Below are 56,633 nucleotides of genomic sequence, written 5' to 3'. Positions count from 1 at the left end.
CGCTGCATCTTCATCGCTCATTCCGCGGGCCTTGTAGATCAGCACCAGCTCGTTGGCGTCCAGATCGAGGTTCGGGGCGGCGGTCAGCGTGACCTGGGTTGGTCGCGAGGCGGTCAGCAGCTCGCGCTGGGAACGCACCGAGACGTACTCGCCAGCTGCCATGGACAGTGCGCCGGCCAGCAAACCGGCAACACCGGAGAACAGCACGAAGGTCGCTGAAACACCGGTCGCACCGATACCCATGATCAACGCCAGGTTGGAAACCAGCCCGTCGTTGGCGCCGAAGACCGCAGCGCGGAAGTTGCCCGAAAGGCGCGCACGGCCTGCTGTAGCCAGCGCCCGGACGACCTCTTCGTGGACCTGTTCGTCGGCCGCCATCTGCGCGGTGGCGTCCTTGTCGTCGCGGTAGGGCGAACTGCTTTCGGAGCGCTGGGCCATGGCCAGCACGAAGACCGAACCGAAATGCAATGCCAGGAAACGCAGCATGGTGCGTCGCAGCGACGGGCGGACTTCCTTGAAATGCTCGCCGAGCAGGACGCGCCAGTGGGATTCGTGGCGGGCTTCCGCCTCTGCAAGGCCCAGCAGGATTTGCCGTTCTTGACCGGTTTTCTTTTCCGCGAGGGCCCTGTAGATGGAGCCTTCGGCGACTTCATCTGCGAGATACTTGCGCCATCGCTGGATCTGCGCTTTGGTAGGTTCGGTTTCTGGGTGCTGTGGCATCGCGACGATGACTCTCCTGGAACATGGATTTTCCAATGAAACCCGTGGATCGGATCAACCACCCAGTTTAGTCAGGGCTCCTGCACTTGGGAATTTGGCAAGGCTAAAAGCAATTCTCTTGCCCGCGGGATTTCCGGCTACCGGCAGCACCAGCTGCAATTCAGAAGTGGCCGGATCATAGGTCGGCCTGCGGGCGCAACGGGCAATGAGCCGTTCAAGCCTGAGCGGATCTGCAACGTAGCGGGTGCGCCAGCGCCCCTCGGCCTTGAATTGCACTTGGCCGGTCTGGCGGTCGATGACGGGCAGAATCGGATATGCCATGGAGGTCAACTCTCTTGCGAGCTCTTGCCCGTGCACCTGTTGGTGCGCGGACCGCTTCCTCATCCGAACCACCCATGAACTTGGGGTTGGTGCGCGGCCAGTCGGAGCTTGGCGCCGCGTCTCGTGAAGCAACATTTCCGATGGTACCGCCGGCGGCAGGGCGCGGTGAAGTCCGAATGCGTAATATGACTGCGGCTCAGCTGCCCGGGGCAAAGGCATTGGCCAGTTGCTGCAGCTTCTCGCGTTGTTCGGCCCATTGCCCCGCGGTGTAGTCGGGCAGCAGATCCAGTTGCGCGGTCCAGCCAGCACGGCCATCGAGCTGCTCGCGAATAATATCCAGATGCCCTGCATGCCGGGAGGTCTCGGCGAGCGCATGGATGAGCAGGTGATCCAAGGTGGTTTTGCCAGCTGGCCCCCACCACGGTACCTCTACGGGGCAGTCCAGGGGCAGGTCGCTGATGGCTTCATCGGCGAAGGCGATGGCTTTCCGATACAGGCCGATCAGCTGTTGCGCATCCATATCTGCTGGCGGAAGGAAATCCGCGTCGGGATCATGCGGTGCAATGAATTCGCGAACGTAGCGGTCATCGGCTCTGCGCTTGAGGCAGGTGCCGAAATATTCGTATTCATTGATCGCCAAATGGTGCAGCACTCCCAGGATATGGGTGCCCGTGGGGGTGAGCGGAGTGCGTGCCAGGTGTTCGGCGAGGCCTTCTGCCTTGTAGATCGCATTCTCGCGCGCGTCGTTCAGGTACCCGCAGAGCTTGTCCTTGGTGCTGTCCATGGGCAGAGTCTAGTGAGCGCTGCAGTCTCGCGGTAGAGGGCGCGGTGTGTTTACCATTGGTAAACTTGCCCCGCAGGCCTTGAAGCCAAAGTGGTTGCGGTTGTTGCTGCAGAAAACGTCGAGGAGCCAAACGATGAAAACCTTGCCAGTTGAACCAACCGGTGCTGCGATCAATATCGGTGCGAGGCTGCGCGGGGTGCGCCAGACCCAGCGTATGACCATTGACCAGGTCGCCGAGCTATCCGGACTGACCAAGGGTTTCCTCTCGCGTGTGGAGCGCGACCTGACCAGCCCTTCGGTTTCCACTCTTTTGCGGTTGTGCGAAGTGCTGGGCATGGAGGTCGGTACCCTCTTCGAGGTTCCTGAAACGAAACTGGTCCGACTGGAGCAGGCACCCCGTGTTTCCCTGGGCGGTGACGGCATCACGGAGCAGCTGGTCACGCCGCGCAGCGAGAAGCGGGTGCAGATGATTCGCGCCGAGATTGCGCCCAAGGGCACCGGTGAAGCGGAGCTGTATTCGGTGGATTGCGAGCTGGAAGTGCTGCACGTGATCGCTGGAAAATTCATCCTGGTATTGCCTGATCAGCGCGTAGAACTCGAAGCAGGCGATACGATCACCTTCCCCGGGCGTGAACCGCATAGCTGGGAAAACGATTCTGATGAGGTTGCCGTGGTTACCTGGACGCTGATCCTCTCATGACGCCAATCCCTTGCGCTTGCTGCCATGGCACGGCATGCGCAGTGCGGCTGCGCGTTCGTCTGCGGGGAGATGAACCGCGTATTCTAGGAACGATGCGTTGTTCCGGGCGCTCGGGACAATCAGTGATGGGAGAGGCGTGAGGACAGGCGAACCAACCGCTGCGCAAGATCAACTGCGCAGTATCAGCTGGTGGGCTTCGATACTTTTCGGCGTTCTTATTGGCACCACCTTGACCTGGATCCGCACCCAACGCAATTTCTTCTTCATTGGCGCCGCGATTCTGGCCGTCGTCATTGTCACCATTGGCGTGCGGACGATTCGCCGACGGGCACGCTTCCCGGTGATGGCGCAGGCGCGCACCTCGTGGGCGTATGTGCTGTGGACAGGTGTCCTGCTGGTCCTGGCCGGACCGATCCAGCTGGTGTACGTAGCTGATGACCTTTCCGAACTGACTATCAAATCGCTGGTCATGTCCGCAGGCTTCTGCCTGGGCATTCACGAGGTCGACCGCGCGCTGGTGAAAGCCAGCAAGAAGCGCTCCGGCGAGGCCTAGCCTCCCGATTTGGGCAAAATAGCCTGAAATGTAGTCAAAACATCCAATACCCTTTGGCGCGATTTTGCATAGTGTGATCCTGATCAACTTTCCAGAAGGGGTTGCCATGTCAGGAAAAACCGCGAAGAACCACACCGCAGAACCAGGCCTCAAGAAGGTCCTCGGCCGCTGGGATGCCTTGGCCATAGGCGTGGGCGCGATGATCGGCTTTGGCTGGGTCGTGCTCACCGGCGACTGGATTACCACCGCCGGCCCGTTCGGAGCCACGCTGGCTATGCTGGTTGGCGGTGGCATCATGGCGGTAGTTGGCCTGACCTATGCCGAACTCGTTGCGGCCATGCCGAAAGCAGGCGGTGAGCACAACTACTTGCTGCGCGCCATGGGCGCCCGCTGGTCTTTTGCCGGTTCGTGGGCCATCGTCGGCGGCTACATTGCGATCGTGGCCTTTGAAGCAGTGGCACTGCCCAAATCCGTGCTCTATCTCTTCCCGGAGCTTTCGCAGATCAGATTATGGGAGATCGCTGGCTCAGAGGTCTACTTGACTTGGGCGCTGGTCGGTGTCGCCGGTGCGATAGCGATCACCTGGATTAACATCCGGGGTATCAAGACCGCCGGTGTAGTGCAGACCTTCGTGGTGCTCTTCCTCTTCGTCATCGGCGCAATGCTGCTTGCTGGCGCATTCACCGGGGGCGAGAGCAGGAATATGGAACCATTCTTCGAAAACGGGGTGGCCGGCTTCTTCGGCGTGATGATCGTGGTGCCGTTCATGTTCGTCGGCTTCGACGTGATCCCGCAGTCCGCCGAGGAATGCGACATCGCCCCGCGAAAAATTGGCAAGTACGTGGTGATTTCGGTGCTGATCGCCACCGCCTGGTATGTGGGGATCATCCTGGCCACCGCCTCGGGAATGGGCGCTTCGGCGCTCTCCGGATCCGAACTTGCCACTGCCGACGCGATGGGGGCACTGTTCAATTCCGAAATCATGTCAAAGGTGCTGATCGCCGGCGGCATTGCCGGCATCCTCACCTCGTGGAATTCGTTGCTGATGGGTGCTTCGCGGCTGATGTACGCGATGGCCAGTTCCGGGATGCTGCCACGCTGGTTTGCCTACCTGCATCCGAAGTACCGCACACCGAGCCATGCACTGCTGTTCATTGGCGGTCTCTCCGTTCTGGCTCCATTCTTCGGCACCGCCATGCTCGGATGGCTGGTGGATTCCGGTTCGCCGTCGATCGTGATCGCCTACCTGCTGGTGGGCGTGGCGTTCTTGATTCTGCGCCAGCGCGAACCGCAGATGCAACGCCCGCTGCGTGTGGGCGGTGCGGGAAACGGCGGCAAGGTCATCGGCGTACTGTCGGTGGTCTTCTGCGCCGGCCTGATTTCGCTGTATCTTCCGGGAATGCCGGCGGCCATCGGGTGGCAGCCGTGGCTGCTCTTCGCCGCTTGGTGGATCCTGGGCATGGCCTTCTTGCTGCGGGTGCCACGCGGGATTGCGCCGGGCGAATTCGCGGAAGAGGAATTGCTGCAGAAGCTGAGCATCCGCCAGCAAGCCAAGCTCGGTGCCACCGGCCCGGACGCCGCAGCAACGCGACGCGCCAGTGCGCCGCACGATAGCCGGACTCGGCTCAAGGGCTGACGGCTGTACTTAGGGCACGCCGCGGGATCTGGCTATTGCAGAGACTGCGGCGTGCCTATTTCTGTGCCCGGCGCAGGGCCAGCCAGAGCGAGGCGGCGGCATCGGGATCATCGAGATTGGCGCCAAGCAATTCCTGGGCCACGGTGATGCGGTGGCGCAAGGAATTTCGGTGGATGCCCAATTCGCGGGAGGCTTCTTCCCAATGGCCGCGATGGCGCAGGTAGGAGGTGACCGCGGAGAGCAGATCGGCGCGCGCGTACGCTGCGAGGGCCTTGACCCAGGTCTCTGCGCTGGCATCGAAGCCCGGGGCGCCGCAGGCCATGGTCCCGAACGGGACAGCGTCCAGCGTTTGGCGCAGGGCAGGCAAATTGGCAGGGATCTCGGCCAAATTCAATGGTTGGGAGAGTACGGCGTGGACTTCGGGTGCGGGGGAATCAAATCGCCCGCACGCCATCGGGCCCGTTGCGGTTGCAGCCTGCGGTGCCACTGCCTCGCCATTGCCGGAACTGTCTGCGGGTTCGGGAAGTATCAAATAATGTTCGGCGCCGTCCTCATAGTGAAGCTGGCACTCGCGTACCGCTGCGGCGACATCGGGCAAGGCGGCGGGGCGCGCCAGCGAGGGCAGCGCATGAAGTGCGGTTGCTGCATCGGTATCGGCACCTGCCCGGTACAGCAGGATTCGCACACGAACAGGTATTCTGCCCAATCCGGCTTCTTCCCCGACCAGGCGTGCCGCCTCGGGCTGGCCATGCAGCAACAATTTTGCGGTGGCCGAGCTGAGCGCGTTATTCGTGCTGGCAGCCAATTCCCGTTGCCTGGCGCGCAAGGAGAGCAACGTGCAGGCCGTCATGATGATCTGCCGGTCGGCCTTGGTCGGCCTGCGCCCGGCGGCAACTCCGAGATATCCGTGGATCGTGGTTCCGGACAGGATGGGATAGAGCGCTACTTCGTGGCCCTGGACCTCGAAGGTGGACGCCGAGGGCATGCCATTGCGCCGAAAGCGCATGGACTCGTGGCGGAGTTCGCCCAGGAACGCTTCGGCGGATGCCGGGTAGCAGGCCGCCGGCCGGGAATCGACGGAAAGATAGGCGGCCCAGCCGTTCACTGCCTCAGCCAAGCCCCACACGACTGCATTGATGGCATCCGGGCGTACGGCGGCACGCGCCAAGGCAGTCTGCGTGCCCAAGGAACCCATCAGGTTCGAAGCCTGATCACGTGAGGCCAGGCGCCAGTATGCCCGTGAAATGTTCTGGAAGGGCACTTGGTCCGGGACGATCCCCAGCTCTATGCCGGCAGCGTCGCAGGCGGCGATGACGTGCTCAGGCACCGTGCGAAGCCATGGACCCAGCCCCAGTCCCACGGCGCAGACCTTTTTGTCCTGCAGCCGGCGCATGTATGCGCGGGAAGCTTCCTCGCTCGCGGCGAATGGCATGCCGGTGGTCAGCAGCAGCTCGCCGCCATCCAGATAGGTGGTGGGATCTTCCAGCTCAGAGACGTGCACCCCGCTGACCGGCTGGGCACGGAAGGTTCCGGTGCTGGCAGGGAAGAACTCGGTGCCCAACTCCGCGCCCAGCTGCAAAAGCGTAATCATTGGGTAAATTATCCAAGAAAGATGCTGGACTTGGATGCAATGACCAGTGACGCGTGTCACGGGGATTTCTAGGCTTGAGCCATGACTGAAACCCTTGCTTCCACCGACGCCCCAACCTTGTCCCAGACCAGGCACCTTGCCACCAGCATCCCCGGCCCGCGCTCTGCGGCCCTCCATGAGCAGCGGGTGCAACAGGTCAGTAGCGGTTTTGGCGTCACCTTGCCGGTCTTCGTCAGCCGCGCCGATGGCGGGATTATCGAAGACGTCGACGGAAATCGCCTGATCGACTTCGCCTCGGGGATTGCCGTGACTTCACTGGGTGCCGCGAACCGCCGCGTGGCCGAACGCGTGGCCAAGCAGCTGGCGGACTTCACCCATACCTGCTTCATGGTCACCGAGTACGAATCCTTCACCCAGGTGTGCAGCTGGTTGAACCAGCACACCCCCGGCGAGTTCGAGAAGCGCACAGCGCTGTTCTCCACCGGGGCCGAGGCCGTGGAGAACGCGGTCAAGATCGCCCGTGCTGCCACCGGACGCGCTAACGTGCTGGTCTTCGACGAGGCCTACCACGGCCGTTCGCTGCTGACCATGGGCATGACTGCCAAGATCAATCCGTACAAGATGAATTTCGGCCCGATGCCCGAGCATATCGTGCGCGCCGCCTCGGCCAACCCGTTGCGGCCCTCTGGGGGAGCGGCCACCGTCGAAGCGGTCCTGGCGTCCGTCGAGCAGACCTTGATGGACTACGGCCCCCAGACTTTCGCCGCGATGGTGATCGAGCCGATTCAGGGCGAAGGAGGTTTCGTTGTCCCGATGGCCGGGTTCATCCCGGGGCTGCGCAAGCTGGCCGACAAGCACGGTATTGTGCTGGTCATCGACGAGATCCAGGCCGGCATGGGGCGCACCGGGAAGCTATTCGCTTCGGAGCACGAGGGCGTGGCAGGTGACCTGATCCTCACGGCCAAGGCCCTGGCCAACGGAGTTCCGCTGTCCGCGGTGACTGGGCGCGCCGAGCTGATGAATGCCCCGCACGCTGGCGGCCTGGGCGGCACCTATGCTGGCAACCCGCTGGCTTGCGAAGCGGCGCTGGCTGTATTCGAGCAGTTCGAGGATGGGATGCTTCTGGATAACGCCCAGCTCATCGAGCGGGTGTCCCGCGAGGTTCTTGAACCACTGATGCAGCAGAGCCCGGTGGTTGCCGAGGTCCGCGGCCGCGGAGCCATGCTGGCTATCGAGTTCGCCGACCGGGGCAGCTTGGCGCCGCGCGCCGATGCAGCCGCGGCGGTTTCCAAGGCCTGCCATCGAGCCGGGGTGCTGACCCTGACCTGCGGTACGCACGGCAATGTGCTGCGCCTGCTGCCGCCGCTGGTGATCGGCGAAGCACTGCTGCGCGATGGATTAGAGGTGCTTGCCCAGCAGATTCGCAGCGTCGCCAGCTGATCGCCCTGCTGCAGTTTCGGCCCATGCCGCAGCCCGTTCGCGGGTTGTGGCATGGGCTATTTCTGCCTGGATTCCCGGGCTGTGCGATAACTGAATCTTGACGTGACCCAGCAGACAAAATAGCATAATGGAAAACTGAAGTTTCATATTAGACAACTTGGACTTTCGTTCTTGGATGTCTGGGGAGGAAGTTGCGATGAAGGAAATCCGCATCGAGGAAAACGGGCATCTGGGACCCATTAATGCCGCGGTGATTCCACGCTATGCAGGTGGTGGCACCTACGCCCGGCTGCCACGACTGGATCAGGTGGAGAAGGCCGACATCAAGATCGTTGGCGTGCCTTTCGACACCGGTGTCTCCTACCGGCCCGGCGCCCGCTTTGGCGCCAACCACGTGCGCGAATCCTCGCGCCTGATCCGCCCCTACAACCCCGCCACCGACACCTCGCCGTTTGCGCAGAGCCAGGTGGCCGACGCGGGGGACATGGCGGTCAACCCGTTCAACATCAACGAGGCTATCGAGACCATCGAGCACAACGCACTGGAGCTGACCAGCGACGGCTCCACCCTGGTCACCGTGGGCGGAGACCATACCATCGCGCTGCCATTGCTGCGTGCCGCCTCGCAACGAGCCGGTGCTCCGGTAGCGATGCTGCACTTCGACGCGCACCTGGACACCTGGGACGCCTACTTCGGTGCCGAATACACCCACGGCACCCCGTTCCGCCGTGCGGTCGAGGAGGGAATCCTGGATACCGAGGCGATCTGCCACGTCGGCACCCGCGGTCCGCTCTATGGCAAGAAGGACCTGGAAGACGACCAGCGCTTCGGCTTCGGCATCGTCACCAGCTCGGATGTCTACTACCAGGGCGTCCGCGAAATCGTGCACAAGCTGCGCGCCCGCATCGGCAACCGCCCGCTGTACATCTCGGTGGACATCGACGTGCTGGACCCAGCCCACGCCCCGGGTACCGGAACCCCGGAGGCCGGGGGCATCACCAGCCGTGAACTGCTTGAAATCCTGCGCGGTTTGCGCGGGTTGAACATCATCGGCGCGGATATTGTCGAAGTCGCCCCCGCCTACGACCATGCGGAACTGACCGGCGTGGCCGCCTCGCATGTCACCTATGATTTGATCAGCCTGATCAGCGACTTCCGCGCCAGCAAGGGGATGAATAGCTAATGAACGAGCAATCGCAACGCAACGGCGGCGATCTGGTCATCGAGACCCTCACCGCGCTCGGTGCCAAGACCGTGTTCGGGATCCCCGGGCAGCACGCCCTGGGACTCTTCGACGCCCTCTCGCGCTCAAGCTTGGAGTTCATCTCCTCACGCGTGGAGAACAATTCCGCCTTCGCCGCCGATGGCTACTCCCGCGCTACCGGGGAAGTGGGCGTGCTGTTCCTCTCCACCGGCCCGGGCGCGCTGACCTCGCTAGCGGGTCTGCAGGAGGCCTACGCCACCGGTGTGCCCATGGTCGTGGTGGCCAGCCAGATTCCGCTGGACGGCCTGGGAGCCCGCCGCAAGGGCATGCTGCATCAGCTCGATGACCAGAAGGCCTCGGCCGCCAACGTCACCAAGTTCCAGCAGACCGTGCATCATGCATCGGGCATCCCCTCGGCGATCCAGGACGCGTGGGCCCGGGCCATTACCGTGCCGATGGGGCCGGTGTGGGTTGAGGTGCCGCAGGATGTCCTGCTCGCCCCGGTGATGGTGCCACCGGTACAGGATGCCCTGGCCGAAGCCTACGAGCATCCCCCGCGCGAAGAGCTGATTCGCGAAGCCATGCGCTGGCTGGCCGAAGCCAAGCGCCCGGCCATCATCGCCGGCGGCGGTGTGCGCCGGGCCGGGGCGCAGGCTGAATTGCTGGCCGTAGCCGAAAAACTGCAGGCCCCGGTGCTGTGCAGCCCCGGCGGCAACGGAGCCTTTGGCTGGAACCATGAGCTGTCCTTGCAGTCGTGGGCGGAAGACCGCTATGTCTCGGACGTCATGGAAGATGCCGACGTGCTGGTGGTGATCGGTTCGGCCCTGGGCGAGGTCACCAGCAACTACTTCACGCTCGAACCCCGCGGCAAGATGATCCAGATTGATGCCGAGCCGCGCGTGCTCGAGTCCAATACCCCGGCCCTGGGTATCCGCGCCGATGCTCGTGAAGCCTTGAAATTCCTGGACGAGGAAATGCGCGAGACGGGCTTCAAGGCCCAGGCATCATGGCACGGAAGCACCCCGCAACAGGTGGTGGCCCAGACCCTGGCAAAGGTGCAGGCGCGCCTGGATGCCCAGGACCTTGGCAAGGAACGGAAGTTCATGGCGGATATACGCGCCGCAGTCCCGGCAGGCATGCAGACCTTCTGGGATATGACCATCGCTGCCTACTGGGGCTGGAGCTGCTGGGACGCCAAGGAGGGCGAATTCCATTCCGCGCAGGGTGCAGGCGGCCTCGGCTTCGGCTTCCCCGCCGCGATCGGTGGCGCCATCGGCTCCAAGCAGCGCGTGCTGGCAGTCAGCGGCGACGGTTCATCGATGTACTCCATTGCCGAACTGGCCACCGCCAAGCAGCACCATGCGCCGGTCACCTGGTTGATCGTCGACGACGGGGGATATGGCATCCTGCGCGAATACATGGAGGGAGCCTTCGGAAAAGCCACCGCCACCGAACTGGCCCGGCCGGACTTCGTGGCCCTTGCGCATTCCTTTGGCATCCCCGCCCAAGCGGTCGATCCCGAAGGCATCGGTTCGGCGCTCGCCGACGCCTTGGAAGCAGATGGCCCAAATGTCATTGTGGTCCGCACCCTGCTGAAGATGTTTGCGCCTACCCACCTGTAAAGCATCCGAACGCACGCACGGCCTCGGACCTGTTGCTCCCACGAGCGATGGATCCGGGGCCGTTGCGATTAGTGGATGAGGAAAAGTGCGGATCAGTGGGTGAAATGGAACACCACACCGAAAAGCACTGTCGAGATGCCCAAGCTAATGCCGATGAGCAGTGGCTCCCAATCCAGGGATTGAGCTGCCAACATCACTGCGAAGGAAGCGAAAAGCAGAATTGCTCCGATTCCTCCCAGGATCACACCTCCGCCTCCATGGTGCCGCGCGGCGGAATGCGCGGTCCGTTGAAATCGTGGTTCCATGCCGCCATGGTACGTCCGAAAGCGGCCAAAGCCGAGGGGCAGGGCCAACTACTTCGATATTGTCAGATTTGTTGGCTCAGCGGCCCGTGCGCAGCTGATGGATCCGCTCGGCAGCGGTTGCCAAGGAAGGATAATCGGCGCCGGGCCCTTGCGCGATGAAACCGGGGCAGTAGTGGTCGGCGAGTCCTGCCTGTCCGTAGGACAAGCCGCGGAACGTGCCCTGGGCCATGCGCACCAGATGCGCTCCGGCAGCCACATCCCACACCTTGGTATCGAACCCGATGGTGGCGTCGCACCAGCCTGCGGCAACATGGGCTAAGGCCAGCGCCGCGCAGACCTTGCGGCGTACCGTGGCGAAGTCCTGGATCCACTGGCCAAAGAGTTCCAAGGACAGATCCCCGTCCTTGAGCATGGATTCTGCTCCCGGGTAATCCGTCATCAGGTTGGCGCGGGACTGCTCGGGACGGGCACCGGGCTCAAGAACCTGCCCGTTGAGGAACGCGGCAGTCGAATTGGCGCTGAATTCATCACCAGAAACCGGATCGAGGATTGCGGCGGCCACCAGTTCTCCATCGATGGCTGCGGCAATCGAGATGCAGAAGAATGCCACGCCGTGGACGAAGTTGCTGGTGCCGTCAATCGGATCGACAATCCACTGCACCTTCCCGGCGGCCTGCCGTCCTTGATCGCCAGAGACCTGCTCTTCGCCGAGAACCCAGGAATCCGGGTGGGCCGATAGCAGTGAGGCAGTGATGAGCCGCTGGCTCTGCCGGTCGATGTCGGTGACCAGATCATGGGTGTTGGTTTTATGCTCGGCTACCACGTTGCCGCGGAAGGAAGCGCGCAGCAGCTCGGCGGACTGGCGAGCTGCCTTCAGCGCGGAAAGACGTAATTCTTCGGCGTATTGCGTGCTGGCTTGGACTCGCTGATCATTCACAACACCAGCTTACCGCCGTGGCAACAGGCAAAAACGTTGACTGGAGCAACGATTCGAACTTACATTGGTGGAAACACAATAGATAGGCAGCCGATAGATCGTGGACAAGTCTCCAGATAGCCCTTCGGATTCTGAACTCAAAATCCTGCTCGACGAGTTGGCCCGCAGTTCCAGGATCCTTCGCGTGTTTTCGCATATGGATCAGACTGACCCCGAGGTATCAAACGCCTCCCATCACGTGCTCAAGACGTTGAAAACCCGTGAACCCACGCATGCTGCCGACCTTGCGCAGTCCTTGGGGATAGGCACCGCGGCGATGAGCCGGCATTTGGCGGAACTGGAGCAAACGGGCCTGGTAGCCAAGCAGCCCAGCAAGATCGACGCCCGCCGCCACGTGCTCTGGGTGACCGAGGCGGGTTGCGAGCGGCTTGAATTCCGCGACCGCTTGCGCCTGGAGCGAATGCGGGATGTCCTTCCGGACTGGGATGTCGAGCGCTTGGCCAGCGTCGCGCACGCGCTGAGCGAATTGAACGCGACGATGATCCGCGGCATCCAATCCCAACGGACCGAGCAGTTCGGCAATGTGGAGAATTCCGACCTTGGATAAGAGCATGCCGGAAAAGGAACGTCCCACTGACCTCACCGAGACAGCGGCAGACCAGCCGCAGATGAATCAACGCGAGGTGCTCAAATCCATCGCTGGCGTCCTGGCATCCTTCTTCGCTGCCATGCTGGCGGCGACCATTGTGTCTATTGCGCTGCCGACCATCATGGATGTCCTGGGCGGCTCGCAAACCGACTTCAACTGGGTTTTGAGCACCACGCTGCTGGCTAATGCCGCCACCACTCCCATCTGGGGGAAAATGGCGGATCTCTTCGACAAGAAGAAGCTGCTGCAAGCCGGAATTCTGGTGTTCGTGCTCGGCTCGTTGCTGGCCGGACTCGCCTGGTCCATACCCGTTCTGCTGTTCGCCCGGGTCATCCAGGGCATCGGCATGGGCGGGCTGACCGCCATGGGCATGGCAGTCATCGGCACGGTCATCCCGCCACGGGAACGTGGACGCTATTCGGGATATTTCGGTGCCGTCATGGCTGTATCTACCGCAGCAGGACCGCTGCTCGGCGGATTCATCGTGGACTCGCCCCTGGGCTGGCGCTGGTGCTTCTTCTTCGGCATCCCGATCAGCCTGCTCTCCATGCTCTTGATCCACCGGACCCTGCACCTGAAGCACCTCAAGCGTCCGGTGCATATCGATTGGGTCGGCGCGGTCCTGTTGACCACCGCCGTCTCGATCCTGCTGATCTGGGTCTCCTATGTAGGCAAAGCCGACTATTTCGGCTGGAATTCGTGGCAGACCTACACGATGGTCTCGATGTTCCTATTGCTGGTTGCCGCGTTGCTGCTTGTTGAATCACGGGTTCGTGAACCGATCATTCCGCTGAAGATCATTTGCACCCGAACAACGTCGCTGGCGATTCTCGCCTCGATCTCGATTGGCGTGGGGATGTTCGGCACCGGCGCATTCATCGGCCAGTACTTCCAGATCGCCCGCGAAGCGACACCGACCATGGCCGGCCTCATGACCTTGCCAATGATCGCGGGCAACTACTTCGGGTCCGTCTTCTCCGGGCAGATGATTACCCGCTTCGGCCGTTGGAAGATCTATCTGCTCATCGGTTCGGTCCTGAACATCGCCGGACTCGGCCTGCTCGGGCTGATGCGCCAGGATACCGAATACTGGCTCTTGGCCTGTGGCATGTTCCTCAACGGCGTGGGCATGGGATTCATGCTGCAGAACTTGGTGCTCTCGGTGCAGAACACGGTGAAAGTTACCGATATCGGGGCGGCAAGTTCTTCGGTGGCGTTTTTCCGTTCTGTAGGCGGCTCAGCAGGTGTGGCGGTGCTCGGCGCGCTGCTTTCGCGCAATGTGGCAGATCTTATTACCGAATCATTAGCGGCCAAGGGGCAGCTGTCCTCAGCCCCGGCCACCGGGGATTCCTTGAATCTTTCCGGGATGCCAGATGCGTTACGGCAGGTGGTGGAATCGGCGTATGGCGAGGCGACAGGGATCGTCTTCATCGTCTCGGCGGCCGTAGCCGTGGTTGCCTTCTTCTGCGTATTGCTCATCAAGGAAGTGCCATTGCGCAAGACGATCTAGTACCTGGCCTTGCCGCCGGGTCGAATCAGGATAAGCTTCAGACCATGAGTAGCATGCAACCGATTAAGCCGAAGGTATCTCTTACCGAGCAGGTGACCACGATGATCCGTGCCGCCATAGTTGCCGGTGAGATGGCTCCGGGGGAGCACTACTCGGCCATTGGCATCTCGGAAAAGCTCGGCGTCTCGCGAACTCCGGTGCGCGAGGCCTTGCAGCTGCTGGAAAAAGAGGGAATCGTTACCGTGGCGAAAAACCGCGGGGTGCGCGTCAACCAGATTTCATTGGAGGACATTGTCGAAGTCTTCCAGCTGCGTTTGGCTATCGAGCCTCCAGCTGCCGCACGTGGCGTGCGGAACGCGACCGAGGCTGATATCAACCAGCTGAAGTCGTTGCACCAGCGAATGCTCGCAATCGGCGAAACCGGTGATGGCCGGGCGACGCTGGAAGCGGACAAGGAATTCCACCTGTGCCTTCTGGGGCTGGCCGGAAATGCGAAACTCGACAGCGTGGTGGGGGAGCTGCGCAACCTTGTCCTGGCCCACGGGCAGACCACCGTGCCCTTCGCCCGCTCCAGCCAGGACCTGGCCGGGGACCGCGAGGAGATCATGGAGGCGATTCTGGCTAAAGACCCCGACGCCGCCGCGCTGGCCGTTCGGGGCCACGTCATGCGCACCGCGCAGATGCTGATCCGCTCGGTGTGTTCGCGGACCCCGGGACTGGACGCAGAACCGTTCCTGGAGCGGCTGGACGCCTTGATTTCCTAGGGCATTCCGCGCCCCCTGCAGACCCGAGCAGCGAAACATCCTGAAAATCCTTGCCAAGGGTGATCCGGGCAACATAGAGTTGCATGCAACATGTAACTAAGCAATTCTGTGCGGATTGAAGGTGTGGAAGCAAATGAGCCAACCGCTTGAAGGGGTCAAGGTCATCGACCTCTCGCGCATCTTGGCCGGGCCGCTGTGCTCCATGACCCTGGCCGACTTCGGGGCCGAAGTTCTCAAGGTGGAGAACGCTGCTGGCGATGAGACCCGCAGCTGGAAGCCTCCGGTCAATGCCCAAGGCATCAGCACCTACTACTGGTCGGTGAACCGCAACAAGCAGGCAGTAGTCGCCGACTTCGCGGACGCGACCCAGTTGCAGGCCCTGCGCGGATTGATCCGCGACGCTGACGTGCTGGTGGAGAATTTCCGCCCCGGCGTCCTGGCCAAATTCGGGCTGGACTACGAGAGCCTGCACGAGCTGAACCCGGCACTGGTCTATTGCTCCATCTCGGGCTTCGGCGAAAAGCAGGGTGCAACCTTGCCCGGCTTCGACCTGCTGGTGCAGGCAGTGGGCGGACTGATGAGCATCACTGGAGAACCAGACGGGCCTCCGAGCAAGGCCGGCGTTGCCCTGGTGGACGTATTGGCGGCGCAGAATGCAGTTGCCGGCATCCTGCTGGCCATGCGCGAACGCGATGCCAGCGGTATCGGCCAGCGGGTGACCGTCAACTTGCTCGGCTCGCTGCTGGCCGGACTGACCAACCAGTCCAGCAGCACGCTGGCTACCGGAAAATCCCCGGCACGCATGGGCAACGCGCACCCGAGCATTGCCCCCTATGAAACCTTCGCGGCCAACGACGGCGTGGTGGCCATCGCCGTGGGCAATGACCGCCAGTTCGCTGCCTTGGCCAAGCACCTTGGCCAGCCGAACCTAGCCCAGGATCCGCGCTTCAGCAGCAATAGCGCACGGGTGGCCCACCGCGAAGAACTCAAGGCAATCATCGAAGCGGCCACCGCCTCAGCCACTGCCGCGCACTGGGCGAATGCGCTGATGTCCGCGGGAGTGCCCGCCGGAAAGGTCAACTCCATTGCCGAGGCCATCGACTTCGCCAAGGAACTTGGCCTGGATCCCGTCGCGCTGATCACCGATCCGGACACCGGGGAAGCGACCGAGCAGATCGCCAGCCCCATCGGGCTCTCGCGCACCGGCGCCCAATATCGCACCATCCCGCCGGCCCACGGGGAGCACCAAGCGCTTCTGGGCACCCTGGCAAATAGCTAATCGCAAGAACTTTCAAGGAGACTTAATATGAGCACCGCAGAACGCCTTCTGGATCCGGCCGACCTGATCAATTTCGATTCGCTGCTCTCGGCGGAGGAACTGGCCCTGCGCGATACCGTGCGCGGTTTCGTCAACGAGAACATCAAGCCGAATATCGCCAAGTGGTACAACGACGCAGTCTTCCCGCTGGAGATCGTTCCGGAGATGGCCAAGCTGGGCCTGCTGGGCATGCACCTGGAAGGCTACGGTTGCGCCGGCCGCTCGGCCGTGGAATACGGCATTGCCGGCGCCGAGCTGGAAGCCGGCGATTCGGGGCTGCGCACCTTCGTTTCGGTCCAGGGATCGTTGGCCATGAGCGCCATCTACAAGTACGGCTCCGAGGAGCAGAAGCAGCAATGGCTGCCCAAGATGGCCGCCGGCGAAGCCATTGGCTGCTTTGGCCTGACCGAACCAACGGCAGGTTCCGACCCGTCGAGCATGAAGACCTTCGCCCGCCGCGACGGCGATGACTGGGTGATCAACGGTTCCAAGCGCTGGATCGGGCTGGCCAATGTGGCGCAAGTGGCGGTGATCTGGGCACAGACCGATGAGGGCATCCGCGGCTTCGTCGTGCCGACCAGCACCCCGGGCTTCACCGCCACCCCGATCGAGCAGAAGCTGTCCATGCGCGCCTCCATCCAGTGCGAAATCGATCTGGTCGATGTGCGCCTGCCTGGTTCGGCGGTATTGCCGAATGCCAAGGGCCTGAAGGGGCCGTTCTCCTGCCTGAACGAAGCCCGCTACGGCATCCTGTGGGGTTCCATGGGGGCCGCCCGCGATTCATTCGAGGTGGCATTGGCCTACTCGCAGGAACGCCTGCAGTTCGACAAGCCGCTGGCCGGATACCAGATGACCCAGCAGAAGCTGGTGGACATGGCCCTGGAAATCAACAAGGGCTTCCTGCTGGCCCTGCACATCGGCCGGTTGAAGGATGCCGGGAATTTGGACCTGCACATGATCTCGGTGGGGAAGCTGAACAACTGCCGTGAAGCCATCGCGATCTGCCGCGAAGCACGCACCATCCTGGGAGGCAACGGCATCACGCTGGATTACTCGCCATTGCGCCACGCCAACAACCTGGAATCGGTGCGCACCTACGAGGGCACCGACGAGGTGCACACGCTGATCCTGGGCAACAAGCTCACCGGCGTGCCGGCCTTCCGCTAAGCCGCGAAGCCAAGGAAGACGGGAGAACCAAGCAAATGAACCTTTCCACAACACTTGCCACCCTGGAGCACTGCATCAATGGCGCATGGGTGCCTGGCGAAGGCCGCCGCATCGATTCGAAGGCGGCCGCCGACGAATCCATCGTGCTCGCGGAGGGCACCGCGGCCAGCGTGGACCAGGTGGACGCCGCTTTCGGCGCCGCCCACCGGGCCAAGAAATCCTGGGCGTCCACTCCGATGGCCGCCCGCGGGGCGATTCTGGCCAAGGCCGCCGGATACCTGAAGGAGCATGCGGAGGACTTCGGAGCGGAACTGGCCGCCGAAGAGGGCAAGACCAGAGCCGAGGGAATCGGCGAGGTGCTGCGGGCCGCACAGATCCTGGTCTACTATTCCGGCGAAGCGGAGCGCGCTGCCGGCACCGTTTTCCAATCCCCGCGTGCCGGGGAACAGATTCTGGTTACCCACAAGCCGCTGGGGGTGATCGGGGTGATCACCCCGTTCAACTTCCCGATCGGGATTCCGGCTTGGAAGATCGCCCCGGCGCTGGTTTTCGGCAATACGGTGGTGTTCAAGCCGGCCAGCCTGGTGCCGTTGCTGGCCATGCGCTTTGTGCAGGCCCTGGAGCACGGAGGGCTGCCCGCTGGTGTACTGAACCTGGTCATCGGCCCGGGCGCGCTGGGTGATGCCTTCATCGCCAATGAGCATTTGGACGGGCTGACTTTCACCGGTTCCACCGGAGTCGGGCGCAAACTCTGCGCGGCAGGTGCGGCCCGGGGGATTCCGGTGCAGGCCGAAATGGGCGGCAAGAATGCTTCGGTAGTGCTGGCCGACGCAGACCTGGACCTGGCCAGCGAGCAGGTGCTTTTCGGGGCCTTCCGCTCCACCGGCCAGAAGTGCACGGCCACCAGCCGGCTGATTCTCGATGAGTCCATCGCCGACGCATTCTTGGCCAAGCTCGCCGAAAGGCTGGAGCAGTGGGTGACCGGGGACCCGCTGGACCCGTCAGTGCATATGGGCCCGCTGGTGGATGCCAAAGCGGCGAACTCGGCGGCTCAGGGGATCGACCGGTCGCTGGCACAGGGTGCAACACTGCGCTATCGCGGGCTGGCCCCGGATACCGGCAGCTTCCTGGCACCAACCATTCTGGAACTTCCGGAGGGGGAAGCCGGGCGAGCCAACTGCGCCTGGCAGGAAGAATTCTTCGCGCCCATCGTGTCGGTCCGCCGAGTCAACGGGTGGAAGGAAGCTTTCGAGGCTGCAGAAGACTCGGAATACGGTTTGAGCCTGGCATTGTTCACTTCGAATCTTGCGCTGGCCCTGGAGGCGCAACAAACTCTCGACGTGGGTATTCTGCATGTAAATTCGGAGTCAGCCGGAGCTGACCCGCACGTGCCTTTTGGCGGTGCGAAAGCTTCGGGCTACGGACCGAAGGAACAGGGGGCAGCAGCTCGCGAGTTCTACACGCACACCACGACGACCTACCTGCGCGGCTAAAAGGCGCAGGCCAGGACTCCAGAGAAAGAATGGTCAATGAAGATTGAACGTATTTTGGTGATCGGTGCCGGCACCATGGGCCGCCAGATCGCGATGAGCTGCGCGCTGGGCGGCTACGTCACCGTGCTGCAGGATATCTCTGCCGACGCGTTGGGCGCAGCACGCACCGAGCTGGAGTCCTGGGCTGCCGGCCGCGTGGCCAAAGGCAAACTCGACCAGCCCACGGCAGCTGCGGCGCTGGGGCGCTTGAGCCAGAACACCGACTTGAACCAGGCTGCTTCCGCAGCCGACTTGGTGATCGAGGCTGCTGTGGAGCGCCTGGACATCAAGGAGCAGATCTTCGCCCAACTGGGCGAGCATGCACCGGCCCACGCCATCCTGGCGACGAACTCCTCGACGCTGCCCTCCTCGAAGCTGGCCCAGGCCAGCGGCCGTCCAGCGCAGGTGTGCAATATGCACTTCTTCAACCCTGCATTGGTCATGAAGTGCGTTGAAATAGTCCGCCATGGGCAGACCAGCGATGCCACGATTCAGGCTGTTACCGAGGTAGCCAACCAGCTGGGGAAGAACCCGGTGCTGGTGAACAAGGAGATTCCGGGTTTCATTGCCAACCGCATGATGGGTGCGATCAACGCCGAGGCGCTGAACCTGGCTCACCAGGGAATCGCCAGCATCGAGGATATCGATACCACCGCGAAGACCGCTTTGGGCCACCCCATGGGTCCGTTCGAGCTGATGGACATGGTGGGCCTTGATGTTATCGATTTCATCGCCCAGGCGACCTACGCCGAGACCGGTGACGAGGCCGACCAGCCGCACCCGATGATCACCGAAAAGGTGGCTGCGGGCAAGCTCGGACGCAAGAGCGGAGAAGGGTTCTACCCTTATTCCCAGGCATCGGCTTAAAGCTGGAAACGCCGCTGCCAGCCCGATGGCCATTGGGCGGGAGGCGGCGTTTGCCGTGCAGATCGGAGAGAACTATTCAGCGACCTCTGGTTGCTCGCCAAGCTCGAAGTGGCGCCCGGAGACCGAATCAATGTTGACCCGAATCCAGAAATCCTTCTGGGTGGGGATCCAGGGAGTGACGCCGCTTTCGCGGGCCTCCTTGATATCGGCCTCATGCTCCAATACTTCGGCGCTGCCGTGCACGACAACGGACCAAGCTTCATCGGAAAGGATGCCGTCGACCTCGAAAGCGATCTTTTCATTGATCGCCATGGCCGCAAGCTTATTACCGGGCGAGGTGCGCAAGAACAGCTTCCCGTTGTGCACCGCGTAGTTCACCGGAACAATATCGATCAACCCTGCAACCGAAGTTGCTACGCGTCCGTGGGAGCTGTGCGAGAGCAGCTGCCACGATTGGTCCTCATCCAATACCAGGACCGGACTATTGAGCTCGTGTTCGAATTTCATAGCACCAGTTTTCTACTCTTTGTAGAAAAAGGCAAGGGCTCAAGACACAAGTTGTCGTTTTCCCGTGCTTGGCGGTCGACATGAAAGACTGGGGCTATGAGTCATATTTCGGCTGATGGCGATGCCCGGCATGTAGCTTCGCGAATGGAAGACGGAGTGCATCGTTGGCGTGCACGGCGCGCCCTGGCCAACGGCCACCAAGCGGTAATCCTTCCCTATGTGGGATATGGCTCTACCGGACCGAGCGGCGGCTGGATTCGCGTCTTCGCCCGCGTTGTCCTGGCCAAGCCCGGCGCCTTTGAAGACGGGCAGCACCAAGCCCAGGTCATTGCCGATGGCATTCGCGGTTTCCGCAATTTCATTTCCCCGATCCTTCCCGGCGGCAAGGTCAGCATTGACGTTGGCGACCAGCGCTTCGAGGTCCAGGCTGACCGTGGCGGCGTGATTGATGTGAAGCTGGTAGTCGACCTGCCCGCGGGCTGGAATGAGATCCGGCTTCATGCCCACAACGGCGATGCCGCGCAGGCGAAGATTCTCGTTATCGACCAGGCGCAGAAGTTCGGGGTGATCAGCGACGTGGATGACACCGTCGTGGTCACCGCACTGCCGCGCCCCATGCTGGCGGCGTGGAACTCCTTTGTGCTCTCCGAGCATGCCCGCGTGGCGACCCCCGGGATGGCGGTAATGCTCCAGAAGGTGCTGCTCGAGCATCCAGGAGCTCCGACCATCTACCTTTCCACCGGCGCATGGAATGTCGCGCAGACCCTGCAGCGCTTCATCTCGCGCAACCTGTACCCGAAGGGGCCGTTGCTGCTCACCGACTGGGGGCCAACAGACCGTTCCTGGTTCCGCAGCGGAATGCAGCACAAGGTTGACCAGCTGCGCCGCCTGGCCGAAGAATTCCCGCACATTTCATGGGTGCTCATCGGCGATGACGGCCAGCATGATCCGGCCATTTATGCGGAGTTCGCGCGCCGCTACCCCGAATTGGTCAGGGCTATTGTGATCCGCCAGCTGACCCCTTCGGAAGCGGTGCTAGCCGGCGGACGTTCGCATGAGCTGCGCCGAACCACCCCCGGGGTGCGTTGGGTCTACGAGCCGGACGGAGCCCGGATCCTTCGGGAGCTGGCCAAGTTGGGGATCGTGGGCAATGACGGCGCAAACCTGCTGAAGGAAGATTAGCCATGGAAGAAAGCATTCTGCGGGTGCAGGTCCCTATGCGCTGGGGCGACATGGATGCTTACGGCCATGTCAATAATGTCAATCTGATCCGGTTAATGGAAGAAGCGCGAATCGCCGGCTTTGGCGTGCCCGGTGGCACCGGCGCGCCAGGCTCGCAGCCGCAGGCCGATATCTTCTCTGCAGTGCCTGCCGGAACCCAGATCCTCGTTGTCGAGCATCGGGTGCGGTATTCCCGCCCGTTGGAATACCGCAACGTGCCGGTCAATGTCGATCTCTGGGTTGCCAATGTCAAGCCTGCCAGCTTTGATATCTGCTACGAGTTCCGTGACCCGGTGGAGGACTATTTGTGCGTCAAGGCCTCCACTACGTTGGCTTATTTCGACCCGGTGTCCTCGCGGGTGCAGCGTTTGAGCCCCGGAGAACGCGCGGCGCTCAGTGCATATGAAGGTCCTCCGACCTTCCCGAAGTAACCACTTGCGCTCCCGTCAATTAGGATTGATCTATCTACCCTTATTAAGACAGGAAGTGATTTTGTGTCCCAGCCGGCTGGTGATCGCCCGCAAACTGGAGGCCGACCTGCGCGCCCCCAGGTCCTCCTGCAGGTCCTCAAGCGCGAGAATATCGCACCTCATCTGGTGCGGCTCACCCTTGGCGGTCCAGGCATCTGCGATTTCGCAGACAAGCCGGTGACCGACCGCTACGTGAAATTCCTGTTCGCGAAGCCGGAACTGGGCCTTGAATTGCCTTATGACATGGAAGCGCTGCGTGAGTGGCTGGCTCCCGAGGATCTGCCGGTTCGCCGTACCTATACCGTGCGCCGCAGCGATATGCAGGCGGGAACCATCGAGGTCGATTTCGTGGTCCATGGCGATGAGGGCCTAGCAGGTCCTTGGGCGCGTGACGCGCAGATCGGCTCATCGATCTGCTTCTCGGGCCCGGGCGGAATGTTTGTCCCCAAGGATGAATTCGATTTCCACTTCTTCGCCGGAGATGAAACTGCCATTCCCGCCATTGCGGCCTCCTTGGAGTCCATGGCCCCGCAGATGCGGGGCCTGGTGGTCATCGAAGTTGCCGACGAGGCTGACGAAATGCAATTGCAGGCGCCGGCTGGCGTGGAGATTCGCTGGATTCACCGCGGTGCCGAATTCTCCCCTGAAACCACGATCCTGGAGTCCGTGGTCCGGGGGATTCCATGGCCCGAGGGCCGGGTGCAGGTCTTTGCCCACGGTGAGCGCGAAGTCATGAAGAAGCTGCGCGCATACTTCTATGACGAGCATGGCGTGGACCGCCGCGACATGTCGCTATCTGCCTACTGGGCCTTTGGCCGTGCAGAAGATGCATTCCAGGCCGAGAAGCGTACGGAAGTTGGCAAGATCTTCGCCGACTAGTCTTTTGGCGCGGACAAAATCGAGCAAGTTAGAGCGACCTAAGAAATAAATCGAAAAATTACGCAAACAGGGCTTGACGTTATTACTGGTTCTTAGGATATGCTTATTCCAGAGCTTCTCCCGTGTGTGGTCGGGAGAAGCGTCAAGCTTGACCGATATTTATCGGCTAGTTCGCTGCTTGCCGGGGCTGCTCACCTCGAAGCAGCGAGCGGCGTAGCCGGCTTGAATAAGGGGAATGGAGAATCGGCTGACTTGCTCAGTCGGCCGATTCGTCGAAAAGGGAGCTTATCAGGATTGCACACCTTGATAAGCTCCCTTTCTCGTTGCTACAGCTTGGCGGCGTCGAAGGACCACAGCAGCAACGTGGCCAGGTAGCCCGCACCCTTCGGTGGAGGCGCCACAGTGACGCCGCGATCATGAAGCTTGCTCATGGCTCGGCGAACTACTAGATCCGACTCCAGGAAGATCTCTGGATCCCGCAAACCCCGCAGGGCAAGGTAATTGCGCGTCCATGGCCCCACGCCGCGCAGCCCTTGGAGCTGCTCCAGGAATGCCGGCACGTCTCCGAGCAGGAACTTTCCACTGTGCTCGAACCATTCGGCTACCGCGTGCAGCGCCGTTGCCCGCGGCAACGGGCAGCGAATGATTGCACGCAATTCCCCAGGCGTGCAGGCGGCCGTTGAGGCCGCTGTGGGGAAAGCCCGAAGGCCCGAGCCATGCTGCTGGCCCAATGCGCCGACGTAGCGCCCGCCGAGGGTCCGTGCCGCCGCCAAGGACACCTGCTGTCCAATGATCGTGGTGGCCAGGGCCTCGAAAATATCCGGGTAGCTGATGAGCCGCAAGGAGGGGTAAGCCATCGCGAGCGGCTGGTAGCAAGGAAGGGCCTGGAGCGCTTCATAAGCAGCTGTGGTGTCTTGCTGCAGTCCAAGCCAATGGTTGATGATCTCCGTGAGGCGCGCAATGGATTCAGCCGGGGCGTCGTGGGTGAGCGATACGCCTGCAGGATCCAGGCTCAATGAAACTTCAACCAGGTTCCCGTCCAGCTGCAGGACGCGGTGCAGCTGGGCCGCAGCGGCATCCAGCCGCTCCTGGGCAGGCAGCGAATGCAATTCCAGGACTGCCAGTGCGTGGCCGACGTCCAGAATTCCCGTTGCCGGTAGGCGCAGTTCCATGACCTCAGGCCCAAATGCCGGAAGTGCCGCGGCGGTGCGATCCGACCAGATGGGTATCGACCATGCCGATGGCTTCCATCAACGCGTACATGGTGGTCGGGCCCACGAACTTGAAACCCCGCTTCTTCAGCGCCTTGGCCAGTTCCTTGGACTCGGGGCTTTGCGTGGGTACTTCAGTGAAATTACGCGGAGCCGGGGTCTGTTCCGGCTTGAAGGACCACACGAAATCCGAGAGGCCGCCCTCTTCGCGCAGCATCAGGGTCGCTTCTGCGTTGGCGATCGTTGCGCGGATCTTGAGCCTATTGCGCACGATCCCGGCGTCTTCCATCAGGCGATTGAAATCGTCCTCGGTAAACAACGCGACCTTCTCGGGATTGAAGTGCTCGAAAGCGCGGCGGAACGACTCGCGCTTGGAAAGGATGATGGCCCAGGACAGGCCTGACTGGAAGCACTCAAGGCTCAGCCGCTCGAAAAGTCCCTCTTCGGAGGTGATCGGCATGCCCCATTCGGCGTCGTAGTACGTGCGGAGCATGTCATTCGAGGCGGCCCAGCGAGGGCGCGCCAATCCGTCTTCGCCAACGATGAGATCTTCAGTCATATTTTCATCTTGCCATCCATCGCGATGCGCAGTTGGCCATGCAACGTTCCGTTTCGCGGCAAAGTCACCTATCATCGTTATATGGCGATAATAGAGTCAGATATCGATGCATCGGAAATCCGCAGCGGCAAGCTCCAGTTCGCTGCGCTCTTCCACGCGCTCGCTGACCCGGCACGGCTGCTGATCCTGGACCATCTGCGCACCGGGGAGCATAAGGTCAGGGAACTGACCGAGCATTTGGGGCTTGCCCAAAGCACGGTCAGCGCGCATCTGTCCTGCCTGAAGGACACCGGCCTGGTGCACGTCCGAAGCCAGGGCCGGGCCAGCATCTACTCGCTGGGCCAGGGTGAAGCACTTGACGCATTGACCGCTGCCGCCTCGGCGCTTCTGCCGCAAGAGGCATCCCATCACCATTGGGAAGAAGCGCACAGCATGGATCCGAAGAAAGGCTGAACTTGGGACACGATCACTCTCACGGGCACTCCCATGATCATTCCGGAGCAAACCGAACCCGCCTGGCCTGGGCCTTCGCCATCACCGCTACAATCCTCGTCGCCGAGGTTGTTGGCGCTATCGTCACCAACTCGCTGGCCTTGCTGGTCGACGCAGCGCATATGCTGACCGATACCCTGGGGCTATTGCTGGCTCTGACCGCTGCCAACCTGATCATGCGCAAGCCAACGACCAAGCGCACCTGGGGATTCCGCCGCGCAGAAGTCCTCTCCGCCACCTTCCAATCGGCATTGCTGCTGGCTGTGGGCATCTATGCGGCCATCGACGCCGTGCGGCGGCTCTTCACCCCTGCAGAAGTCCAACCGGAGGGACTGCTGGCCTTCGGCATCATCGGCCTATTGGGCAACGTCATCTCCATGTGGATCATTTCCGCCGGGCGCAATAGCAACCTGAATATGCGTGCGGCTTTCCTGGAAGTAGTCAACGACGCCTTGGGCTCGGTTGCCGTTATCATCGCCGCGCTGGTTATCACCTACACCGGATGGATGCGCGCCGACTCCGTGGCAGCCCTGGTGATCAGCGCCCTGATCGTTCCCCGGGCCATGAAACTGCTGGGGGAAACCACCCACATCCTGCTCGAATCCACGCCTAGGGGCCTGGACCTGCTCGGGGTCAAAGCGCATTTGGAGGCATTGCCCGGGGTGATTGCGGTGCACGATCTGCACGCCAGCCAGATTGCCTCCAACCTTCCGGTGCTCACCGCCCATGTGGTGGTCGAGGACTCGATGTTCTCCGCTGGGGTAGCCGGTGGGCTGCTGCGGGATTTGCAGCAGTGCGTGGCAGATCATTTCACCGTGAGCGTTGAGCACTCGACCTTCCAGATTGAGCCGGCATCGCACCAGGAAACCGAACGCGAACATGGCTGCTAATCGGTAACCTGCGGGGGCAGAGCGTCCACGAATTTGCTCATACCTTGGTATGACGCACCCCCGGAAAACTAGGTCCTGATGGTGGATGCGGGTTTGGCTAGGCGCTTTGTAGTATTTCTAATATGACTTCTGAGACTCTGCCAAAAACCGAAAATGCGGTCGCTGCCCGCGGCTTGACCAAGACCTACGGGCATGACAGCACCCGGGTTGAGGCCCTTCGCGACGTAAACGTTTCCTTCGAACGATCCCGCTTCACCGCCATCATGGGCCCATCGGGCTCCGGAAAATCCACGCTGATGCACTGCCTGGCTGGACTTGATACCGCCGACTCCGGCGAAATCATCATCGGCGGCAAGAACCTGCTGGAGCTGAGCGATGACCAGCTGACCGAGATGCGCCGCGAGCAGATCGGCTTTGTCTTCCAGTCTTTCAACCTCGTGCCAACCATCACCGCCAAGGACAACATCCTGCTGCCATTGTCGCTGGCCGGCAAGAAGCACGATCGCGACTGGTTCAACACCGTCATCCAGGCGCTCGGCCTGGGCGACCGCCTGAACCACAAGCCGCATGAACTTTCCGGCGGCCAGCAGCAACGTGTCGCTGTAGCCCGAGCACTGCTCACCCGGCCGGAAGTGGTCTTCGGCGATGAGCCAACCGGCAACCTCGATTCGCGTACCGGCGCCGAAGTGCTGTCCTTGATGCGCACGTCCACCCGTGAAATGGGCCAGACCATCATCATGGTCACCCACGACCCGGTGGCCGCGTCCTATGCAGACAATGTCTTGCTGATGAAGGACGGCACAATTGTCGGATCCATCCAGGAGCCAACCGTGGCTACCGTAACCGAGGCCCTGGCCTCCTTGGCGGAGTAAGCAATGCTGCACGTAGCACTTTCGAATATCAAGACCTATGCACGTCGATATATCGCCGTCATCCTGGCTGTGGCCATCGGCACCGCCTTTCTTGCCGCAACGCTTTCGGTGAACTCATCCACCCAGGCGACACTGAAGAACTCGCTCGGAGACGCCTACAAGAACGCCGATCTGGTGGCCTACCCCGATTGGGACCTGGTTCCCGGCGCCGAGGAGTTGACCGAGCTGAGCCTCAAGGACATCGCAGATGTCCGGAACCTGCCTGAAGTTTCCACCGCCTATGGCCTGGCCTACGCCGACGGCCTGCTGCGCACGGCGGACAACAGCTACGGCGTGTCCGCACAGCCAGTAGATCCCGACCAGGGGCTGGGTGGCATGGAATTGATTGAGGGCCGGGCGCCCCAAGGTTCCAACGAAATCATTATCGATGCTTCCCACGCCAAGGAAATGGGCGTGTCCATCGGGGACGTCGTGGCTCTGGAAAATGGCGCGATCTCGCCGGCGAACTACAACATCGTGGGCATCCAGCGCTCGACCACCAACCCGCGGACCTCGGCCTACGCCTTGGCCGGCATGAGCGAGAAAGCGTGGCAGCACTTTTCCGGCGGGCAAGCCCTGATCACCGAAATCGTGGTCAATGGCGACGGCTCCGACGAGTCATTGAAGGCAGAGCTGGAGAAGCTGTTTGCCGGCAAGAAGATGGCTGACATGGCGGTGGTGACCGCCGATGAGAAGGTCTTGAACGAAGTCGCCCAGTTCACCGGAGGCACCGACCAACTCAGCGTGATCCTGCTGGTCTTCGCACTGATTGCACTGGTGGTCACCGGTCTGGTTGTGGTCAATACCTTTGCCGTAGTCATTGCCCAGCGCACCCGCGAACTGGCACTGCTGCGCATCCTGGGCGCCAAGCGCAAGCAGATTCGTAGCTCGGTGCTCATCGAAGCACTGCTCATTGGCATTCTTGCCTCGATTCTCGGTGTCTTGCTCGCCGTCGCACTGATGGCGGGCCTGATCCAGCTGCTGCACGTGATGGTGCCGGAGATGTCCTATGCGGCGTTGGCCCTGACCCCGCAGGGATTGGCCATCCCAATTCTCGTCGGCGTGCTGATGACTGTGGTCGCAGCGAGCCTGCCGGCTCGACGGGCGATGAAACTCGCACCGCTGGCGGCCTTGCGCCCCTTCGACGCTGCCAGCGTGAAGAACCGTGCCGGCAAAGCCCGGATCATCTTCGGATCGCTGTTCGTGGTGGCCGGCGCCAGCTTGCTGGCCTACGGCGCGATCCAGGGGGATCTGGTAGTCGCCTTCCTGGGCGGCCTGGTTTCCTTCCCGGGGATCCTGATGCTGGCTTCGCTGTTCGTGCCGAGCAGCGTTTCCGGGATCGGCAAGGCCGTGGCTGGCAAATCGACGGCGGGAAAGCTCGCGGCCCTGAACGCCGTGCGCAACCCGGGCCGAACCACCGCGACGGCAACGGCACTGCTGATCGGCGTGACCTTGGTGTCCATGATCATGGTCGGCGGCCAGACCGCCAAGGCCAGCTTGAACAACGCTGTGGCCGCAGAATTCCCGGTCGACATGATGGTCTCCTTCTATGACCGCCAAGTTTCAGGCGCCGAGACCAAGAGCATGCTTGAGCAAATCAATGGCGTGGACGGGATTACCGCCAGCTCCAGCTTCACCTCCGGATATGCGGATGTGGACATGGGAACCGATGAAATGTTCAACGCCGAGGTCATGTCCGTTGATCCCACGAGCTTCGCTGACGTTGCACTGGATCCGAATATCGTGCCGGCAGATGGCGAAATCGTCTATGTGCTGGGTAGTCCCGAAAACCCGACGGTGGAAGTTGGCGGGCAAACGCTGGCAGTGAAGAATTCCGAGGCCATGCTCTCAGGAAATATCGTCACCGAGCAGACTTTCAGCAAGCTGGAAATCGATGAAGCCAATCAGTACTCGGGGATCCTGATCAAGGTGGATTCCGACGTCAATGCAGCGGGCGTCAACGAACTGGTCACCAAGGTTTCTGCCATCACCGGCGTTGAATCATCAATGATCAATGGCGGTGTGGTGATGAAGTCGATGTTCTCCCAGATCATTGACGTGCTGCTGATGATTGTCTCTGCGTTGCTGGCAGTGGCGGTGCTGATCGCCCTGATCGGCGTAGCCAACACGCTCAGCCTCTCGATCCTGGAACGCACCCGGGAGAATTCCCTGCTTCGTGCCCTGGGCCTGAAGAAGAAGCAGCTGCGCGGCATGCTGGCGACCGAAGCGGTACTGATTGGCGGCGTCGCAGCCCTGCTCGGCTTGGTGCTGGGTGTGGCCTACGGCCTGCTTGGAGCCCGCTCGGCACTCGCGTCCATGGGAACGATGACCTACGAGATCCCATGGTGGCAGCTCGCACTGGTCCTGCTGATCAGCATCGTGGCAGCGCTCTTGGCATCGGTGACTCCGGGCCGCCGCGCCGCAAAGTTGTCGCCGGTTGAAGGATTGGCCGTCGAATAGCCGGTAGCCAGCCAAAGACAGTGGTCCTGAAAGCCAAGGCTTTCAGGACCACTGTCTTTTCCGCAGGTGCGGCTCAAGCCCATAGGCTGTAGACATGAAAATTGAACTCACTCGATTCCGAGTTCTGCCAGGCAAATCAGCGCTAGCTAATGAATGGCTGGAATTCCTGAACAGCAATATGCCCGCGGTGCTTGAAACCCTGGAAGGCGAAAAGATGTACGTGGAGACGATCTTCAGCGAAACCCTGGATGGTGTCGTCTACCTCTACTGGTACAGCATCCAAGGCGAGGGCGGTGCCGCGGTGCAGGACTCTGCACATGAAATCGACAAGGTGCACCTCAGGTATTGGAAGCAGTGCATCGATCCAGGCTTCGCACCCCAAGAGCTGTCCCCGCGGGTGGTCATGATCCCTGAACGCGTGCAGCGCAGCATGGTCTAGAGGCGAAGCACCAGGGCACGAGGTCCAGAACTCGCTATGGCGAATTCTGGACCTCGTGCCTTGTTCTGGATGTTCAGCTGCGCAGGGTAATCGTCGTGGCCATGGCCGGGGAACGGCCGGTGGTCACGAAGCCTGAGATATTGGAGCCAGGGTGCTTGATGATATCCGTGATGGATCCCAGATGGCGGCTCAAATCGATCTTGTCCTCGGGGGCCGCGAGCACCAGATGGAAACCGAACTCCTGCAACGCGCGTATGCCTGCCGCTGCATATTCGGAGTTGGCTTGAATGAACGCCTCGTCGATCATCACCGTGCCGTAGGAAGTGAACCCGGCTGAAGCGAAGCCCAGCTGGTAGGCCAGGGCAGCACCCATGATGAAGGATGTGAAGCGCTGGCCTTCGCCGCCGGAGAGCGTCCCGGGTTCCAAGCCGGTCTCAATCTCCCCATTGGGCTTGTGCTCATTGCAGCTGATCATCACATGCTGGCGGACATCGAGCACGGTCGAACGCCATGAAGCCATCGCCGGGTCGCTGAGTGCGGTAACCAGTGCCTCCAGCGCTTGGTAGGAGCTGGCCAAGGTGGATTCGTCCTTGGTGGTGTAAGCCTCCTGCAATGCGTCCTTCAGGTCCTTGCGGAAGGTACCGGCCTCAACTGGAATCGCATTTACTGCTTCCAGGCGAAGGACCGACCCATGCTCGAAAGTCACCTCTGCCAGAATCTGGTTCAGCGGCTTGATGCGTTCGGAGATCATCCGGCGCTCTTCATCCAGCAACTGCAAGAGGTCGCTGAAGCGTTCATAGGAACGGTTCGCGAAGTATTCGCGGAACTGCGCCTCATGGTGCGGCAGGCCGTCGGCCACGATCTGATCGTGCAGCTGCGCGTAGTGCTCAGCTGCTTCAGCGGTGGTGCCATGGGTTTGCGCGTGCGAGTTGCCGAATTCACGGGCAAAACGACGGAAGGTTTCGCTCAGCGCGCCACCGATTTCCTGGCGCTGCGACTGCAAGGAGTTGACCTGGCTGCCCAACTGGAGCTTGACCTCGGCAAAGGCTTCGCTGATTTGTTCACTGGCAGGGCAGTCGCCTGCAAGCACTTGCTGGAGAACCGGGCCAAGCAGCTGATGCTGGCGCAGCGCGGACGGGATGCTCTGCTCCCATCCGGTCCCCAAGTCATCGCTGGTGGACAGGATCTGCTGTGCACGCTGCACCTGCAAGCCAAGATCTGCAATGCGTGAACGAACCAGTGCGAGGTCCCCGACCAGGGTTTCTGCCTCGGCCTTCGCCGTTTCGATTTGCTGGCGAACCCGGGAGGAATCCCCGGACAATGCCAAGGCATCGCCGAGCTTCTGCTCGCTGCGGCGCAACGCTTCCAGTGCCTCGGACGCGTCGAACTGGCCAAAAGTCCGCTCATCGGCAATGAGGGCCTGCAAGAGCTGGGTTTTGGCCACGATCTTGTTCTTCGCCGCACTGCGTTCATCGGCAGCCTGGTGGGCCTGGACGATTTTCTCATCCAACCGTGCCGCCTTGGACTGCAACTCGGCAATCTTCGACTCGTTGGTGAAGCCCAGCAGGTACTCGGAAGCAGGCAACGTGCGGGTATCGCGCTCGAAGCTTCCGGTTCCTGATTTGATGGTGCCGGCCGGGGTTATCGCCTTGGGGTGCACATGCATGGCTGCATCGTTCTCAACACAGGCCAATGGGTAGTCGGCGGTGATCTTTGCCTTCAGCCAGGTTCCGGCTTCGCCGGGCGCGAAGTCCAGCTTGGCCACCAGGTCTGCCGGGCCAGCTTCAGCGGTGCGCGGCGGCTGGGAAATGTCGCTCCACCGCACGCGGCCCAAGCCGTCGAGTTGATCAATGGCGTGGGTGACTTGGGTGAGCAGCTCCCCGGGAACCAGCAGGGTGCGGGCCAAGGAGTGCAAGGCCTTTTCAGCGGCCAAACGCCAGGTACCGGCATCGGCCGAGACATCCATGAGCTCGCCAGCGAAGGGAAGCTGTTCTTCCTTGAGCGAGCAGGCCGAAGCGATGGCACGGCGGGCGGCTATCGAACGGTCATCGATATTGCTGGCCCGGCGCTGGTAGGAGCGGATCTGGTCAGCCAACGTTTCTGCGCGCTTGCGCAGGTTGACCAAGGTGGCCATGGCCTCGTACTCAACGGTCTGGGCATCATGCGTAATCGAGCTGAGCTGCTGCAAGGTACGTGCCGCGTTGGCTCGCAGCTCATCCAGGCCGGTGGCTGAGAATTCGAAGGCCAAGCCAGCATCCGAGGCCTGCTGCTGCAGGGTCCGGATGATGTTCTCCTTCTCGCTCAATGCCTTGCGAGCCACATCGGCTTCCCGCTCCAGCAGCATCAGGGAAGCAGAGCCCGCAGAGTCGTGGGCAGCCTCCAGCGACGCCAGCTGGTCATCGAGCTTTTCCTTGCGCTGCCGCAGCTCGGCCTCTTCGGCCTTGAGCTTGGCTAGCTCCGTTTCGTGGGAGTTCAGGTCATTGCGCAGCACCAGCTGGCGGACCTGGGTTTCCAGGGTGTGCACGTCGCTTTCCAGCAATTGCCGGGCGGTGGCGATCTGTCCAGCCAAGGAACGGTAGGCCTGATCCTGCTCCGGCACCTGCGCGAGCACGTCACGCTGGGCGCGGGCGGTATCCAGCTGGCGGTAGATGCCACGCAAATGGGCAAAGTCTTCCACTGCTGCGGACGCGGCCTTCAACGTGGCTGGTTCTTCCAGCACTTCGTGGCGGAAGAACTGGTTGACGCCCTTGGCCAGGCCCTTGCCATTTTGCAAGGTGCGCAACAGGGCAAAGGCCTTGTCGCTTTCGACGCCTAAACGGCGGCGCAATCGCTCAATGAAAGCCTTGTGGGTATCGAATGCCTCGCTCGGTGCCAGGGCCTTGGACAGCGAGGACACGGTAAAGCGGCGCGGGCCGTGGTTTTCCAGCTCCGCAATATTGACCTTGCCCTCGCACAACAGATAGTGCTTGGAGACCTGTCCTTCCAGGCCGGCATCGGGCAGATCGAAGACCGCGCCGGCTGTAACGGTGTTGCCCATGCCATCGTCGTAGCTGAGCACGATGGCGCTCCACGTCGCGCCGGGGCGCTGGTAGACAGTGCCGGCGCTGGTTTTGAACTTGCGCCCGCGCATGTAGGAGAACGTGGTGCGGCGGTCCTCGCGGGTGGCCGCGTCATTGGCCGATTCGTTCAGGCGGGGCGTTGCAAAGAAGACGTGGCCCATCGCATCGAACAAGGTGGATTTGCCCACGCCTGGATGGCCGGTGACCAAGGTGCCGGCGCGGTCCACGGCCAGATCATGCAAGCCGTGGAAGGTTCCCCAGTTAACTATTTGAACCCGGATCAGACGATGCTGTCCTGGGTTGAGAGCCCCGCCCAGCGGGAGAGTCATTTCAATGCTCATCGGTTACTCCTGCACCAACTCGGGGGTCTGCTCTGCGAGGTCATCAGTTTCTTCGGCTCCCAGGCTGAAAGCTGGATCATTAGCGTCGATTGCCGCGATGTAGCGTGGTATGTCCTGGATATTGGTGATCGGCAGCGCCATCGCCAGGGCCGGGGAAATGCGGAACTCGTTCTCCAGCTCGGTGCCGGTCAGCAGGCGCAGAGCCTGCAGACGGGTTACCGCAGCATCGCAGGATTCGGCAAAGCGCTTGTCATCCCGGTCGGAGGTCTGGCGGTGCTCGGCCAGGATCTCGTGCATGCCCGCACGCGAAATCACGGCATCGCTGCCGCTGCCCGAATGCTGTTCGAGCAACAGCCGCAGCCGCAGGGCGAGCAGGGTTTCATCACGCTTCAGCGGACGGCGCGGAGCAATAGGGGAAGTGTGGACCTGTTCAATCTGGACGGGGGCAAGCATGGCGATCTTGCGGTCCATGTCCAGCTGCAGTGCCAAGAAGATCTCGGAGAAGTAATCGCTGATGCTCTGCTGCTGGTCCAGCAGCAGTTGCCAAGCCGAGGCATCGATGGACCCATCAAGGTACGGGCCGCGCAACAACCGGACCAGCAGCTGGCGCAGCGGCAGCGGGAACTTCCCGGTGTCGCCCTCGAACAATGGTTCGGTGATCGGTGCGGCGTATGAATCGCTCTTGGTCATAGCGGCTCCTTCGTAAAGCTTAACGCGGGCAGGATTGCGGTTCGCATCGAACCATCGAGTTGCTGGAAATGGATGCTGAGCAGATCGCTCTCGTTCAGCGATTCGCCATTGGTGCGCCCGATTTCCACGAGGGCACGAATGGAATTCAAGTGCCGTTGCTCGGCATCCAAGGATTCGAAGACTTCATCCAACCGGATCGAGCCGGAACTGGACTGGCCCAGATGCCGGGTGATCGATGCACGCAGCAATGGCATGTCCGCCTGGGGCGTCGAGGGATGACGCACAATGTCGGCTTCGCTGAATTCTGGCGCTTGAGCCAGCGGAGGCGGAGCCACATGCTCGGATGGGTCGTAGATTCCAAGACCGGAAAGGGTGACGAACTGCGGAGCGAAGAGCTCCATCGGGGCCAAGCCGCTGCGGGGTTTCAGGCTCGTGGATTTGCTGATCGCTAGTTCAGCTTCGCGGACCGCTTGGCGCAATAGCTCGGCCTGCTTGTAGTCCTCGGACTGCACGAATGCGTGCAGGGATTCAGAGAGCTTGCCATAGGAGGCATGGACTTCAGCTGCCTGGCGGCGCAATTCACGCAACAGGTTAGTGAGGATCTGGCGTTCGGGCGTTTCCAGGTCATCTACGAAGTCGCGGTCCAGGACTTCGGCCAATGCGGCGCGGAAACGCTGCTGCGCTTCCGGGGAGTTCAGGAATTCAGTGAATCCGCTGAAGGTTTCGCCTTCGGCAGTGGAACGCAACTGACGGTCAGCTTCAAGAACCTGGCCCACAGCTACGCCCTTGGCTGTGGAGGCATCCAGAATGCCTTCACGCAATGAATGGAGCATATCCTGGACGCCGTCGCGCATGCGTCGGAAATCTGCTGGCAAACTCGATGCCAGATCGAGTACGGAACGTGTTGCCGACAAGGCGGTCGTGCGAGAAAGCACCGCCGGGTCATCCCCGCTGCGCAGCTGGTCGATTTGGGCTTGGCGCAGCGCGATCTGGGATTCGAGGGCACGGATACGTGCTTCGGGATCCGGATCGGTTTCGTGGGCCAGCGATTCCAGGGAAGAAAGCAACGTGTTCAGGCGAGACGAGTTCAAATGCGAATCGTCGGTGGAAAAATCCGCCAGGTAGCGCAGGGTGCGCAGGGTCTGCGCACTGGGTTCATACACGAAGCGCCCATCAATCAGCGGACGAGCCAGAATTCCCTGTTTGACCCATGTTTCGGCGAAATCCTGGGCCGAATACGAGGCGGGAATCTGGTCATCGCTTTTGCGCGCTTGCTTCAGGAAGGAATCCAAGGAGGCATGGAAAAGTTCCAATGCGATCCGTGAACGGTCTGCGGTGAACTCTGCGCGGATGAAGGCCACAGCCCACGGCTGGGCGGTCAGAAGCCGATACGCTGCCGAGCTTTTGAACTGCTGGGACTGAAGCCACAAACTATTCGCGCGGTGCGAGGGCTGCATGTACTTCCTTGATCTTTGGGACGCCTAACCAATCAATTCTAAATCATTGGACTCCTTCCAAAATGTGAGCTCCCTAAAAGCTGAATGTTAGACATCGCTCAAGTTCGGTAATTCATCCTGAAAGGGTGTTGCCTCTAGCGCTACCTGTGTAGGGTCGAAATAACCAGATGACAACTCGTTTTCTTCCGGCCTGGCGGGCACGGTGGAGGTCACGGAGGTCGAAGCCATTGAAGAATCCACGATTGGTGATTTCGCTCGGGTTGGCGCTGGGACTTGCCGGGTGCAGTGCTTCACAGGAGCCGCCAACGCCGGCCCCGGATCCTGCTGCCGTTGAAAAGGCTGAGCAGGAAGAAGCACGAGTGGACGGCGTGAGAGCCGAGATCAACCGGCTAGCTGACGGATACGACTATGACGCGGCGATTAAACTCGCCAAGAAAGACAGCGCCGAACAGCTGAACCAGATGGCCAGCGGCCTAGAGGAAGAGAAAGGGCAGGTTTCAGCTTGGGAAGAGCCGAACAACATACCTCACCTGTTCTTCCACTCGCTGATTGTCGATCCCGGCAGGGCCTTTGACGAAGGCAGCAGTTCGCAGGGGTACGCCGACTACATGGTGACCCAGAAGGAATTTGCAGCCATCCTCGACGAGCTGTATGCGCGTGATTATGTCCTGGTCAACCCGGAAGATTTCGCCTCGCTCGACGGCCAGGGGCAGATGGAGTATCGGGATATCATGCTGCCCCAGGGCAAGAAGCCAGTGGTGCTGTCCATCGATGACCTGAGCTATTACGAATACATGGAAGGTGATGGCTTCGCCAGCAAGCTGGTGCTGGATAAGGACGGCAAGGTCCGCAACGAATACGTCGATGCGGAGGGAAAAACGCAGGTTGGCGCTTTTGACGTGACCACGATGGTCGATGACTTCGTAGCGGAACATCCCGATTTCACGTATCGGGACGCTCGCGGCCTGATCGCAATGACCGGATACAACGGGGCATTCGGCTACCGCACCTCTGCCAGCCAGTATCCCCAGAGCAAGACTCTGGAAGCTGACCAGAAGAAGGCTGCGGAGATCGCAGAAGCGATGAAGAACAGCGGTTGGGTTTTCGCGTCCCATTCGTGGGGGCACATTGCCACTGGGACGGTCAGCATGGATCGGCTCAAGCGGGACACCAAACTGTGGAAAGCCGAAGTGGAACCGATCGTGGGAAGAACCGGGCACTACATCTATCCTTTTGGATCGGATATCGCCCGGACCCAGCGTTACGCGGGGGACCGGTACCAGTTCTTCAAAGACCAGGGGTTCGGTTACTTCTACGGCGTTGACGGTACGACTCGCACATGGATGCAGCAGGGTGATGAGTACCAGCGGCAGATGCGCATCAATGTGGATGGGTTGCAGTTCGCCAAGGAACTGCGCGGTGACCGGCCAGTCCTGGGAAGTTTCTTCAAAGTCGAGGATGTGATTGACCCGGCGCGCGAATGACCGGGCCAATCGATCATCAAGCTACAAAGCCATGAAGGCACCGAGCTGCGCGAGCGCCGATGGGTTGGAAGGCAGATAATCGGTGAGCCTTTCGCTGCGCACGATGATGGCCTTCCATTGGCCGCGGGAAATCGCAACGTTGATGCGATTGCGGTTAAGCAGGAATTCGATGCCACGCGATGCATCGGTGGCGCTGGAACATGCCATGGTCATCAGCACAACTGGTGCTTCCTGTCCCTGGAACTTGTCAACCGTTCCCACCTTGACCGCCGATAGGCCTTCAGCTTCGAGGACATCGCGCACCAGATTTACCTGGGCATTGTAGGCAGCAACTACCAGGATGTCAGCGGCGCCCAATGGACGGGCAGGCATGCCTGCCCCCGGACTCCACATCATCCCCAGATGCTCGCGGACCAATCGGACAATAGCCCCGGCTTCTTCGGCGCTGCTGACCGTGTTGCCTCGATGTTCAACGAACACCGTCTCGACCCCGGCCGGTGTGCCTTCGAGCTGCCGCAACCCGGCGGCGTCTGCCGAGAACAGCTGGTGGTCATAGCTCAATGCCGAAACCTTGGCGCAAAGCGCTGGATGCATTCGCCATGAAGCTGCCAGGAAGTACCCTAATTCGGCTGGCAGCACGGGTTCGCCGCCGGACAGCCAGCCGAGCGCCGATTCGTCCACCGGCTGCGGATGAGTGCCCTGGGTGACCTGGGGCAACTGCTGGGGATCACCGAGCAGCAGCAAATTGCGGGCTGCTCGTGAAACTGCCAAGGTATTGGCCAGTGAGAACTGCCCGGCCTCATCGATCACCAGCAAATCCAGGCTATCTGCGGGGACTTTCGAACCGGTCAGCGTCCAGGCAGTACCTCCAATGAGCCCGCCGCCCGATGCGTGGAGAACTTCAGCCAAAGAATCCTTGGACGTGCCGGCCCAGGGGACCGGATCATCGTGCTTGACTTCCTTGGCTACTGCCTCGGGATCGACCCCGGCCTCCACCGCTTTCCGCAGGACGTTTTCAACTACTGCATGGGACTGGGCAACCACGCCAATCTTCCATCCGTAATCAACGAGTTCACGGATCACATGCGAAGCGACGAAGGTCTTGCCGGTCCCCGGAGGGCCTTGTACCGCAAGATAGGAATTATCAAGATCCTTCAACGTCTCGACCACGGCAGGATAGATCTGCGCCTGTCCATCAACCAGGGCTGGATCCACCGGTGCCGCAAGGGTTTTCAGGCGTGGCGGAATCCGCCGCAGGATGTCGATGCCCGGCCGTTCCGGAAGCACCGGTACGGTGGAGCCCACCCGCTGGGCGATCTCCTTGAGCGCTGCATCGATGCTCATCGTCGCCAACGGCTTATCCGGAGCCAATGCGCATGGATGGGCACCGTAGGCAGGGATCTTGCCGCTGGTTTTCTCCGCAATGGTAATCCAGCCCGGACCGAGCTCGACTACGGTGGCGTTGAATGCGCCGCCGCGCACGGAGTCGTCAACGGCCATGCCTTCAGGCAACGGAGCATCAAACATGGCGAACACTGATGAGCCGGGGGAGAGCAGGGATCCTTCCGCCAAGGTTCCCTGCAATCTCGTCACGCGCGTAGAGGTGCGCGCCCGAGGAGTGGCCTTATGCCAATCCTCGAGTACTTCCGCAGTGTCCACAATGAAAACTCCCCGGGCGTCGCTCCAATCATCCATTGGCGCGGACAAGCGGTCGAAGTGTTCCCACCAGAACTGCTTCTTTTCACGCCGGTTGTAACCGGTCGCAGCGGCGACCATCGCGATCGCGCGGTCATCGTTGCTCAGCGCGTGGGCGTGGGGAAGCTGCGCAAGGTAGTTTTGCAGCCGAAGCTCTTCGGCGGTGGGCTCGTATTCGTCTGCGGCCGGGCCTGGCTCAGGCATATCCGGCAGGGTGCCAGGCGCCTCATCGCTGAGCGAAAGCAGCCAATCCCGCAAGCGCAAAGTGGAAAGGCAGTCGTACTCGTTGTAATCGGCAATCGACTCGAGGATCGCTTCAGCGGCCCCGTCGTTCTTCGAATCCCGCGCCAGCATGTACTGGGCATAGGCGACCACCGATGCTCCGGCATCGGTGACATCCCCGGAGCGAAGGTGCTCTCCCATGTACAACGGTTCAAGCTTCTTGATGGAGTATGAGCGGGTGGAAACCACCAGGGCGTTACGCACGGTCTCGTAGAGATCGACAAGCAGGTTCTCACGCAGCCACTGGTCGACTTCGTCCTCACCGGCAATGTGCACCTGCGAGAGCTTGCGCAGGGCAGTTTTCTCATAGGGCGCATAGTGGTAGACCTTCATGCGCGGGAACCGCTGGCGGCGTTCTTCGACATAGGCAATGAAGTCCAGGAAGGCTTGGCGTTCTTCGGCGCGGCTATGCGCCCAGAAGGGTTTGAACACCGGCACCCCGGTGTCATATTCGATGACGCCGAAGAGGTATTCCAGGCCCCAGGAGCCGTCGGAAGGTTCCTGGTAGAGCGGGTCGCCCTCGAAATCGAAGAAGATGTCGCCTTGATCAGGCCGCGGCAGCGAAGAGATCGGGCCTTCGTTCTTCACCCGGTAGGAGACGCCGTGGACCATGCCATCGCTCTGGGCCAGCCCCAGCTGCATTCTGGCCTGCTCCGCGGCACGGTGCAGCGAGGTGCCTGGTCCATCCTCTAGCCCGGCGAGCTGGTCAATGGTGGAAATGCCGCGGGCGCGAAGTTTTTCTCGCTGCACCATGGACATGCCAGCGACCAATAGCAGGTCGCGAGTTTCCTGGGCCTGCTCTTCGCAATAATCGCAACGGCCGCATAAGCGCAGTTCATCGGAGTTCCACCGAACTGGCTGGTTGGCCGCACGGTGTTCCTGCACCATCTTCACGAATCGTTCACGCTGGGCCCGGAAGACTGGCAGCACTTCATCAACCCGATGCACCGAATGCGTCCCGTCGCCGAGGACCAGCGTTGCCGAGGTGGACACGGGGAGCCCTTCTGCCAGCATCTGATCCGCGTAGGCTGCGATCTGGAGCAGGGCACTGACCCTTGCATGGCGGGCGAGCTTGGTATCCCATACGGCCCAGGTGCCGTCCTCCTGGCGGACCAGGAAGTCGGCAAAGCCAATGAAAGCCCCATCGAAGAAGGTGGCCTGGAAAATGACATCGGCGCCGTTGCGAAGCACGTGCATGGTCGCCTCGTGGGCTGCCCGAAGACCGGCCGCAGACATCTGTGGGCGATCAGTGAATTGCTTGACGCCTGTTCCCGTCGCCGGGTCGTATTCGCCATAGGCAGCTATCAGGTCTTTGAGGACGTTCTGCTCATGGGCGTCGCCGAGCACCGCTGTTCGTTCCAGCATTTCGTCTCGTGCCTTGTCAGGCTTGGGACGCAGGCCGAGTTTCACATCCAGCAGGTACAGGGACTGGTAATTGCAGTCAACGGAGACTGACAGGTCACTCGCTGAGAAGATGAACTGATCATCTAGAAAGAACACGGGGCCTGGGCCTTTCGTTGACTTGTTTCCTACCTAGTCAACGTAGCACCAGACCCCGACAGATTCGCTGATGCCGCTTAGGACAGCTCGTCTTTGTTCTTCTTGGGGCCGCCAAGAACGAGCGAGAGAATGGCAACGCCGGCAGTCACCGAGTTCACCGCTGGCCACGCACCGATTTTCTTGGCCAGCGGATGCGAAGCGCCGAAGCCTCCGAGATAGGCGCTGATCAAGGCAATGGCTTTAGCGGTTCCAGCATCTTTCTTCCAAAGCAGGAAGGCGCCGGCACCTGCAGCACCGAGCACAACGGCAGCCAGCGGGCGCTTCTTGGTGGCACGACCGGTAGCGTAACCGCCCACTAAACCGGTGGTGGCCAAGGCGGTTGAAACGATGCGAGACATGAGACTCCTCCAGATATACGGCACAGTGTTCCGCTTTGCAGACTATGCCCGTCACCTGTGATGTTTCCCAGAAAGTCGGGAAATGCACTCGCCGGTCACTATGTGGCCGGTGGGGCTTGCAAGAATGAGTAATACCGAACGCCGATGAGGAGCAGGAATGAATCTAGATTTTGCCCAGGCCTGGGAGCGGCTCTCGCAGCCGGTGAACGTGGCCCTGAACCAGTGGCAGTGGCTGATCGTTGCGTTCTTGATCCTGCTATTGGTGGTCCCTCGTCCGGTCTGGCGGATCACCGGCTTGTACTCCACGCTGATTCATGAGCTCGGCCATATCATCGCGGCCTTATTCACGGGCAGATACGTGGCTGGCTTGCGGCTGGGCTGGGACCATTCCGGAGAAGTGCGGAGCATTGGACGGGGCAAGATTTCTGTCATCATCTCCGGGATTTTCGGGTACCCCGCACCGATATGGGTTTCAGCTTTGATGCTGTGGGGCATATCCACGGGCTATTCCGGGCGGGCGCTCGGCATCTACGCGTTGCTGTTCCTGCTGGCGCTGATCTTTGTCCGAAATTGGCCGGCCTTTATTGTGTGCACTATTAGTGCACTCGTGGCATTGGCAGTGGTCTTCTTTGCGCCGGTCGAAGCGTACCTGTACCTGGCTTTGCTTATCGCCGGGTTCTTGCTGCTGGCTGGCCTAAAAGACTTCGTCAAGCTTCTTTCGGTACATGTTTGGAGACGCCACGATATCGCCCAGTCCGATGCGTACCTGATCGCCGAGGCTACCCGGACCTTCGCCTCATTGTGGGTGGTGGTGATTCTTGTTCTGGGTTCCGGCGGCCTGTGGTGGGCACTGCAGAGCTTGTCGGGACTATTCTGAGCCCCTGCGCAGATCGCGTTTGGTTTTCATGCGGCTAGCGGTCCAGGCCGCCACGGCAACCAGCCCCATGGGGAGCAGCTTCGTCTTGCGCTTAGGCTTCGTGGATGGATCCCTCTCCATATCTTGCAGCGGGTCGCCACCGTGCTTGATACGGATTTCCTGGGCCTGGACGAGATCCTTGTATGTTGCCAATTCCTGCTTGGCTACCAAAGTGTCATCACGCAGTGGAAGAAGTACGTCATCTATGGCAGGCATGCCCGTGCGAAGCTGGCGGAGGCGGATGAATTCGATATCCACCAAGGCTCCGAGGAGCAAAGCGATGTTGCTGATCCAGCAAGCAAGAATCAAGATGATCACCCCGCCAATGGTTCCGTAGGTGGCGGAGTAGCTGGCGAACTGCGAAACATAAATACTGAAACCGAATACCGACAGTCCCAGGATCACCAGAGCTGTCAGTGTGCCGGGCGAGAACCAGCGGAATTTCGTTGGCTTGACGTTGGGGGTGAAGTAGTAAAGCAAGGCTAGAACCAGGAGCAGCATAATGAGCATCAATGGCGGCTTGGCGATATTCAGCACGAGCACAAAGCTGTCGCCCATGCCAATAATATTGCCGATTCCGCGGGCGACGGAGCCAGAAGCGAGCAGCAGCACCAGGGTCACGACGGCAACCAGCATGATCAGCACGGTAATCAGGAACATCTGAGGACGCCGTTTCCACTGGGGGCGGCCTTCCGGTGCCCCATACAGCCGGTTCAACGCGCGGCTGAATGCCGTGACATATCCAGATGTACTCCACAGCGCGCCGAGTGAACCGGCCAGGATTGCCCAGAACGTTCCGCTAGCTTGGGATGCCAAGCCAGCGAGCAGCTGTTCGGCCGTGTCGAGCAATTGCTGGGAGTCGCTACTTGCAGATTGTCCGTTCGGGGCGAGGCTCTGCTCTAGCAGCTCCATGATCCATTTGGTGCCGCTTTCGCTGGCACCGGCCAAAGACAGGAGCGAGATCAATGCCAGTAATCCGGGGAACATGGCAAGAACCATGAAATAGGACAGGGAAGCGGCAACGTCTAGTCCATCGTTGCGAAAGAATTCCCGCAGGGCCCGGGGGTAGCAGGTCAAGGATTCCATGAATCGGTCTTTGCTTGTGCTGCCTTGTACTGGCATTGAGTTCCCCTGTCTGACTGATGAAATCAAACCTACAGCGCTGGCTTCTTGAAACAAATTACCTCAGGGCAATTCAGCTGTCCTGTTGCTTGAACGCCGCGGTGTGTCCATCGCCCGGGAGGCCTTGCAGGTGGCAGCGAGGAAAAGGCCGTCTGCCGGGGAAAAATTGCCCCTTCGGATTGCCTGACGCCCTGGGTTTCGGACGCCGCTATTCCAGCTTTGGCGAAGGCGGAATGCAACCTTGAAGGGAGCTGGGCACGGCCCAGAAATGAATTGCAAGCTATATCACAGCGAGCTGGATAATCTCCATTTTTGGAAAGTAACATTTTCGTTGCTTGATATGGGGATCATGGTGATTTTCGGACCCGATTCAAAATTTTTTTCTGGCCAATTGACCTGTATTTACGGGGTTTCTGACCGTTTCCTGAGTTGCGAGGGTGGTGGGTTGGTGCGTTATGGTCATTCATAACGTTTCGATAACACTCGCAGTGTTATGGGGAAACAGGTACTGCCGGGACTTCCAAACCGCTCACCAGGGCAGTATTTAATCAAAGTCGAAATGCGACGCTGAGTGGTGCACGAGGATGGTCTAGGAAGACCTGAGCGCGGGAAGAGCAACTGGAGAATCATGATCCAGCAGAAGACCAAGAACTTGATCCGCCGCGGTGGAGCCTCGCTGGCCGCCGTTGCAGTTGCCGGCACCGCAATCGTTGCAGCTTCCGCACCAGCTAATGCCGCAGGCACCTGGGACAAGCTGGCTCAGTGCGAGTCCGGTGGCAACTGGTCCATCAACACCGGCAACGGCTACTACGGTGGCCTGCAGTTCTCGCTGTCCACTTGGAAGGCGTTTGGCGGTTCGGGCATGCCTCACCAGGCTTCGAAGGCCGAGCAGATTCGCGTTGCAACCAAGGTCCAGGCATCCCAGGGTTGGGGCGCATGGCCAGCATGTACCGCAAAGCTGGGCATTAGCGGTTCCCCTTCGGGTTCCGCGACTCCTCAGAAGCAGGCTCCTCAGCAGCAGGCAGCACCAAAGCAGCAGGCAGCACCAAAGCAGCAGGCCGCTCCTAAGCAGCAGGCGGCCCCAAAGCAGCAGGCAGCACCTAAGCAGCAGGCCGCTCCGGTCCAGAAGCAGGCTCCCAAGCAGCAGGCAGCTCCAAAGCACGCTGCTCCAGCTCCAAAGGCACCAGTGTTCAACATTGACGTGACCGATTCGGGCAAGGACTACACCGTCAAGTCCGGCGATACCTTGGCTAAGGTTGCCGACCAGCTTGGCGTCAAGGACTGGCGTGGCCTGTTCGTCTTGAATGACGATCAGCTGAGCAACCCAGACCTGATCATGGTCGGGCAGACCCTGAACGTTCCAGCGAACTAATTCCGCAGAGCTTCAGATAACCCGCGTCGCGTATTTTTTACACGACGCGGGTTTTCCGTTTTCCAACTGCCTGCATCGAAGTGGTGATTTTCCGGGTATAGGCTGAGGTTCATGCTGCATTCCGAAGATGAGCGCGTGGCCGAAGGCCATATCCTGGGTTCGGGGTTCACCGCGCACCGATTGCTCGAGACGGCAGGTGATTGCCGTGTTACGGGGCCCGCGGTTTGGTGGGCTGGTCCTTTGAACGCGGAGAAGCTCGCAGCTCGATCCGTTGGCTTGGTATGTTCCGCCCTTAATGATCTTGCCGCTGCCTCACCATGGCTCGCCACAGCGACGCCGGATATCGCAGCGGCCTTCGCGTCCTCTGCCCACTTGCGCATCGCGGGGCAGAAACCACAAGGTTTTGCTCGATATTCGGGATTCTACCGAACGGCCGACGGCTGGATCAGAACCCACGCGAATTACCCTCACCATGAACGCTCGCTCCACTCTGCATTGGGAACATCTTCGGGGATTGACATCGCCGACGCAGTGGCAAGCCTTTGTGCCCACGATGCCCAAGAACGCATTATTGCCGCTGGTGGAATAGCCGCGCAGGTGCGATCCCGTCAACAGTGGCTCAGCTCGGCAGAGGGCCAAGCGGCCGGCAGCGGGCACTGGGCTCAATTCCGCATGCGCCCAACAGGTTCGGCTCCGGTCTGGAAATTTGACCCGCGTGCAGCAATGCCCCTTCGAGGGTTGAAGGTTCTGGACCTCACACGGGTCATCGCTGGCCCCACCGCAACCAGGACGTTGGCAGCACTTGGCGCCCAGGTCTTGCGCGTGGACGGACCGCTGCTCCCCGAATTGCCTTGGCAATATGTTGATACCGGATTCGGCAAGCGCAGCACGCTGCTGGATTTGAAAAACGCAGCAGGGCAGGCGCGGATCCACGAACTGCTGCAGGATGCTGATGCCGTCCTCTTGGGCTATCGCCCCGGGGCTTTGGCCAAGGCAGGGCTTGGCGGGGATGAATTAGCCCAGCGGTACCCGCAGCTCGTTGTTGCTGAATTAGGTGCGTGGGGCTTCGAAGGACCCTGGGCCCAACGGCACGGGTTCGACAGTATCGTGCAAGCTGCCACCGGCATCTCGGAGGCTTACCGTGGTAACGGGCAATCACCGGGCGCATTGCCGGTGCAGGCTTTGGACCACGCCACTGGCTACGGGCTCGCTGCTGCCGTCATCGCTTTGGTTCGGGCGCGCAGTGTCCAAGGGCGTACCGGGTCGGTGCGATTCTCCTTGGCTCGGACCGCTCATGCGCTGTTCGCCTTCGACGCCCCGCAACAACCCGTTCAATTCGACGGTGGCGTGCGGCTGAAGCGGGTGGATAGTACTTTCGGCACCCTTGACTATGTCCCGCCGCCCTTCAGTATGGCAGGCCAGGCGCTGGACTACCCTGGTCCGCCTGCTCCGTATGGAGAAGATGAACCAGTCTGGAACTAGGAAGCCAGAAGCGAGCGTGCGAAGAGCGAGGCTGGTTCCTGGAATGCGCTGGACAGTGCCAAGAAGCGTTCCCTGCTTTCATCGCCAGGCCAGTGGGCGGGCAGCATGAACTCCGGCAAGCCGGGGTCAAGGTAGGGAAGAGCACGCCATGAATCGACCATCGTGACATACCCCCGATAAGCGCTGGACGGAGCAATGTCGCTGGAATCCAGGGAAGCGGTGCTCTCCAGGAACGCTCGATGCAACGTGCCCAGGCGCTCAAGATCCCACCACTGCCCGGCAGCCTGCTGCGGTGGTCCGGGGAAGTATGGTTTCTGGGCGGTAAAAAGCGTCGCGTGTTCCCTGGCTCCCAGGGCACTGAGCACCGCCGAGACTTCCTCTCGCAGGTACTCGGGGAAAATCCATAATCCGGAGCCGAGCATGCCGCCGCCAAGCTGCAAGAAATGCTTGCGTACCTGGTGGCGCAAGGAGCGCAAGGTCTCTGGCAGGGAGTAGGCCACCAGGCACCAGGGGTCACTGCCTGACATTTGGCGCGGGGTGAATATTCTTCTGGTGCCACGCTCGAACATCTGTTGCGCCGCGCTCGGAACGCGCAAGGTGGAAGATTGCGCTGCTTCCAGCACTTCCCGGTCAATCAGTCGGGAGATGGCGGTTTGCGCCGCAGGGACCGAAACTCCGGCAGCATGTGCCAGTTCCACTATTCGGGTGCGCGCCACCGGAGTTTTCTCATGCCGTATATAAAGGCCGGTAATCGTGCGGATAATCGATGTGGCGCTTCCGCATCTCGCCTCGAAGTCATCGAGGCTCAGAGCCGTGAGGGAGGTGCTACTTGCCAATTTCGGTACGCACCGCGAACAGCTCTGGGAAAAAGGTCAGGTCCAGGGCGCGCTTGAGGAAGTCAACGCCCGAGGAGCCACCGGTGCCGCGCTTGAATCCGATGGTGCGCTGGACAACGCGCATGTGGCGGAAGCGCCATGCCTGGAAGTTGTCCTCGACGTCTACCAGGTCCTCGCAGGCTTGGTAGAAGCCCCAGCGGGTGTCCTCGGACTCGTAGATATCCTTGAATATTGGCACCAGTGCCTCCTGGAATGCCCAAGGCTTGGTGAAGTCCCGTGAAAGCACGTCTTCGGGAATGTCGTAACCGTGGCGGGACAGGGCGGCCAGGAACACATCGTAGAGACCTGGCTCGTGAAGCAGTTTGGACAGTAGCTCGTGGGCCTTTGGATCTGCCTCGTGGACCTTGAGCATGCCTTCATGCTTGTTGCCCAGAATGAACTCCACGGCGCGGTACTGGAAGGACTGGAAACCGGAGGAGGAGCCGAGGAAGTCGCGGAACTGTGCATATTCGCGCGGCGTCAAGGTCGCCAGGACCGACCACTGCTCGGTCAGGGTCTTCTGGATGTGCTTTACACGGGCAAGGCATTTCAGGGCCTTGCCGAAGTCATCGAGGCCCAGCAGGCGGCGTGCTTCGAGGAGTTCATGGAGCATGAGCTTGAGCCACAGTTCGCTGGTCTGGTGCTGGATGATGAAGAGCATTTCATCGTGGTGCTCGGGAACGCTGACCGGATGCTGCGCTGACAGGATGCGTTCCAGATCAAGGTAGCCGCCGTAGGACATCGTGTTTTTGAAGTCAGTGCGGACGCCATCTTCAATCGCGCGCTGATTCTCGGTCTGTGGCTTCGGAGTGCTCATATGCAGATATTATCAATAAGATTGCGACCGTCACAATAGTGAAAAACCGAATTGAGCCGACGAGGCGAAAAGATCTGCCGATGCCGGGAATACGTCCGGCGCCCCCGCTGTTGATACATGCATACGCATATAAATAGTGAAAGGCAAGAACAGTGAGCAAGTCAGTAGTCGTCATCAGCGGTGGGCTGGGAACCCCATCGAGCTCCTCGCTGCTGGGCCAGCAAATCGGAGAGAATATTGCCGCGCAGCTAGCTGCCGCCGGCGTGCAAGCCGACGTGAGCAATATCGAACTGCGTGAGCATGCTGGTGAAATCACTAATAATATGCTGACCGGTTTCGCCGCCCCGGGCCTGCAAAAAGTTATCGACGCAGTGGTGAATGCCGACGTGCTCGTTGCCGTCACCCCGGTCTTCACGGCCTCGGTCTCAGGCCTCTTCAAGTCCTTCCTCGATATCCTGGACCCTAAATCGCTCAACGGCAAACCGGTCGTGCTCGCTGCCACCGCGGGAACCCAGCGGCACCAGCTCGCGGTTGACTACGCCATGCGTCCGATCTTCTCCTACCTCAGGGCGCACATCATGCCGACAACGGTTTTCGCGGCTTCGGAAGACTTCGGGGGACATGGGTTGACCGGCACGCTGGCAGATCGCGCTCGCCGGGTTGCGCGAGAAGTCGTCCTGGCGCTGTCCCTGAACGAAGGGGAATTCTCCGCTGATGCGGATTTGGGGGATACCCGTTCCATCGCTCCCTCGGTCAGCGAATTCGCCGACCCCGATGATGAACTCTCCTCACTGCCCTTCGAAGCGTTGCTGGCAAACCTCAAATCCGGATCCTGAGTCGGCCGTTCCGCCAGGTTGCGCCCACGGCCATGCACCCGCACCGGGGCTCATGGCGGTGGGCCAAATCTTTTGCGAAAAGGAGCCCGAAGGACCACGAAAAGTCGAGCAGAATGTTAGTACGATGTGCCTTCAATCTCGAACCTCGGTACGATCAAGAACCGTGAGCTAAGTCATCTCTTCGAGATGGCGGCAGCCCCAAGAGGTTTGAACAGTAGTGAAAGGTGTAGCCGTCGATGCTATCCGAGGAAACAATCACGGCCATTGCCGATGAGCTGGTCCAGGCCGGCGAGACACGGACTCCCGTGCCGCGTCTGACCGCACGCTATCCAGAAATGACGGTAGAAGATTCCTACCGGGTCCAGAACCTGTGGCGCCAGCGCTCCGAAGCCGCTGGCCGCGTGCTGGTCGGCCGCAAGATCGGGCTGACCTCCCGCGCCATGCAGATGGCTACCGGAATCACCGAGCCTGACTACGGAATCATCTTCGATGACATGGTCTACGACTCCGGCGCGAAGCTGAAGTGGGAAGACTTCACCGGTGCCCGCGTAGAGATGGAGCTGGCCTTCAAGCTCAAGAAGGACATCGAAGGCCCGAGGGCGAACATTTTCGATGTGCTCGAAGCTACCGAATACGTCATCCCCGCTTTGGAAATCCTCGATGCCCGCGTGGAGATGGAAGGCCGCACCATTGTGGATACCATCAGCGACAACGCCGCCATGGGTGCCATGGTGATCGGCGGCAACCCGGTCAAGCCGGAGAACATCGATTTGCGTTGGGTCTCCGGGATCTTGTTCAAGAACCAGACCGTCGAAGAAACCGGTGTCGCAGCCGGTGTGCTGAACCACCCTGCCGCTGGCGTGTACTGGCTCGCCAACAAGATTGCCCCGCACGGCGACAAGCTCAAGGCCGGGGAAATCATCCTGGCCGGATCCTTCACCCGCCCGATGTGGGTCAATGCAGGGGATACCGTCTTTGCCGATTACGGACCGCTAGGAACTGTGACATGTCATTTCGAGTAGAAGCGGATCCGTCGCTGAAGGATGCGCTCAAGGACGCCGACCACTCGTTGGCAGGCATCTGGGTCTGTTCAGCTTCCCCGCTGATCGCTGAAATCTGCGCAGGTGCAGGGTTCGATTGGTTGTTCATCGATGGCGAGCATTCGCCCAACGACCTGCAGAACATTTTGGCCCAGCTGCAGGCCGTGCGCAGCTACCCGGTCGTTCCAGTGGTCCGCCCTGCGGTCAACGATCCGGTGGTGATCAAGCAGTTCCTGGACCTGGGCGTGCAGTCACTGATCATCCCGATGGTCAATGATGCCCAGCAAGCCGCCGCTGCCGTCGCCTCCTGCCAGTACCCGCCCAAGGGCGTACGCGGTGTCGGTTCCGCCCTGGCCCGCTCGGCTCGCTGGAACCGCATCCCCGAGTACCTGACCCGCGCTGATGAGACCATCACCATCATGGTTCAAATCGAAGCGGATGAAGCGGTGCGGAACGTCGAGGAAATCGTTGCCACCGAAGGTGTTGACGGGATTTTCATCGGTCCATCGGACCTGGCCGCCTCCATGGGCGTCATCGGACAGCAGAGCCACCCGGACGTGGTCGCTGCGGTGATCAAGTCCATCAATGCCGCCAAGGCCGCAGGCAAGTATGCCGGGGTCAACGCCTTCGACCAGAAGAGCGCCCGCGAATACATGGCCGCCGGCGCGGATTACGTCGGCGTGGGTGCCGACGTGGCACTGCTGGCGCGTGCCACCGAAGCACTGGCTGCAAGCTTCAATTCCGAGGCCCAAAGCGCTGCTCCGGACAGCTATTAGCCCAGTGTTCTAGGCAACCCTTCAGGTCATCATTGCGCGTCGATCGAGGCCGGTCGGCGCCAATGATGGCAACATTGAAGATGATGAGCCGCGAAAAGAAACCCATGAAGGCAGTGATGTTGCGCCTGCGCAACGGCTGGCCAATGCCCCTGGCGTTGCAGGGGGTCTTCGAGATACTGCAATCCGTGGTCTTTTGCCTTGCCCTGATCACCCTGCCGCTGGTCGCCGTCTATTTCAGCGGAGGCTTCCTCGAAGACTCGTTTGAGGCCATCTTGCAGTTCGGCGGCCTCATTTGGCTGCTTATCCACGGCGTGCCGGTGGAGATCCTGAATCTCGGCCCCGAAGCTGACCCCAGTTCAGTGACCGGATGGGTCACGCTGATCCCGTTGGGACTATCGCTGTTGCCGTTCTTGTTCTGCTTGCGTGCAGGACGGCGCATCGCTCGCGCTTCCTACACCGACCAGCTCTGGCAAGGGCTGCTCGGCGCCTTCGTGGCCTACGGGGCCATCGGTACCGGTATCGGGTTCCTCGCCAATAACGCGCATGCGCGGGTCAATATCATCGCGGCGACCTTCATTCCGCTGATCATCGCGCTCGTGGGCCTGATCATTGGCGCGCGGCGCGAAGCAGGCTCCTGGGCTCGCCTTTTCGGTGTCGATACGGCCGCCTATATCCAGCGGATCTCACCGCATCGCCGCTGGGCCGGATCCTACGTATGGCATGTGATCGTGGCCGGGTTCCTCGGCTATGTCGCTGCCGTGGGAATCTCCGGATTGCTGCTGGCCATCAACCTGGGCGTGCACTGGACCGACGTCGCCAACGTGTCGCAGGAGCTGCGCCCCGGCCCGATCGGCTCGGCCGCGCTGACCACGGTGCAGTTGTCCTTCATCCCGAACGCAGTGTTCTGGGTCTTGTCCTGGATCAGCGGCGGCGGTTTCAGCATCGGTACCGGCAGCACCCTGTCCACCTTGGAAACCACGGTGGGTCCGCTGCCGTCGATTCCGATGCTGGCTTCACTTCCTTCAGGCGAGATGGCCCATCAATGGCTGTTCCTGCTGATTCCCGTGGCCGCGGGCATCGTGGCCGGCTGGTACTTCTTGCGTGTGGGCGAGAACCACCTCGAAGACTGGTTTGCCCGTCGCATTCCGTTCAATGCCCTGTCGCTGGCGGCATCGACCGCGTCCTTGGCGGTCTTCACCGGCATTGTCTGCGGGCTGCTGAGCCTGATCGGTTCCTGGCTGTCATCCGGCTCCCTGGCCATTGGGCGACTGGTTGAGATCGGCCCGAACATGTGGGCGACCGCAGGTGCCTTGGCACTGCAAATCGGTGTGGGCACCGCGATCGGCTACTTGATTGCCCCGCTGTTCGAGACCGACCCGGTACTCGAAGGCTAGAGGCTTGCCGCTGTTGGCCTAGGTCAGGCTGGCCAGGACCAGCGGATCGCCATCGGGGCGGTTGATGATGATCGTCCCCAGCGCACTGGCAGTCGACTCCTCCATCACCAGCAGCACCGAATCATTCTCGGCAACTACCTGGATATCCTCGGCTTCAAGTTCGGGATGCTCGGCGCGAAGCTCGGAGATGGAGTTCTCCACCGTCACGTCGCTGATGCCAGCCGGCATCAGGTAGGTGACGGTCTTGAAGCTGTTTTCGCCGCCATCGACCTTGAGCGGAATACCGTTCTGGACCACATAATCCATCGTCGGGCAGGTGGTCCCGGCGATCTCGTAATCGCCATCTTCTTCCACGGGCTTGGGAACGGCGATCATGCACAGCTGGCCTTCGCTGCCTACTGCGACGTAGTGCCTGCCGAAGTCCGAGGTGGCCAGCAGGTGGCGGGTTTCCGCGTCGTAGGACTCGGTATCCTCAAAGCCTTCAGGAAGCTTGTCTTCATCATCCTGCGTTTGCACCAGAAGCGGCATGTATTCTTCAGCCGATGGGACTGGAGCAGCGGATTCACCGGTCTGCGGAATCCCGGCAGAACACGCAGTCAAGGACAGCAGCCCGGTGAAAGCCAGTGCAGAAATTTTCCCGAAATATGCCTTGGGCATGACTGCCTGGCTCCTTATGTAGAACTGTTTTCGCGCGTACGCCAAGAAGTCTAGCCAAAGGGCAGTGCACCTGCCATTTGGCCCCTTCGTTTGTGTCGGGCGCGCCTAGCTGGTCTGCGGAGCCAGATCCCACAGATGATGCATGACGTCATGCCAGGCATACTGATTCAGCGTTTCAATGGTAAACGCGGCACCGTTCGAGCGCAGGCCGCGGCGGGAATACTGCGCCGGGTCGATGCTCGACAGCTTCGCGGCGTAGCGGGCGGCGCTTTCGCGCAACAGCTCGGCGACCTGCCCTGCAGGCAGCGAATTGTAGTTTCCCTCATCGGCGGCCCGGTCCTGGTCCCAGTTGGGGAACGTCGGGTCATCGTGCTCAAGCATCAGGTCCAGGCGCCCGGTCATCACCTGCAGCATTTCGGCGACGTGGGCCACGTACTCCTGGTCGCTCCAGCGGGCAGGGTTCGTGCGGGTCTGCGCATCGGGGCGCGCGAGCACCTCGATGTAGCGGTCCACGCACACCGGAAGCTGGGTCATGGCATCGCCGGGCGAGATGCCGCGCACATCGACGGCGCACTGCGCGCATACCGTCTCCAGGACAACGGTCCAGTCCTTGCCGTCGGGAACTATCTGGCTCATCAGCATCTCCACTTCGAATGGAACTCTCAAGGCCAGTTTAGGGCCGGCGCGCGACAACGGTGCCGGGAAAAGGCTTGCGGATCGAAACGCCATGCAACATTGCGTCCGGGATGAAGCGCCGGCCCCGGCGAACCGTAGAATTGAATTCATGCGCATTGTGGTTTTGGTTTCAGGTACCGGTTCTAATCTCCAGGCAGTCATCGATGCAGTGGCCGACGGCCAGCTGGACAATGTCGAGATTGCGGCCGTGGGAGCGGATAAGCACGGCACCTACGGCGTGCAGCGTTCGGATGAAGCCGGAATCGAAACGTTCGTCGTGAACTTCAAGGACTACGCGGATCGCGGCGAATGGAACCATGCGCTCACCGGAAAGTGCTTGTCCTACGCCCCGGACTATGTTGTCTCCTCCGGTTTCATGCGCATCGTCGGCGAGGAATTCATCAATGCCTTCGACGGCACCTACATCAACACCCACCCTGCGCTGTTGCCGTCCTTCCCGGGCGCCCACGGCGTGCGCGATGCGCTGGCCTACGGCGTGAAGGTCACCGGCTGCACCGTGCACATTGCCGATGCCGGTGTTGATACCGGTCCGATCCTGCGCCAGGAAGCCGTGCCGATTGAAGAGCACGACACCGAGGAATCGCTGCATGAGCGCATCAAGCTCGTCGAGCGCCGCCTGCTCATTGCCACGCTCGCCGATCTCGCCAAGGGAAAATAGGGCGCTGCCCACCGCGTAAAATTGGTGGGGAGATGACTGAACCTACGCCGCTGCCTTTGCAGGCACCAGAAACCGAACTGTTTACCGAAGCAGAACTATCCGCCGCTTTGAAGGTCCTGTCGGTGGTGCACCAGCTGGATCCCGAGGATGAACGGCACATTGCCGTGCGCAGGGCCACCAGCAATATGTTCAAGGCGGCCAAGCGCTACCGCAAGTCCCAAAAGCGTGCCGAGATCAGTGCCGCGGACAGGGCGGTGATCGAGCGCACCGCCACCGGCTCGCCGCAACGGCTGGATGACGAAACCCTCGGCCTGGACCTGAGCAGTTCAACCGGAAGCGCAAGCGCCGGGGAATTCCGCAAGCCGCGTGGCTGCTACATCTGCAAGCAGCGCTACACCACCGTGGATGCCTTCCACCATTATCTTTGCCCTGACTGCGCCGCACAGGGACGCGAACGCAGGGACGCGCGCGCGGACCTGAGCGGCAAGCGCGCCTTGCTGACCGGCGGGCGAGCCAAAATCGGCATGCACATCGCGCTGCGGCTGCTGCGCGATGGAGCCCACACCACCATCACCACGCGTTTTCCCAAGGACGCCGCACGGCGCTTCGCGGCACTGGAGGACAGTGCCGAATGGATGCACCGGCTGCGCATTGCCGGCATCGACTTGCGCGACCCGGCACAGGTCATCTCCCTGGCCGACCGCGTCGCTGCCGAAGGACCGCTCGATATCCTGATCAACAACGCCGCCCAGACCGTGCGGCGCACGGCCAACTCCTACCAGCATCTGGTCGAATCCGAGCAGCAGCCCCTGACCGCGCAGTTGCTGCCTGGCAACGGGGGACCGGAGCTGTGGGGCGAAGCGAACCCGCCCTCCGAGCATCCCAAGGCCCTGGCCAGTGCCTTCCGCCTGGAAGAATCAGCCCTGCTGGCCCCGGCGGCATCGGAAAGCTACGATGCGCAGCAGCTGGCCGATCTGGCCATGAGGGCCGGCTCCGCATCGCTGGAACGAATCGCAGCGGGAACCGCAATCGATGCCGGGGGCTTGATCCCGGACGTGGTGACGGATAATTCCTGGACGCAGATCCTGGGTGATGTTGATGCCCTGGAAATGCTCGAAGTGCAGTTGTGCAATGTCACCGCCCCGTTCCTGCTCGCTTCGCGGCTGCGCCCGGCCTTGGCCGCCAGCGGGGCCCGGCGCAAGTACATCGTGAACGTCTCGGCGATGGAAGGCCAGTTCTCCCGCCGCTACAAGGGGGCCGGGCACCCGCACACCTATATGGCCAAGGCCTCGCTGAACATGCTCACCCGCACCAGCGCGGAAGAGATGCTGAAGACCGACCGGATCCTCATGAGCGCGGTGGACACCGGGTGGATCACCGATGAGCGCCCGCATGATGCGAAGGTCCGGAAAGTTGCCGACGGATGGCACGCCCCCTTGGACCTGATTGATGGCGCGGCCCGGGTGTACCAGCCGATCGTTGACGGGGAACGCGGCATTGACCTGTATGGCTGCTTCCTCAAGGACTATGAGCCATCGCCCTGGTAGGGGTCGGCGGAATCCTCCCCGGCTAGGACGCCAAGCCCGGTGATACCAACGGCCAGGGCGTAGGCGGGGTCTGGTATGCGGTTGCTCCGGACGGGAGACTGATCCAGTGATTCCAGCAAGCCAGGACCGTGGATTGCAGCGGGGCTGGACCTTCGCACGCCATGGCGTGCGAAGGTCCAGCCCCGGAACCCGCGGTTACCTGGCCAGGGCGAAGCGCAGGGTGCGCACTTCGAAAGCGCCCAGCTTCAGCGGCACAGCACCATCGGAAAGCTCGATGGCCTGCCCCGCCAGCTCATCTTCCAGCAGGCTCGCGGTGGCTGCAGACAAGGCCTGCGCGTTGACCAACAGGCTGCCGCTGGCACGGCGCCCCAGGGATTCATAGACCCGCACCACCAAATCGCCGGAGTGGTCCGCAGCCAGCTTCACGCTGGAAATCACCAGGCCTTCACCGGTGACCGATACCAGCGGGTCCACGCCGTGGGCGCCATGGACGACTCGCTCTGCGCTGTTGAGCAAGGCGCCGGCTTCTGTTGCCATGGCCACGTCCGCGCCGATGACCAAACCGTAGCGGTGGGCCTGCAGGCCTTGGTCGGTTTCAGGATCCGGGAAGCGCGGGGCTCGCAGCAATGACAGGCGCATGGTTGTCGTGACGGCCGCGTCCTTGGCATCGCGGGTGACATCGAATCCGTAGATGGAATCATTGACCAGTGCCGCGCCGAAGCCGGGTTCCTCGGCCAGCACGAAGCGGTGCATGGAAGTTTCGAACTTCGCCGCTTCCCAGCTGGTATTCACGTGGGTGGCGCGCTTGTGGTAGCCGAACTGGGTTTCGGCAATTGCATGCTCGGCACGGATATCCAGCGGGAAGGCGACCTTGAGGAATTTCTCTGCCTCATGCCAATCGGTACTCTGCGAGATCTGCACGGTCCGCGAGCCTGGCGCCAGCGATAGTTCCTGGACCAGCGTGGATTTGGAGAAGCTGCGGGCAATCGTGATGACCTGGCTGCCGTCCTCGCGCGATGACAGCTCCAGGCTATCGAGCTCGCGCAGGTCGGTGACCTGGTTGCGGTAGTACTTGTCCACGTCCCAGGCATCCCACATGTTCGGGAAGTCCTGGTGCAATTGCAGCAGGTTCGCTTCCTGGCCCTCGGCAATAGTTTCACGGCCGGTAGCCAGATCCACCGCGGAGGCAATCAGGCCCTGGGCATTGACCGCCACCCGGATGACCGAGTTATCCAGGATGTAGCCGCCATCGGCTGCCGTTGCCCGGACCGCGGAAACAGGAACGGCTTCCACTTCCCTGGCCTGGCCGAAGGCCAGGTTATTGCGCGTGAACGCCGCACCGTTGAATGCAATAGGGGTGGAGCCCTCGCCAGCCAGCTGCTGCTGGGCGGCGCGGATCAGCGCCTCGGCCTGCTCGATGACCTGGGCGTAGCGTGCCACCACTTCGCGGTGCACCCAGGCGATGGAGGTGCCGGGCAGGATGTCATGGAACTGGTGGAGCAGCACGGTTTCCCACAGTTCGTCGAGCTGCTCGTACGGGTACTCGGCCCCGGTGCGGATGGCTGCGGTAGCCGCCCACAGTTCGGCCTCGACCAGCAGCTGCTCGGTGCGGCGGTTGCCCGACTTGGTCTGGTGCTGGCTGGTCAGCGTGGCGCGGTGCAGCTCCAGGTAGAGCTCTCCCACCCATACCGGAGGGTTGGGCAGCTCGGCCTTGGCCCGGTCGAAGAAGTCGTTCGGGTGTTCCCACCGGACTTTCGCACTGCCTTCCAGATTGGCCAGGCGCTTGGCTTTGCCGGTCATTTCCCGGGTGGTGCCGCCGCCGCCATCGCCCCAGCCGACCGGTGCGATGGAGTTGTTGGCAAGCCGGGCTTCGCGGAACT

The 56,633-nt window shown here is 61.3% G+C and carries 50 protein-coding genes, 1 pseudogene and 1 riboswitch (2 of these 52 cut by a window edge); of the genes and pseudogenes, 32 read left to right on the top strand and 19 right to left on the bottom strand.

Translation table 11 applies throughout. From position 1 onward, the window contains the following. The 3 genes from ACIOTN_RS16205 to ACIOTN_RS16195 all read right to left on the bottom strand — a co-directional run. A protein-coding gene (locus ACIOTN_RS16205; protein WP_105657316.1) for a VIT1/CCC1 transporter family protein crosses the window boundary here: on the bottom strand, positions 1-720 show its 5' portion. The gene continues 384 nt to the left of window position 1, outside the view; 720 of the gene's 1,104 nt are visible here — the first part of the coding sequence; it begins with the start codon at positions 718-720; its stop codon lies beyond the left edge, outside the window. A 54-nt stretch (positions 721-774) separates the two neighbouring features. Beyond that, a complete protein-coding gene (locus tag ACIOTN_RS16200) occupies positions 775-1,041 on the bottom strand; it encodes a hypothetical protein (protein WP_105657317.1) in 267 nt (88 codons plus the stop codon). A 15-nt stretch (positions 1,042-1,056) separates the two neighbouring features. Beyond that, positions 1,057-1,170: riboswitch (SAM riboswitch) on the bottom strand. Positions 1,171-1,237: 67 nt separating this feature from the next. Further along, complete coding sequence (locus ACIOTN_RS16195) at positions 1,238-1,825, bottom strand: DinB family protein (RefSeq protein WP_402735720.1); 588 nt, start codon at positions 1,823-1,825, stop codon at positions 1,238-1,240. A gap of 133 nt (positions 1,826-1,958) precedes the next feature. On the opposite strand from ACIOTN_RS16195, the gene ACIOTN_RS16190 reads away from it, so the two are divergent. The 3 genes from ACIOTN_RS16190 to ACIOTN_RS16180 all read left to right on the top strand — a co-directional run bounded on the left by ACIOTN_RS16190 (position 1,959) and on the right by ACIOTN_RS16180 (position 4,714). Next, entirely contained in the window at positions 1,959-2,525 is a 567-nt protein-coding gene (locus ACIOTN_RS16190; RefSeq protein WP_105661607.1) for a helix-turn-helix domain-containing protein, read from the top strand. A gap of 136 nt (positions 2,526-2,661) precedes the next feature. Next, entirely contained in the window at positions 2,662-3,078 is a 417-nt protein-coding gene (locus tag ACIOTN_RS16185; RefSeq protein WP_133833221.1) for a hypothetical protein, read from the top strand. 106 nt (positions 3,079-3,184) lie between these two features. Then, positions 3,185-4,714: an APC family permease gene (locus ACIOTN_RS16180; RefSeq protein WP_402735719.1), complete on the top strand. Its 1,530-nt coding sequence runs from the start codon at positions 3,185-3,187 to the stop codon at positions 4,712-4,714. Between the two features lie 55 nt (positions 4,715-4,769). Here the strand turns inward: ACIOTN_RS16180 and ACIOTN_RS16175 are convergent, their stop codons facing one another. Continuing rightward, positions 4,770-6,305, bottom strand: coding sequence for a PucR family transcriptional regulator (locus ACIOTN_RS16175; protein WP_402735718.1), 1,536 nt, complete (start codon positions 6,303-6,305; stop codon positions 4,770-4,772). Positions 6,306-6,386: 81 nt separating this feature from the next. On the opposite strand from ACIOTN_RS16175, the gene ACIOTN_RS16170 reads away from it, so the two are divergent. From ACIOTN_RS16170 to ACIOTN_RS16160, 3 genes are all read left to right on the top strand, one after another. Beyond that, complete coding sequence (locus ACIOTN_RS16170) at positions 6,387-7,745, top strand: aminotransferase class III-fold pyridoxal phosphate-dependent enzyme (RefSeq protein ID WP_402735717.1); 1,359 nt, start codon at positions 6,387-6,389, stop codon at positions 7,743-7,745. Between the two features lie 196 nt (positions 7,746-7,941). Beyond that, on the top strand, positions 7,942-8,928 hold the full coding sequence (gene speB, locus ACIOTN_RS16165) for an agmatinase (RefSeq protein ID WP_402735716.1): 987 nt from the start codon (positions 7,942-7,944) through the stop codon (positions 8,926-8,928). Next, positions 8,928-10,571 carry a thiamine pyrophosphate-binding protein gene (locus ACIOTN_RS16160; protein ID WP_402735715.1) on the top strand — a complete coding sequence of 548 codons (1,644 nt, stop codon included), beginning with the start codon at positions 8,928-8,930 and terminating at the stop codon, positions 10,569-10,571. The genes speB and ACIOTN_RS16160 overlap by 1 nt, the downstream gene beginning before the upstream one ends. A gap of 381 nt (positions 10,572-10,952) precedes the next feature. On the opposite strand, the gene ACIOTN_RS16155 is transcribed toward ACIOTN_RS16160, so the two are convergent. After that, the gene (locus ACIOTN_RS16155) at positions 10,953-11,813 is read right to left on the bottom strand and encodes an inositol monophosphatase family protein (RefSeq protein ID WP_332594649.1); all 861 of its coding nucleotides are present in this window, start codon (positions 11,811-11,813) and stop codon (positions 10,953-10,955) included. A gap of 100 nt (positions 11,814-11,913) precedes the next feature. Here ACIOTN_RS16155 and ACIOTN_RS16150 point away from each other — a divergent pair, with 100 nt between their 5' ends. From ACIOTN_RS16150 to ACIOTN_RS16120, 7 genes are all read left to right on the top strand, one after another. After that, positions 11,914-12,420: a MarR family winged helix-turn-helix transcriptional regulator gene (locus tag ACIOTN_RS16150; RefSeq protein ID WP_402735714.1), complete on the top strand. Its 507-nt coding sequence runs from the start codon at positions 11,914-11,916 to the stop codon at positions 12,418-12,420. Between the two features lie 4 nt (positions 12,421-12,424). Then, entirely contained in the window at positions 12,425-13,972 is a 1,548-nt protein-coding gene (locus tag ACIOTN_RS16145) for an MFS transporter (RefSeq protein WP_402735713.1), read from the top strand. Between the two features lie 44 nt (positions 13,973-14,016). Next, entirely contained in the window at positions 14,017-14,736 is a 720-nt protein-coding gene (locus ACIOTN_RS16140) for a GntR family transcriptional regulator (RefSeq protein ID WP_105657328.1), read from the top strand. Between the two features lie 133 nt (positions 14,737-14,869). Next, positions 14,870-16,015 carry a CaiB/BaiF CoA transferase family protein gene (locus ACIOTN_RS16135; RefSeq protein ID WP_402735712.1) on the top strand — a complete coding sequence of 382 codons (1,146 nt, stop codon included), beginning with the start codon at positions 14,870-14,872 and terminating at the stop codon, positions 16,013-16,015. Positions 16,016-16,042: 27 nt separating this feature from the next. Further along, on the top strand, positions 16,043-17,221 hold the full coding sequence (locus ACIOTN_RS16130; protein WP_402735711.1) for an acyl-CoA dehydrogenase family protein: 1,179 nt from the start codon (positions 16,043-16,045) through the stop codon (positions 17,219-17,221). A gap of 35 nt (positions 17,222-17,256) precedes the next feature. Continuing rightward, positions 17,257-18,714: an aldehyde dehydrogenase family protein gene (locus tag ACIOTN_RS16125; protein ID WP_402735710.1), complete on the top strand. Its 1,458-nt coding sequence runs from the start codon at positions 17,257-17,259 to the stop codon at positions 18,712-18,714. A gap of 36 nt (positions 18,715-18,750) precedes the next feature. Further along, positions 18,751-19,620: a 3-hydroxyacyl-CoA dehydrogenase family protein gene (locus ACIOTN_RS16120; protein WP_402735709.1), complete on the top strand. Its 870-nt coding sequence runs from the start codon at positions 18,751-18,753 to the stop codon at positions 19,618-19,620. Positions 19,621-19,692: 72 nt separating this feature from the next. Here the strand turns inward: ACIOTN_RS16120 and ACIOTN_RS16115 are convergent, their stop codons facing one another. After that, entirely contained in the window at positions 19,693-20,127 is a 435-nt protein-coding gene (locus ACIOTN_RS16115) for a pyridoxamine 5'-phosphate oxidase family protein (RefSeq protein ID WP_105657333.1), read from the bottom strand. 96 nt (positions 20,128-20,223) lie between these two features. Here ACIOTN_RS16115 and ACIOTN_RS16110 point away from each other — a divergent pair, with 96 nt between their 5' ends. From ACIOTN_RS16110 to ACIOTN_RS16100, 3 genes are all read left to right on the top strand, one after another. After that, complete coding sequence (locus tag ACIOTN_RS16110) at positions 20,224-21,309, top strand: App1 family protein (protein ID WP_105661617.1); 1,086 nt, start codon at positions 20,224-20,226, stop codon at positions 21,307-21,309. A 2-nt stretch (positions 21,310-21,311) separates the two neighbouring features. Further along, positions 21,312-21,779, top strand: coding sequence for a thioesterase family protein (locus ACIOTN_RS16105; RefSeq protein WP_105661618.1), 468 nt, complete (start codon positions 21,312-21,314; stop codon positions 21,777-21,779). 63 nt (positions 21,780-21,842) lie between these two features. Then, positions 21,843-22,697, top strand: a complete 855-nt coding sequence (locus tag ACIOTN_RS16100; protein ID WP_402735708.1) for a siderophore-interacting protein — start codon at positions 21,843-21,845, stop codon at positions 22,695-22,697. Positions 22,698-23,023: 326 nt separating this feature from the next. Here ACIOTN_RS16100 and ACIOTN_RS16095 read toward each other — a convergent pair whose 3' ends face one another. Continuing rightward, on the bottom strand, positions 23,024-23,869 hold the full coding sequence (locus tag ACIOTN_RS16095) for a DNA-3-methyladenine glycosylase (RefSeq protein ID WP_133833208.1): 846 nt from the start codon (positions 23,867-23,869) through the stop codon (positions 23,024-23,026). A gap of 4 nt (positions 23,870-23,873) precedes the next feature. Then, on the bottom strand, positions 23,874-24,467 hold the full coding sequence (locus tag ACIOTN_RS16090) for a DNA-3-methyladenine glycosylase I (RefSeq protein WP_105657338.1): 594 nt from the start codon (positions 24,465-24,467) through the stop codon (positions 23,874-23,876). A gap of 81 nt (positions 24,468-24,548) precedes the next feature. Here ACIOTN_RS16090 and ACIOTN_RS16085 point away from each other — a divergent pair, with 81 nt between their 5' ends. The 5 genes from ACIOTN_RS16085 to ACIOTN_RS16065 all read left to right on the top strand — a co-directional run bounded on the left by ACIOTN_RS16085 (position 24,549) and on the right by ACIOTN_RS16065 (position 29,659). Further along, positions 24,549-24,920: a helix-turn-helix transcriptional regulator gene (locus ACIOTN_RS16085; RefSeq protein ID WP_105657339.1), complete on the top strand. Its 372-nt coding sequence runs from the start codon at positions 24,549-24,551 to the stop codon at positions 24,918-24,920. Between the two features lie 2 nt (positions 24,921-24,922). Beyond that, the gene (locus ACIOTN_RS16080) at positions 24,923-25,849 is read left to right on the top strand and encodes a cation diffusion facilitator family transporter (RefSeq protein ID WP_105661620.1); all 927 of its coding nucleotides are present in this window, start codon (positions 24,923-24,925) and stop codon (positions 25,847-25,849) included. Between the two features lie 122 nt (positions 25,850-25,971). Next, complete coding sequence (locus ACIOTN_RS16075; RefSeq protein WP_105657341.1) at positions 25,972-26,721, top strand: ABC transporter ATP-binding protein; 750 nt, start codon at positions 25,972-25,974, stop codon at positions 26,719-26,721. Positions 26,722-26,724: 3 nt separating this feature from the next. After that, positions 26,725-29,220 (top strand): ABC transporter permease, encoded by a 2,496-nt coding sequence (locus ACIOTN_RS16070; RefSeq protein ID WP_402735707.1) that lies wholly within the window; start codon positions 26,725-26,727, stop codon positions 29,218-29,220. Between the two features lie 94 nt (positions 29,221-29,314). Continuing rightward, positions 29,315-29,659, top strand: a complete 345-nt coding sequence (locus tag ACIOTN_RS16065) for a DUF6176 family protein (RefSeq protein ID WP_402735706.1) — start codon at positions 29,315-29,317, stop codon at positions 29,657-29,659. A gap of 73 nt (positions 29,660-29,732) precedes the next feature. Here ACIOTN_RS16065 and ACIOTN_RS16060 read toward each other — a convergent pair whose 3' ends face one another. The 3 genes from ACIOTN_RS16060 to ACIOTN_RS16050 are packed head-to-tail and all read right to left on the bottom strand — an operon-like array spanning position 29,733 to position 35,206. Beyond that, positions 29,733-33,059: an ATP-binding protein gene (locus ACIOTN_RS16060; protein WP_402735705.1), complete on the bottom strand. Its 3,327-nt coding sequence runs from the start codon at positions 33,057-33,059 to the stop codon at positions 29,733-29,735. A 3-nt stretch (positions 33,060-33,062) separates the two neighbouring features. Continuing rightward, positions 33,063-33,749, bottom strand: coding sequence for a DUF4194 domain-containing protein (locus ACIOTN_RS16055; protein ID WP_402735704.1), 687 nt, complete (start codon positions 33,747-33,749; stop codon positions 33,063-33,065). Further along, entirely contained in the window at positions 33,746-35,206 is a 1,461-nt protein-coding gene (locus ACIOTN_RS16050; RefSeq protein ID WP_402735703.1) for a DUF3375 domain-containing protein, read from the bottom strand. The genes ACIOTN_RS16055 and ACIOTN_RS16050 overlap by 4 nt, the downstream gene beginning before the upstream one ends. A 227-nt stretch (positions 35,207-35,433) precedes the next feature. On the opposite strand from ACIOTN_RS16050, the gene ACIOTN_RS16045 reads away from it, so the two are divergent. Beyond that, on the top strand, positions 35,434-36,690 hold the full coding sequence (locus tag ACIOTN_RS16045) for a polysaccharide deacetylase (protein ID WP_402735702.1): 1,257 nt from the start codon (positions 35,434-35,436) through the stop codon (positions 36,688-36,690). Between the two features lie 21 nt (positions 36,691-36,711). Here the strand turns inward: ACIOTN_RS16045 and ACIOTN_RS16040 are convergent, their stop codons facing one another. After that, complete coding sequence (locus ACIOTN_RS16040) at positions 36,712-40,167, bottom strand: TM0106 family RecB-like putative nuclease (protein ID WP_402735701.1); 3,456 nt, start codon at positions 40,165-40,167, stop codon at positions 36,712-36,714. Positions 40,168-40,244: 77 nt separating this feature from the next. Beyond that, positions 40,245-40,565: a hypothetical protein gene (locus tag ACIOTN_RS16035; RefSeq protein WP_105661629.1), complete on the bottom strand. Its 321-nt coding sequence runs from the start codon at positions 40,563-40,565 to the stop codon at positions 40,245-40,247. Between the two features lie 157 nt (positions 40,566-40,722). Here ACIOTN_RS16035 and ACIOTN_RS16030 point away from each other — a divergent pair, with 157 nt between their 5' ends. Further along, the gene (locus ACIOTN_RS16030) at positions 40,723-41,442 is read left to right on the top strand and encodes a M50 family metallopeptidase (RefSeq protein WP_402735700.1); all 720 of its coding nucleotides are present in this window, start codon (positions 40,723-40,725) and stop codon (positions 41,440-41,442) included. On the opposite strand, the gene ACIOTN_RS16025 is transcribed toward ACIOTN_RS16030, so the two are convergent. Next, positions 41,434-42,567, bottom strand: a complete 1,134-nt coding sequence (locus tag ACIOTN_RS16025; protein ID WP_166650682.1) for a YihY/virulence factor BrkB family protein — start codon at positions 42,565-42,567, stop codon at positions 41,434-41,436. The two genes, ACIOTN_RS16030 and ACIOTN_RS16025, sit on opposite strands and share 9 nt — an antisense overlap. Before the next feature lie 664 nt (positions 42,568-43,231). On the opposite strand from ACIOTN_RS16025, the gene ACIOTN_RS16020 reads away from it, so the two are divergent. Then, positions 43,232-43,975 carry a transglycosylase family protein gene (locus ACIOTN_RS16020; RefSeq protein WP_105661631.1) on the top strand — a complete coding sequence of 248 codons (744 nt, stop codon included), beginning with the start codon at positions 43,232-43,234 and terminating at the stop codon, positions 43,973-43,975. A gap of 597 nt (positions 43,976-44,572) precedes the next feature. Beyond that, a complete protein-coding gene (locus ACIOTN_RS16015; RefSeq protein WP_402735699.1) occupies positions 44,573-45,457 on the top strand; it encodes a CoA transferase in 885 nt (294 codons plus the stop codon). Here ACIOTN_RS16015 and ACIOTN_RS16010 read toward each other — a convergent pair. Then, entirely contained in the window at positions 45,454-46,173 is a 720-nt protein-coding gene (locus tag ACIOTN_RS16010; RefSeq protein WP_146112260.1) for a PaaX family transcriptional regulator C-terminal domain-containing protein, read from the bottom strand. The two genes, ACIOTN_RS16015 and ACIOTN_RS16010, sit on opposite strands and share 4 nt — an antisense overlap. A 109-nt stretch (positions 46,174-46,282) precedes the next feature. Then, on the bottom strand, positions 46,283-47,149 hold the full coding sequence (gene kynA / locus ACIOTN_RS16005) for a tryptophan 2,3-dioxygenase (RefSeq protein ID WP_105657355.1): 867 nt from the start codon (positions 47,147-47,149) through the stop codon (positions 46,283-46,285). A 152-nt stretch (positions 47,150-47,301) separates the two neighbouring features. Here kynA and ACIOTN_RS16000 point away from each other — a divergent pair, with 152 nt between their 5' ends. The 4 genes from ACIOTN_RS16000 (at position 47,302) to ACIOTN_RS15985 (ending at position 51,195) form a co-directional block, all read left to right on the top strand. Then, positions 47,302-47,985 carry a CE1759 family FMN reductase gene (locus ACIOTN_RS16000; protein ID WP_402735698.1) on the top strand — a complete coding sequence of 228 codons (684 nt, stop codon included), beginning with the start codon at positions 47,302-47,304 and terminating at the stop codon, positions 47,983-47,985. A 236-nt stretch (positions 47,986-48,221) separates the two neighbouring features. Then, positions 48,222-49,007: a 2-oxo-hept-4-ene-1,7-dioate hydratase gene (gene hpaH, locus ACIOTN_RS15995; protein WP_105657357.1), complete on the top strand. Its 786-nt coding sequence runs from the start codon at positions 48,222-48,224 to the stop codon at positions 49,005-49,007. Then, positions 48,992-49,801 carry an aldolase/citrate lyase family protein gene (locus ACIOTN_RS15990; RefSeq protein WP_105657358.1) on the top strand — a complete coding sequence of 270 codons (810 nt, stop codon included), beginning with the start codon at positions 48,992-48,994 and terminating at the stop codon, positions 49,799-49,801. The genes hpaH and ACIOTN_RS15990 overlap by 16 nt, the downstream gene beginning before the upstream one ends. Positions 49,802-49,905: 104 nt before the next feature. Beyond that, on the top strand, positions 49,906-51,195 hold the full coding sequence (locus tag ACIOTN_RS15985) for a DUF6350 family protein (protein WP_105657489.1): 1,290 nt from the start codon (positions 49,906-49,908) through the stop codon (positions 51,193-51,195). 18 nt (positions 51,196-51,213) lie between these two features. Here the strand turns inward: ACIOTN_RS15985 and ACIOTN_RS15980 are convergent, their stop codons facing one another. Both ACIOTN_RS15980 and ACIOTN_RS15975 read right to left on the bottom strand, forming a co-directional pair. Next, the gene (locus tag ACIOTN_RS15980; RefSeq protein WP_402735697.1) at positions 51,214-51,852 is read right to left on the bottom strand and encodes a hypothetical protein; all 639 of its coding nucleotides are present in this window, start codon (positions 51,850-51,852) and stop codon (positions 51,214-51,216) included. A 105-nt stretch (positions 51,853-51,957) separates the two neighbouring features. Further along, the gene (locus ACIOTN_RS15975; RefSeq protein WP_181149021.1) at positions 51,958-52,488 is read right to left on the bottom strand and encodes a DinB family protein; all 531 of its coding nucleotides are present in this window, start codon (positions 52,486-52,488) and stop codon (positions 51,958-51,960) included. A 148-nt stretch (positions 52,489-52,636) separates the two neighbouring features. Between ACIOTN_RS15975 and purN the strand changes: the two genes are divergently transcribed. The 3 genes and pseudogenes from purN to ACIOTN_RS15960 form a co-directional block, all read left to right on the top strand. Beyond that, positions 52,637-53,206: a phosphoribosylglycinamide formyltransferase gene (gene purN, locus ACIOTN_RS15970; protein ID WP_105661636.1), complete on the top strand. Its 570-nt coding sequence runs from the start codon at positions 52,637-52,639 to the stop codon at positions 53,204-53,206. A 32-nt stretch (positions 53,207-53,238) separates the two neighbouring features. Further along, positions 53,239-54,753, top strand: a complete 1,515-nt coding sequence (locus ACIOTN_RS15965) for an SDR family NAD(P)-dependent oxidoreductase (RefSeq protein WP_402735696.1) — start codon at positions 53,239-53,241, stop codon at positions 54,751-54,753. Positions 54,754-54,782: 29 nt separating this feature from the next. Then, positions 54,783-54,863: pseudogene (locus ACIOTN_RS15960) on the top strand (hypothetical protein); the annotation flags it as partial. 85 nt (positions 54,864-54,948) lie between these two features. Here the strand turns inward: ACIOTN_RS15960 and ACIOTN_RS15955 are convergent. Further along, a protein-coding gene (locus ACIOTN_RS15955) for an alpha-mannosidase (protein WP_402735695.1) crosses the window boundary here: on the bottom strand, positions 54,949-56,633 show its 3' portion. It continues 1,336 nt past the right edge of the window; the window shows 1,685 of its 3,021 coding nt (coding positions 1,337-3,021); its start codon lies beyond the right edge, outside the window — the gene reads right to left on this strand; it ends in the stop codon at positions 54,949-54,951.

The organism is Glutamicibacter sp. NPDC087661 (genome assembly GCF_044743275.1).
Lineage (GTDB): Bacteria > Actinomycetota > Actinomycetes > Actinomycetales > Micrococcaceae > Glutamicibacter.
Note: the sequence above shows the minus strand (reverse complement) of the source record. Positions and strands in the feature narration are given on the sequence as shown.

What these genes read in the sequence shown, in the direction of transcription:
- ACIOTN_RS16070 (WP_402735707.1), top strand. Translation starts at nt 26,725, where the DNA reads ATGCTGCACGTAGCACTTTCGAATATCAAGACCTATGCACGTCGATAT.
- hpaH (WP_105657357.1), top strand. Translation starts at nt 48,222, where the DNA reads ATGCTATCCGAGGAAACAATCACGGCCATTGCCGATGAGCTGGTCCAG.
- ACIOTN_RS16085 (WP_105657339.1), top strand. Translation starts at nt 24,549, where the DNA reads ATGGCGATAATAGAGTCAGATATCGATGCATCGGAAATCCGCAGCGGC.
- ACIOTN_RS16055 (WP_402735704.1), bottom strand. Translation starts at nt 33,749, where the DNA reads ATGACCAAGAGCGATTCATACGCCGCACCGATCACCGAACCATTGTTC.
- ACIOTN_RS16035 (WP_105661629.1), bottom strand. Translation starts at nt 40,565, where the DNA reads ATGTCTCGCATCGTTTCAACCGCCTTGGCCACCACCGGTTTAGTGGGC.
- ACIOTN_RS16180 (WP_402735719.1), top strand. Translation starts at nt 3,185, where the DNA reads ATGTCAGGAAAAACCGCGAAGAACCACACCGCAGAACCAGGCCTCAAG.
- ACIOTN_RS15990 (WP_105657358.1), top strand. Translation starts at nt 48,992, where the DNA reads ATGTCATTTCGAGTAGAAGCGGATCCGTCGCTGAAGGATGCGCTCAAG.
- kynA (WP_105657355.1), bottom strand. Translation starts at nt 47,149, where the DNA reads ATGAGCACTCCGAAGCCACAGACCGAGAATCAGCGCGCGATTGAAGAT.
- ACIOTN_RS16105 (WP_105661618.1), top strand. Translation starts at nt 21,312, where the DNA reads ATGGAAGAAAGCATTCTGCGGGTGCAGGTCCCTATGCGCTGGGGCGAC.
- ACIOTN_RS16025 (WP_166650682.1), bottom strand. Translation starts at nt 42,567, where the DNA reads ATGGAATCCTTGACCTGCTACCCCCGGGCCCTGCGGGAATTCTTTCGC.
- ACIOTN_RS16030 (WP_402735700.1), top strand. Translation starts at nt 40,723, where the DNA reads ATGAATCTAGATTTTGCCCAGGCCTGGGAGCGGCTCTCGCAGCCGGTG.
- ACIOTN_RS16075 (WP_105657341.1), top strand. Translation starts at nt 25,972, where the DNA reads ATGACTTCTGAGACTCTGCCAAAAACCGAAAATGCGGTCGCTGCCCGC.
- ACIOTN_RS16110 (WP_105661617.1), top strand. Translation starts at nt 20,224, where the DNA reads ATGAGTCATATTTCGGCTGATGGCGATGCCCGGCATGTAGCTTCGCGA.
- ACIOTN_RS15980 (WP_402735697.1), bottom strand. Translation starts at nt 51,852, where the DNA reads ATGCCCAAGGCATATTTCGGGAAAATTTCTGCACTGGCTTTCACCGGG.
- ACIOTN_RS16160 (WP_402735715.1), top strand. Translation starts at nt 8,928, where the DNA reads ATGAACGAGCAATCGCAACGCAACGGCGGCGATCTGGTCATCGAGACC.
- ACIOTN_RS15975 (WP_181149021.1), bottom strand. Translation starts at nt 52,488, where the DNA reads ATGAGCCAGATAGTTCCCGACGGCAAGGACTGGACCGTTGTCCTGGAG.
- ACIOTN_RS16120 (WP_402735709.1), top strand. Translation starts at nt 18,751, where the DNA reads ATGAAGATTGAACGTATTTTGGTGATCGGTGCCGGCACCATGGGCCGC.
- ACIOTN_RS16195 (WP_402735720.1), bottom strand. Translation starts at nt 1,825, where the DNA reads ATGGACAGCACCAAGGACAAGCTCTGCGGGTACCTGAACGACGCGCGC.
- ACIOTN_RS16175 (WP_402735718.1), bottom strand. Translation starts at nt 6,305, where the DNA reads ATGATTACGCTTTTGCAGCTGGGCGCGGAGTTGGGCACCGAGTTCTTC.
- ACIOTN_RS16020 (WP_105661631.1), top strand. Translation starts at nt 43,232, where the DNA reads ATGATCCAGCAGAAGACCAAGAACTTGATCCGCCGCGGTGGAGCCTCG.
- ACIOTN_RS16130 (WP_402735711.1), top strand. Translation starts at nt 16,043, where the DNA reads ATGAGCACCGCAGAACGCCTTCTGGATCCGGCCGACCTGATCAATTTC.
- ACIOTN_RS16090 (WP_105657338.1), bottom strand. Translation starts at nt 24,467, where the DNA reads ATGACTGAAGATCTCATCGTTGGCGAAGACGGATTGGCGCGCCCTCGC.
- ACIOTN_RS15985 (WP_105657489.1), top strand. Translation starts at nt 49,906, where the DNA reads ATGAAGGCAGTGATGTTGCGCCTGCGCAACGGCTGGCCAATGCCCCTG.
- ACIOTN_RS16200 (WP_105657317.1), bottom strand. Translation starts at nt 1,041, where the DNA reads ATGGCATATCCGATTCTGCCCGTCATCGACCGCCAGACCGGCCAAGTG.
- ACIOTN_RS16145 (WP_402735713.1), top strand. Translation starts at nt 12,425, where the DNA reads ATGCCGGAAAAGGAACGTCCCACTGACCTCACCGAGACAGCGGCAGAC.
- speB (WP_402735716.1), top strand. Translation starts at nt 7,942, where the DNA reads ATGAAGGAAATCCGCATCGAGGAAAACGGGCATCTGGGACCCATTAAT.
- ACIOTN_RS16190 (WP_105661607.1), top strand. Translation starts at nt 1,959, where the DNA reads ATGAAAACCTTGCCAGTTGAACCAACCGGTGCTGCGATCAATATCGGT.
- ACIOTN_RS16115 (WP_105657333.1), bottom strand. Translation starts at nt 20,127, where the DNA reads ATGAAATTCGAACACGAGCTCAATAGTCCGGTCCTGGTATTGGATGAG.
- ACIOTN_RS15965 (WP_402735696.1), top strand. Translation starts at nt 53,239, where the DNA reads ATGACTGAACCTACGCCGCTGCCTTTGCAGGCACCAGAAACCGAACTG.
- ACIOTN_RS16140 (WP_105657328.1), top strand. Translation starts at nt 14,017, where the DNA reads ATGAGTAGCATGCAACCGATTAAGCCGAAGGTATCTCTTACCGAGCAG.
- ACIOTN_RS16135 (WP_402735712.1), top strand. Translation starts at nt 14,870, where the DNA reads ATGAGCCAACCGCTTGAAGGGGTCAAGGTCATCGACCTCTCGCGCATC.
- ACIOTN_RS16065 (WP_402735706.1), top strand. Translation starts at nt 29,315, where the DNA reads ATGAAAATTGAACTCACTCGATTCCGAGTTCTGCCAGGCAAATCAGCG.
- ACIOTN_RS16095 (WP_133833208.1), bottom strand. Translation starts at nt 23,869, where the DNA reads ATGGAACTGCGCCTACCGGCAACGGGAATTCTGGACGTCGGCCACGCA.
- ACIOTN_RS16050 (WP_402735703.1), bottom strand. Translation starts at nt 35,206, where the DNA reads ATGCAGCCCTCGCACCGCGCGAATAGTTTGTGGCTTCAGTCCCAGCAG.
- ACIOTN_RS16125 (WP_402735710.1), top strand. Translation starts at nt 17,257, where the DNA reads ATGAACCTTTCCACAACACTTGCCACCCTGGAGCACTGCATCAATGGC.
- ACIOTN_RS16060 (WP_402735705.1), bottom strand. Translation starts at nt 33,059, where the DNA reads ATGAGCATTGAAATGACTCTCCCGCTGGGCGGGGCTCTCAACCCAGGA.
- ACIOTN_RS16170 (WP_402735717.1), top strand. Translation starts at nt 6,387, where the DNA reads ATGACTGAAACCCTTGCTTCCACCGACGCCCCAACCTTGTCCCAGACC.
- purN (WP_105661636.1), top strand. Translation starts at nt 52,637, where the DNA reads ATGCGCATTGTGGTTTTGGTTTCAGGTACCGGTTCTAATCTCCAGGCA.